At 71.2% G+C, this 57,671-nt stretch carries 42 protein-coding genes and 1 riboswitch (1 of these 43 running past the window's edge); of the genes, 11 read left to right on the top strand and 31 right to left on the bottom strand.

Translation table 11 applies throughout. The annotated features are described in order from the left end of the window. Positions 1-47: the beginning of a DUF5998 family protein gene (locus tag AB0I83_RS28925; RefSeq protein ID WP_356535930.1), read on the bottom strand. 550 nt of this gene lie to the left of the window's left edge; only the first 47 of its 597 coding nucleotides appear in the window; the start codon lies at positions 45-47; its stop codon lies beyond the left edge, outside the window. 61 nt (positions 48-108) lie between these two features. Continuing rightward, positions 109-3,003: a GNAT family N-acetyltransferase gene (locus AB0I83_RS28920; protein ID WP_363306743.1), complete on the bottom strand. Its 2,895-nt coding sequence runs from the start codon at positions 3,001-3,003 to the stop codon at positions 109-111. Positions 3,004-3,166: 163 nt separating this feature from the next. Here AB0I83_RS28920 and AB0I83_RS28915 point away from each other — a divergent pair, with 163 nt between their 5' ends. Continuing rightward, the gene (locus AB0I83_RS28915) at positions 3,167-3,448 is read left to right on the top strand and encodes an HPr family phosphocarrier protein (RefSeq protein WP_356535928.1); all 282 of its coding nucleotides are present in this window, start codon (positions 3,167-3,169) and stop codon (positions 3,446-3,448) included. Positions 3,449-3,620: 172 nt separating this feature from the next. Here the strand turns inward: AB0I83_RS28915 and AB0I83_RS28910 are convergent, their stop codons facing one another. From AB0I83_RS28910 to AB0I83_RS28895, 4 genes are all read right to left on the bottom strand, one after another. After that, complete coding sequence (locus tag AB0I83_RS28910) at positions 3,621-4,319, bottom strand: GntR family transcriptional regulator (RefSeq protein WP_363306742.1); 699 nt, start codon at positions 4,317-4,319, stop codon at positions 3,621-3,623. Between the two features lie 221 nt (positions 4,320-4,540). Further along, positions 4,541-5,329 (bottom strand): M23 family metallopeptidase, encoded by a 789-nt coding sequence (locus AB0I83_RS28905; protein ID WP_356535926.1) that lies wholly within the window; start codon positions 5,327-5,329, stop codon positions 4,541-4,543. A 12-nt stretch (positions 5,330-5,341) separates the two neighbouring features. Next, a riboswitch (cyclic di-AMP (ydaO/yuaA leader) is annotated at positions 5,342-5,513 on the bottom strand. 191 nt (positions 5,514-5,704) lie between these two features. Beyond that, positions 5,705-7,087: a pitrilysin family protein gene (locus tag AB0I83_RS28900; RefSeq protein WP_356535946.1), complete on the bottom strand. Its 1,383-nt coding sequence runs from the start codon at positions 7,085-7,087 to the stop codon at positions 5,705-5,707. A gap of 26 nt (positions 7,088-7,113) precedes the next feature. Beyond that, a complete protein-coding gene (locus tag AB0I83_RS28895; RefSeq protein ID WP_363306741.1) occupies positions 7,114-8,466 on the bottom strand; it encodes a pitrilysin family protein in 1,353 nt (450 codons plus the stop codon). A 246-nt stretch (positions 8,467-8,712) separates the two neighbouring features. On the opposite strand from AB0I83_RS28895, the gene AB0I83_RS28890 reads away from it, so the two are divergent. After that, a complete protein-coding gene (locus tag AB0I83_RS28890) occupies positions 8,713-11,163 on the top strand; it encodes a DNA topoisomerase IV subunit A (RefSeq protein WP_363306740.1) in 2,451 nt (816 codons plus the stop codon). A gap of 24 nt (positions 11,164-11,187) precedes the next feature. On the opposite strand, the gene AB0I83_RS28885 is transcribed toward AB0I83_RS28890, so the two are convergent. Further along, positions 11,188-12,264 carry a GTP-binding protein gene (locus tag AB0I83_RS28885; protein ID WP_363306739.1) on the bottom strand — a complete coding sequence of 359 codons (1,077 nt, stop codon included), beginning with the start codon at positions 12,262-12,264 and terminating at the stop codon, positions 11,188-11,190. A 21-nt stretch (positions 12,265-12,285) separates the two neighbouring features. Beyond that, positions 12,286-13,449, bottom strand: a complete 1,164-nt coding sequence (locus AB0I83_RS28880; RefSeq protein WP_363306738.1) for a citrate/2-methylcitrate synthase — start codon at positions 13,447-13,449, stop codon at positions 12,286-12,288. 148 nt (positions 13,450-13,597) lie between these two features. Here AB0I83_RS28880 and AB0I83_RS28875 point away from each other — a divergent pair, with 148 nt between their 5' ends. After that, on the top strand, positions 13,598-15,031 hold the full coding sequence (locus AB0I83_RS28875) for a citrate synthase (RefSeq protein ID WP_363306737.1): 1,434 nt from the start codon (positions 13,598-13,600) through the stop codon (positions 15,029-15,031). Positions 15,032-15,062: 31 nt separating this feature from the next. Here AB0I83_RS28875 and AB0I83_RS28870 read toward each other — a convergent pair whose 3' ends face one another. Beyond that, positions 15,063-16,070 (bottom strand): LacI family DNA-binding transcriptional regulator, encoded by a 1,008-nt coding sequence (locus tag AB0I83_RS28870; RefSeq protein ID WP_363306736.1) that lies wholly within the window; start codon positions 16,068-16,070, stop codon positions 15,063-15,065. A 257-nt stretch (positions 16,071-16,327) separates the two neighbouring features. Here AB0I83_RS28870 and AB0I83_RS28865 point away from each other — a divergent pair, with 257 nt between their 5' ends. Continuing rightward, complete coding sequence (locus AB0I83_RS28865; RefSeq protein WP_363306735.1) at positions 16,328-18,022, top strand: sensor histidine kinase; 1,695 nt, start codon at positions 16,328-16,330, stop codon at positions 18,020-18,022. Continuing rightward, positions 18,019-18,696, top strand: coding sequence for a response regulator (locus AB0I83_RS28860; RefSeq protein WP_363306734.1), 678 nt, complete (start codon positions 18,019-18,021; stop codon positions 18,694-18,696). The genes AB0I83_RS28865 and AB0I83_RS28860 overlap by 4 nt, the downstream gene beginning before the upstream one ends. Before the next feature lie 28 nt (positions 18,697-18,724). Here the strand turns inward: AB0I83_RS28860 and AB0I83_RS28855 are convergent, their stop codons facing one another. The 3 genes from AB0I83_RS28855 to AB0I83_RS28845 all read right to left on the bottom strand — a co-directional run bounded on the left by AB0I83_RS28855 (position 18,725) and on the right by AB0I83_RS28845 (position 23,214). Then, positions 18,725-20,317 carry a cation acetate symporter gene (locus AB0I83_RS28855; protein ID WP_363306733.1) on the bottom strand — a complete coding sequence of 531 codons (1,593 nt, stop codon included), beginning with the start codon at positions 20,315-20,317 and terminating at the stop codon, positions 18,725-18,727. Then, positions 20,314-20,787 (bottom strand): DUF485 domain-containing protein, encoded by a 474-nt coding sequence (locus AB0I83_RS28850; RefSeq protein ID WP_363306732.1) that lies wholly within the window; start codon positions 20,785-20,787, stop codon positions 20,314-20,316. The genes AB0I83_RS28855 and AB0I83_RS28850 overlap by 4 nt, the downstream gene beginning before the upstream one ends. 300 nt (positions 20,788-21,087) lie before the next feature. Beyond that, positions 21,088-23,214: a DNA topoisomerase IV subunit B gene (locus AB0I83_RS28845; RefSeq protein WP_363306731.1), complete on the bottom strand. Its 2,127-nt coding sequence runs from the start codon at positions 23,212-23,214 to the stop codon at positions 21,088-21,090. 434 nt (positions 23,215-23,648) lie between these two features. Between AB0I83_RS28845 and AB0I83_RS28840 the strand changes: the two genes are divergently transcribed. Continuing rightward, on the top strand, positions 23,649-23,879 hold the full coding sequence (locus tag AB0I83_RS28840) for a hypothetical protein (protein WP_014048767.1): 231 nt from the start codon (positions 23,649-23,651) through the stop codon (positions 23,877-23,879). Positions 23,880-23,983: 104 nt separating this feature from the next. Here AB0I83_RS28840 and AB0I83_RS28835 read toward each other — a convergent pair whose 3' ends face one another. The 6 genes from AB0I83_RS28835 to AB0I83_RS28810 all read right to left on the bottom strand — a co-directional run bounded on the left by AB0I83_RS28835 (position 23,984) and on the right by AB0I83_RS28810 (position 32,135). Then, positions 23,984-24,814, bottom strand: coding sequence for a serine protease (locus AB0I83_RS28835; RefSeq protein WP_363306730.1), 831 nt, complete (start codon positions 24,812-24,814; stop codon positions 23,984-23,986). A gap of 135 nt (positions 24,815-24,949) precedes the next feature. Continuing rightward, positions 24,950-26,497, bottom strand: coding sequence for an RNA polymerase sigma factor (locus AB0I83_RS28830; protein ID WP_363306729.1), 1,548 nt, complete (start codon positions 26,495-26,497; stop codon positions 24,950-24,952). A 323-nt stretch (positions 26,498-26,820) separates the two neighbouring features. Next, on the bottom strand, positions 26,821-27,669 hold the full coding sequence (locus tag AB0I83_RS28825) for a FadR/GntR family transcriptional regulator (RefSeq protein WP_356535944.1): 849 nt from the start codon (positions 27,667-27,669) through the stop codon (positions 26,821-26,823). A 180-nt stretch (positions 27,670-27,849) separates the two neighbouring features. Continuing rightward, a complete protein-coding gene (locus AB0I83_RS28820; protein WP_363306728.1) occupies positions 27,850-29,610 on the bottom strand; it encodes an ATP-binding cassette domain-containing protein in 1,761 nt (586 codons plus the stop codon). 179 nt (positions 29,611-29,789) lie between these two features. Next, positions 29,790-30,548 (bottom strand): NUDIX domain-containing protein, encoded by a 759-nt coding sequence (locus AB0I83_RS28815; protein WP_356535912.1) that lies wholly within the window; start codon positions 30,546-30,548, stop codon positions 29,790-29,792. A gap of 219 nt (positions 30,549-30,767) precedes the next feature. Beyond that, on the bottom strand, positions 30,768-32,135 hold the full coding sequence (locus AB0I83_RS28810) for a DUF4192 domain-containing protein (RefSeq protein WP_363306727.1): 1,368 nt from the start codon (positions 32,133-32,135) through the stop codon (positions 30,768-30,770). 111 nt (positions 32,136-32,246) lie between these two features. On the opposite strand from AB0I83_RS28810, the gene AB0I83_RS28805 reads away from it, so the two are divergent. Next, positions 32,247-34,418, top strand: a complete 2,172-nt coding sequence (locus tag AB0I83_RS28805) for a RecQ family ATP-dependent DNA helicase (protein WP_363306726.1) — start codon at positions 32,247-32,249, stop codon at positions 34,416-34,418. A gap of 216 nt (positions 34,419-34,634) precedes the next feature. Continuing rightward, entirely contained in the window at positions 34,635-35,267 is a 633-nt protein-coding gene (locus AB0I83_RS28800) for a hypothetical protein (RefSeq protein WP_356535909.1), read from the top strand. 57 nt (positions 35,268-35,324) lie between these two features. Here the strand turns inward: AB0I83_RS28800 and AB0I83_RS28795 are convergent, their stop codons facing one another. From AB0I83_RS28795 to AB0I83_RS28770, 6 genes are all read right to left on the bottom strand, one after another. Beyond that, complete coding sequence (locus tag AB0I83_RS28795) at positions 35,325-35,975, bottom strand: hypothetical protein (RefSeq protein WP_363306725.1); 651 nt, start codon at positions 35,973-35,975, stop codon at positions 35,325-35,327. 42 nt (positions 35,976-36,017) lie between these two features. Continuing rightward, positions 36,018-36,728, bottom strand: a complete 711-nt coding sequence (locus tag AB0I83_RS28790; RefSeq protein ID WP_356535907.1) for a ribonuclease HII — start codon at positions 36,726-36,728, stop codon at positions 36,018-36,020. Between the two features lie 772 nt (positions 36,729-37,500). Beyond that, the gene (locus AB0I83_RS28785) at positions 37,501-39,429 is read right to left on the bottom strand and encodes a DUF4173 domain-containing protein (protein WP_363306724.1); all 1,929 of its coding nucleotides are present in this window, start codon (positions 39,427-39,429) and stop codon (positions 37,501-37,503) included. A 226-nt stretch (positions 39,430-39,655) separates the two neighbouring features. Continuing rightward, positions 39,656-40,570 carry an ADP-ribosylglycohydrolase family protein gene (locus AB0I83_RS28780; protein ID WP_363306722.1) on the bottom strand — a complete coding sequence of 305 codons (915 nt, stop codon included), beginning with the start codon at positions 40,568-40,570 and terminating at the stop codon, positions 39,656-39,658. 12 nt (positions 40,571-40,582) lie between these two features. Further along, on the bottom strand, positions 40,583-41,242 hold the full coding sequence (locus AB0I83_RS28775; protein WP_363306721.1) for a histidine phosphatase family protein: 660 nt from the start codon (positions 41,240-41,242) through the stop codon (positions 40,583-40,585). Between the two features lie 98 nt (positions 41,243-41,340). Further along, a complete protein-coding gene (locus AB0I83_RS28770) occupies positions 41,341-41,946 on the bottom strand; it encodes a YdbC family protein (RefSeq protein WP_363306720.1) in 606 nt (201 codons plus the stop codon). Between the two features lie 202 nt (positions 41,947-42,148). Between AB0I83_RS28770 and AB0I83_RS28765 the strand changes: the two genes are divergently transcribed. Beyond that, positions 42,149-42,679, top strand: coding sequence for a TerD family protein (locus AB0I83_RS28765; RefSeq protein ID WP_356535902.1), 531 nt, complete (start codon positions 42,149-42,151; stop codon positions 42,677-42,679). A gap of 109 nt (positions 42,680-42,788) precedes the next feature. Here the strand turns inward: AB0I83_RS28765 and AB0I83_RS28760 are convergent, their stop codons facing one another. Both AB0I83_RS28760 and nrdR read right to left on the bottom strand, forming a co-directional pair. Next, a complete protein-coding gene (locus tag AB0I83_RS28760) occupies positions 42,789-45,698 on the bottom strand; it encodes a vitamin B12-dependent ribonucleotide reductase (protein ID WP_356535901.1) in 2,910 nt (969 codons plus the stop codon). A 144-nt stretch (positions 45,699-45,842) separates the two neighbouring features. Continuing rightward, positions 45,843-46,358 (bottom strand): transcriptional regulator NrdR, encoded by a 516-nt coding sequence (gene nrdR / locus AB0I83_RS28755; protein WP_356535900.1) that lies wholly within the window; start codon positions 46,356-46,358, stop codon positions 45,843-45,845. Positions 46,359-46,936: 578 nt separating this feature from the next. Between nrdR and lexA the strand changes: the two genes are divergently transcribed. Further along, positions 46,937-47,734 carry a transcriptional repressor LexA gene (gene lexA / locus AB0I83_RS28750; RefSeq protein ID WP_356535899.1) on the top strand — a complete coding sequence of 266 codons (798 nt, stop codon included), beginning with the start codon at positions 46,937-46,939 and terminating at the stop codon, positions 47,732-47,734. 151 nt (positions 47,735-47,885) lie between these two features. On the opposite strand, the gene AB0I83_RS28745 is transcribed toward lexA, so the two are convergent. From AB0I83_RS28745 to AB0I83_RS28725, 5 genes are read right to left on the bottom strand one after another with little or no spacing between them, the layout of a single operon-like run. Further along, positions 47,886-49,853 carry an ATP-dependent DNA helicase gene (locus AB0I83_RS28745; RefSeq protein ID WP_363306719.1) on the bottom strand — a complete coding sequence of 656 codons (1,968 nt, stop codon included), beginning with the start codon at positions 49,851-49,853 and terminating at the stop codon, positions 47,886-47,888. A 50-nt stretch (positions 49,854-49,903) separates the two neighbouring features. Continuing rightward, positions 49,904-51,883 (bottom strand): IucA/IucC family siderophore biosynthesis protein, encoded by a 1,980-nt coding sequence (locus tag AB0I83_RS28740; protein ID WP_363306718.1) that lies wholly within the window; start codon positions 51,881-51,883, stop codon positions 49,904-49,906. A 60-nt stretch (positions 51,884-51,943) separates the two neighbouring features. Next, positions 51,944-52,669, bottom strand: a complete 726-nt coding sequence (locus AB0I83_RS28735; protein WP_363306717.1) for a GNAT family N-acetyltransferase — start codon at positions 52,667-52,669, stop codon at positions 51,944-51,946. A gap of 40 nt (positions 52,670-52,709) precedes the next feature. Next, on the bottom strand, positions 52,710-54,623 hold the full coding sequence (locus AB0I83_RS28730; RefSeq protein ID WP_363306716.1) for an IucA/IucC family protein: 1,914 nt from the start codon (positions 54,621-54,623) through the stop codon (positions 52,710-52,712). Between the two features lie 30 nt (positions 54,624-54,653). Next, a complete protein-coding gene (locus AB0I83_RS28725; RefSeq protein ID WP_363306715.1) occupies positions 54,654-56,045 on the bottom strand; it encodes a diaminobutyrate--2-oxoglutarate transaminase family protein in 1,392 nt (463 codons plus the stop codon). Positions 56,046-56,390: 345 nt separating this feature from the next. Between AB0I83_RS28725 and AB0I83_RS28720 the strand changes: the two genes are divergently transcribed. Then, the coding region (locus AB0I83_RS28720; RefSeq protein ID WP_363306752.1) for a hypothetical protein at positions 56,391-57,671 on the top strand (1,281 nt) is incomplete at its 3' end.

The raw sequence follows: 57,671 nt of genomic DNA, 5'->3' as shown, positions 1-57,671 counted from the left end.
TCGATCGCCGCGCGCAGCCCCTGGGTCGTCGTACCGGTCTTTGCCATGCGGACCATCCTACGGGGGGCCGGTGACTGCCGGGGACGCCGTGCGCGGGTCCGTCGGCGGTCAGTAGCTGGGGAGCCGCCGCGGGCCGATGTCGCTGCGGGGCGGCGGCGGGGCGAGACGGACACTCGCCCCGAGCACGCTGAGGCCGTGTGTGGCGACGACGACTGGTTCCAGGGCGACCGAGACCACCTCGGGGTGGTCGTCGACCAGCCGGGACACCCGCAGCAGGAGTTCTTCGAGCGCCGCGGTGTCCGCCGGCGCGGAGCCGCGCCAGCCGAACAGCACCGGCGCCGCCCTGATGGACCGGATGAGCTCGGCGGCGTCCCGGTCGGTGACGGGCACCAGGCGGTGGGCGATGTCGCCCAGCAGCTCGGAGGGCGCGCCGGCCAGGCCGAAGGACAGGACAGCGCCGGCCGCCGCGTCGATGGAGGCCCGGACGACGGTGTCGACGCCCCTGGGCGCCATGGCCTGGATGACGGGGCGCAGTTCGGCGGGGGTTCCGAGCAGGTCTGTCAGCTCGTCGTAGGCACGGCGCAGGGCGTCCTCGTCGACGAGGTCGAGCCGGACGCCCCCGAGGTCGGCGCGGTGGCGGAGGTGGGGTGCGGTGGTCTTGAGGGCCACCGGGTAGCCCAGCTCCGCGGCTGCGGCGACGGCGGCCTCCGGATCGGGCGCGGGGAGGGCGGGACGCACGGTGACGCCGTAGCGGGCGAGGAGCTCGCGGGACTCGTCGTGGGTGAGCGGACGGCCTCGCGGGTCGGGGTCGGGGCCGAGCAGCGCGTCGATCAGGCCGGCGGTTCCCGGCTCGTCGATGGTGTCGTCGAGGAATTCGGGCACCTTGCCGGGCGCCGCGGCCTGCCGGCGCCACTGCGCGTACTTCACCGCCTCGGCGAGCGCGCGTACGGCCCGCTCGGCCGCGGGGTAGGCGGGGATCCGGCCGGCGCGGGGTGCGGGGCGGTCCGGTTCGGGCGCGTCGGCTCCGGTCGCGGCCGCCTGGGCGCCGCCGTGCCCGCCCGCTCCCGTCTCGGCGGCCGGGGGTTCGGGCGCCCGGGCGGGGCCGGCCGGCCGGGGCGCGGGGGGAGCGGCGGTGCCCGTGGCCGCGGCGAGAGCCTGGGCCAGGCCGCCCATCTCCACGTGCACCACCGCCACCGGCTTGGCCGGGCCGGTGGCCGCCGCCTCGCGCAGCGCGGCGGCCAGGACCTCTCCGTCACCGGTCTCCGCCTCGCCGTTCTCCCCCACCCACGGGATGGCGGTCACGATCACGCCGTCGCAGGTCCGGTCCGCGAGGGCCTCCGCGAGCGCGTCCCGGAAGTCCCGTGGACCGGCCGCGGTGGTGAGGTCGCGGGGCGGGCGCGGGCGCAGCCCCTCCGCCAGGCACGCGTCGTACGTGAGCAGCCCGAGGGACTCGGAGTTGCCCAGGATCGCCACCCGGGGGCCGTCCGGCAGGGGCTGGCCGGCGAGGAGGAGGCCCACGTCGACCATCTCCGTCACCGTGTCGACGCGGATCACACCGGCCTGCCGCATCAGCGCGGAGACCGTCGCGTCGGGGATGCGGCTGACGGGCACGGCGTGCCCCGGCGGGTTGGTGCCGCTGTGCCGGGCGCCCTTGACCACGACCACGGGCTTCACCGCGCCGGTCCGGCGGGCGAGGCGGGTGAACTTGCGCGGGTTGCCGAGGGATTCGAGGTAGAGCAGGGCGACGTCGGTGTCCTGGTCCTCGAACGAGTACTGCAGGAAGTCGTTGCCGGAGACGTCGGCCCGGTTCCCCGCGGAGATGAAGGACGACAGCCCTGCGCCACGCCGGTGGAGCCCGGACAGCAGCGCGATCCCGATGGCGCCGGACTGGGTGAAGAGCCCGATGCGCCCGGCTTCGGGCGACTCGGGGGCGAGTGAGGCGTTGAGGCGGACCGCGTCGGAGGTGTTGATGATGCCGAACGCGTTCGGCCCGATGATCCGCATGCCGTACGACCGTGCCTGGCGGACCAGTTCGCGCTGCCGCTCCCGGCCTTCGGCCCCGCGCTCGGCGTAGCCGGCGGAGAGGACGACGAGCCCTTGGACCCCGTGCTCTCCGCAGTCGGCGACGGCCTCGGGCACCCGGTCGGCGGGGACGGCGAGGACCGCGAGGTCGACAGGCTCGCCGATCTCGCCCACGGAGCGGTGCGCGGGGACCCCGTCGACCGCGCCCTGCCCGGCGACGAAGGACGTGTTCACCGCGTACGTGCGTCCGGTGAAGCCCGAGCCGAGGAGATTGCGCAGGACGGTGCGGCCCACCCCGCCGGGCGTGCGGCCGACGCCGACGACGGCGACCGAGCCGGGGGCCAGCAGGCGCTGCACGGAGCGCGCCTCGGCCCTCTGTTCGCGGGCGCGCTGGACGGCGAGGGACTCGGCCGTGGGTTCCAGGTCGAGGGTGAGATGGACGGAACCGTCCTCGAAGCTGCGGTGCTGGGTGAACCCGGCGTCCCGGAAGACTTTGATCATCTTGTTGTTGGCGGGCAGCACCTCGGCTGCGAAGCGGCGGATACCGCGCTCCCGGGCCACCGCCGCGATGTGTTCGAGGAGCGCCGACGCCACGCCACGCCCCTGGTGGGCGTCCTGGACGAGGAAGGCGACCTCGGCCTCGTCCGCGGGGGCCGAGGCCGGCCTGCCCCGGTCGTCGATCCGGTCGTAGCGGACGGTGGCGATGAACTCGCCGCCGATCGTCACGGCCAGTCCCACCCGGTCGACGTAGTCGTGATGGGTGAAGCGGTGCACGTCGCGCGCGGACAGCCGCGGGTAGGGGGCGAAGAAGCGGTAGTACTTCGACTCGTCGGAGACCTGCTCGTAGAAGCTCACCAACCGCTCGGCGTCGTCCGTGGTGATGGGCCTGACGCGTGCGGTGCCACCGTCCCGGAGCACCACGTCCGCCTCCCAGTGGTCGGGGTACGCGTGATGCGGACTCTGCGCGGGCATGGGCTCCATGGGCAAAGCCTACGACCGCCGCACGGGTAGCGGCGGGTTGCCCGCGGGGGCACGCTGAGTGAGCCGGCCGGCGGCGGAACGACGGGCCGGAGGACGGGCACAGCAGTGCGCACCACATGAGAGACTGGTCTAGACAACTTATTGACACGTGAAGGGCAGAACCATGGCTGAGCGCCGCGTCAACGTCGGTTGGGCCGAGGGCCTGCACGCCCGCCCCGCTTCCATCTTCGTCCGTGCCGCCACGGCCTCCGGCGTCCCCGTGACCATCGCCAAGGCGGACGGCAACCCCGTGAACGCCGCCTCGATGCTCGCGGTGCTCGGCCTGGGCGCCCAGGGCGGCGAGGAGATCGTCCTCGCGTCCGAGGCGGACGACGCCGAGACCGCTCTGGACCGCCTGGCGAAGCTGGTCGCCGAGGGGCTCGACGAGCTCCCGGAGACCGTCTGACCCCGGTCGCTCAGAACCGGAATTCCCTCTGCGGCGAAGTCGCGGCCCCCACCGGGAGCCGCGACTTCTCCATTTCCAGGACCGGAGAGATCAAAGCTCGACGGTAATCCGGATCAGGGCAGCAAAAAGAAAGACCCCACCAAGAATGCCTTCTTTGTATACGGCGTAATTGTTAATGGCGGGCTCCCGCGATGTTTACGGGGTGTTGCGAAGTCCTCACCCGGGCCCCGCCGGCCGCCTGCCGGTCCGCGCGGCGCAGCCGGTGCGCGGCGGCGGCCCGCTCGGCGTGCTGGGCGGCGAGCAGCCTGGCGCGTTCCGCGTCCCCGCGCGCCACGGCGTCCACGAGGGCACCGTGCTCGGCCCAGGAGTCCGCGGGCCTGGCCGGCTGCTCGACGGCGTACATCCAGGCGATCTTGTGCCGCAGCTGTGTGAGCAGCGCGATCAGAGCGGGGCTGCCGGAGGCCTGGGCCAGCGTCTCGTGGAACCAGCCGCCCAGTGACCGGAGGTCCTCCCCCTCACTGCGGCGCACCCGCTCCTGCCCCAGCCTGACCAGGCCACGGAGAACCTTGAGGTGCGCGTCGGTGCGGCGCTGGGCCGCACGCGCGGCGCCCAGCGGCTCCAGCAGCATCCGCATCTCCAGGAGGTCGGCGGCCTCCTGCTCGGTGGGCTCGGCGACGCAGGCACCGGCGTGCCGGCGGGTGACGACGAACCCCTCGGACTCCAGGGTGCGCAGCGCCTCGCGCACCGGGACGCGGGAGACGCCGTACCGACGCGCGAGCACCTCTTCGGTGAGGCGGCTGCCGCGTTCGAAGACACCGGAGACGATGTCGTCACGGATTGCCGTGCATACCGAATGCGCGGGAATGCGCATGTCCGAACCTCCGTCTTGATCACCGCGAAACGCGGCCGATCGACGCCTGTTCTGTGACTCTATTGCAATCGGCCGGAATTTCCGATGGCGGGGTGGAATCCATGGATATCTTTTGGCCGACGAACAGTTGCGCGCGGACTTCGGGCCTTCGCCCTCCCGTGGCACCGCGAAGGCCCCGGCACGGTGCCGGGGCCTTCGTCGGAGCGTGCGAGGCGGGTGCGTCAGACCTGGACGCCGTGGGCGCGGAGGTAGGCGACCGGGTCCATGTCCGAGCCGTACTCGGGGGTCGTCCGGGCCTCGAAGTGCAGGTGCGGTCCGGTGGAGTTGCCGGTCGAGCCGGAGACGCCGATCTGCTGGCCCGAGTCGACGCTCTGGCCGACCGAGACGCCGATCGAGGAGAGGTGGCCGTACTGCGTGTACGAGCCGTCCTTCATCCTGAGCACGATGTTGTTGCCGTACGCGCCGCCCCAGCCGGCCTCGACGACCGTGCCGGCGCCGACCGCGACGACGGAGGTGCCGGACGCGGCCTGGAAGTCGACGCCGGAGTGCGAGCCGGACGACCAGAGCGCGCCGCCGGACCGGTAGCCGGTGGTGACGTGCGAACCGGCGACCGGGAGGTGGAAGGAGTTGAGCCGGGCACGCTCGGCGGCGCGTGCCGCGCGCGCCTTCTCCTCGCGGACCTCCTTGGCGCGGGCCTGGGCCTTGCGCTTGGCCTCCGCCTTCGCCTCGGCCTCGGCCTTCGCTTCGGCGGCGGCCTTCGCGGCGACGTCGGCCTGGTGCTGCTGGATCTTCGCCTGGGCCTGGATCTGGGCGGCGAGGGTGGTGTCGAGGGCGACGGCCTGGGTGAGGCCGGTGCCGCTCGCCGCTTCGGCGTCCGCGGCGAGGGCCGGGGAAGCCGTGGCGCCGATGACACCGGTGGTGGCCAGGGCAGCGATGCCGGCGACCCGGACGCTCCTGCGCGTCAGGCGGTTCGGGGCACGGTGCTTCCCGGTGGCACGGATGAACGCCATGGAGGGGTTGGTCCTTTCCTTCCTTCTCGCCTACCGGGTTAGCTGACGGGTTCGGAGCAGGAAGGTCTCCTACGGGCCCCTGCCCGTCTCGTGCGAGACGGCAGGAATCCGATTCACCCCAGGGACTTCGTGGGTCCCCGGCTCCCCAGGCTCGCGCCTGACGGGGACTCGGCGATGGCTGTCCGGCGCCGCGGGTCACGGCTCGGTTCCGACGGACAGCCGGGGAGACGCTAGGACGGCTCTGTCGCCGCCACCAAACGGAAAGGGCCTTTTGTCGCACATCCCACAGGATGAAAAGCTACTTAGCTTAATAAAGCGGACAAAAGGCCAGACCTCGGCGGACATGCCCGCCGAGGTCCCGAATGTGCCGTTCCGTCAGCCGCTGACGACCGACACCTCGCCGATGCCCAGCGCCCTGACGGGCTCCGCGATCTGCGAGGCGTCCCCCACGAGCACCGTGACCAGACGGTCGACGGGGAACGCGTTGACCACAGCGGCGGTGGCCTCCACCGTGCCCGTCCCGGCCAGGCGGGCGTACAGCTCGGCCTGGTAGTCGTCCGGGAGGTGCTGCTCCACCTGATCGGCCAGGGTCCCCGCGACGGAGGCCGCCGTCTCGTACTTCAGCGGGGCCACGCCCACGAGGTTCTGCACGGCGGTCTCGCGCTCGGCGTCGGTGAGCCCTTCGGCCGCCAGGGTGCGCAGAACCTTCCACAGGTCGTCGAGCGCGGGGCCGGTGGACTCCGTGTCCACGGAGCCGCTGATGGCCAGCATCGCGGCGCCCGTCGCACCGGAGGCCGAGCCGGGGGCCGTCGAGCGCAGCACCTGCCCGAAGGCCCTGACGCCGTAGGTGTAGCCCTTCTCCTCGCGCAGCACCCGGTCCAGCCGGGAGGTGAGGGTGCCCCCCAGGCAGTAGGTGCCGAGGACCTGGGCGGGCCACACGCTGTCGTGCCGGTCCGCGCCGATCCGACCGATCAGGAGCTGTGTCTGCACGGCTCCCGGGCGGTCCACGACGATCACACGGCCCCTGTCGTCCGCGGTGATCGGGGGCACCGGTCGCGCCTGGGCGGAGTTGCCCGACCAGTCACCGACGGTGTCGGCCAGCAGCGCGTCGAGATCGACGTCCGTGAGGTCGCCGACGATCACCGCGGTCGCGGTGGACGGACGGACGTGGGCGTCGTAGAAGGCGCGCACGGCGGCGGCGTCGATCCGCCGTACGGTCTCCTCGGTGCCCTGACGCGGACGGGACATCCGGGCCGTGGCGGGGAACAGCTCCTTGGAGAGCTGCTTGGCGGCCCGCCTGGCCGGGTTGGCCTGCTCGTGGGGGATCTCGTCGAGCCGGTTGCCCACCAGCCGCTCGATCTCGCTCTCCGCGAAGGCGGGGGCCCGCAGCGCCTCCGCGACGAGGCCGAGCGCCTTGGTCAGCCGGGAGACCGGGACCTCCAGGGAGACGCGGAGCCCCGGGTGGTCGGCGTGGGCGTCCAGCGTGGCCCCGCAGCGCTCCAGCTCGGCGGCGAACTCCTCGGCCGAGTGCTTGTCCGTGCCCTCGGACAGTGCGCGCGCCATGATCGTCGCCACCCCGTCGAGGCCCTCCGGCTCGGCGTCCAGCGGCGCGTCGAGGAAGATCTCCACGGCCACGACCTGCTGGCCCGGGCGGTGACAGCGCAGCACGGTCAGGCCGTTCGGCAGGGCTCCGCGTTCGGGCGCGGGGAAGGCCCAGGGCCTGGCCTCGCCGGCGGTCGGCTGCGGGTGGTACTCCATCGCTACTCCAGTCACGGCGGCGTCGGTCACTTGTCCGCCCCCTCGTGCGCGTCGTTGCCGTCCGTCTCCTCGGCCGGTTCGACCGGCTCGTAGACCAGGACCGCACGGTTGTCGGGCCGCAGGTGGGCACGGGCGGCGGCCTTGACCTCGTCGGCGGTCACGTCCAGCACGCGGCCCACCGCGGTCAGCGCGAGCTGCGGGTCACCGAACAGGACGGCGTACCGGCAGAGTTCGTCGGCCCGGCCGGAGACCGTGCCGAGCCGGTCCAGCCACTCGCGCTCCAACTGCGCCTGCGCGCGTTCCATCTCCTCCGGGGTGGGACCCTCCTCGGCGAAGCGGGCCAACTCCTCGTCGACCGCCGTCTCGATCTGCGGGACCTCGACGCCACCGGACGTCTTGACGTCCAGCCAGCCCAGCGACGGAGCGCCGGAGAGCCGGAGCAGCCCGAATCCCGCGGCCACGGCCGTGCGGTCGCGGCGGACCAGGCGGTTGTGCAGCCGGGACGACTCACCGCCGCCGAGCACGGTCAGCGCGAGGTCCGCGGCGTCGCACTCCCGGGTGCCGTCGTGCGGCAGCCGGTACGCGGCCATCAGTGCCCGCGCGGGCACCTCCTCCTCGACCACCTCACGCAGCTGTTCGCCGATGACGCCGGGCAGTGTGCCGTCGCGCGGCGGCTGCTTGCCCTCGTGCGAGGGGATGGAGCCGAAGTACTTCTCGATCCAGGCGAGCGTCTGCTCCGGGTCGATGTCCCCGACCACGGAGAGCACGGCGTTGTTCGGCGCGTAGTACGTGCGGAAGAACGCCTGCGCGTCCTCCAGCGTCGCCGCGTCGAGATCGGCCATCGAGCCGATGGGCGTGTGGTGGTACGGGTGCCCCTCCGGGTAGGCGAGCGCGGTGAGCCTCTCGAACGCCGTGCCGTACGGGACGTTGTCGTAGCGCTGGCGGCGCTCGTTCTTCACCACGTCCCGCTGGTTCTCCATGGACTCCTCGTCGAGCGCGGCGAGCAGCGAGCCCATCCGGTCGGCCTCGAGCCACAGGGCCAGCTCCAGCTGGTGCGTGGGCATCGTCTCGAAGTAGTTGGTGCGTTCGAAACTGGTGGTGCCGTTGAGAGAGCCGCCGGCCCCCTGGACCAGCTCGAAGTGCCCGTTCCCCTTGACCTGGCCCGAGCCCTGGAACATCAGGTGCTCGAAGAGGTGGGCGAGGCCGGTGCGTCCCGCGACCTCGTGGCGGGAGCCGACGTCGTACCAGAGGCAGACCGCGGCTACCGGGGTCAGATGGTCCTCGGAGAGCACCACGCGCAGGCCGTTGGCCAGACGGTGCTCGGTCGCCGTCAAGCCGCCGGAACCGGCCTGGGCTGTGGCCGTGTGACCCATGGGCATGTACGTCCCTTCGATCGGTGCAGGATTTCCTGCCGGACCTGCCACTGTAAGCAAGCGCAAGGGCACCTGGCGAAGTTCCCGCCTGGTGGGTGTTGTCCTGGATTCTGCCGTGGGAAGGGGGTCCGTGGGGGCCCTGGACACCTCTTCGGACGGGTCGAGGTCGGCGTTGTCGGTACGGCGGTCCACAATGGTCGGCGTCAGAACCTGAGGTTGCCCGACAGAATCTGTGAAGGAGTCGCAGCCGCGATGGCCCGCCGCAGCACGAAAACCCCGCCGCCGGACGACTTCGAGGAGAAGATCCTCGACATCGACGTCGTCGACGAAATGCAGGGCTCCTTCCTCGAGTACGCGTACTCGGTGATCTACTCCAGGGCTCTGCCCGATGCCCGGGACGGCATGAAGCCCGTGCACCGCCGCATCGTGTCCCAGATGAACGAGATGGGCCTTCGCCCCGACCGTGGCTACGTCAAGTGCGCACGGGTCGTGGGCGAGGTGATGGGCAAACTGCACCCGCACGGTGACGCGTCGATCTATGACGCACTGGTGCGCATGGCACAGCCGTTCTCGATGCGCCTGCCCCTGGTCGACGGGCACGGCAACTTCGGCTCGCTGGGCAACGACGACCCACCGGCCGCCATGCGGTACACCGAGTGCCGGATGGCCGACGCCACGACGCTGATGACGGAGTCGATCGACGAGGACACGGTCGACTACCAGTCGAACTACGACGGCCAGGAGCGGGAGCCGGTCGTCCTCCCGGCGGCGTACCCGAACCTCCTGGTAAACGGCGCGTCCGGGATCGCGGTCGGCATGGCGACCAACATGCCCCCGCACAACCTCGGAGAGGTCATCGCCGCCGCGCGCCACCTCATCCGGCACCCCGGCGCGGACCTCGAGACGCTGATGCGCTTCGTCCCCGGACCCGACCTGCCGACCGGTGGCAGGATCGTCGGGCTCGGCGGCGTCAAGGACGCGTACGCCTCCGGGCGCGGTACGTTCAAGATCCGCGCCACGGTCGCCATAGAGAACGTCACGGCACGCCGCAAGGGCCTCGTCGTCACCGAACTCCCCTTCGCCGTAGGCCCGGAGAAGGTGATCGCCAAGATCAAGGACCTGGTCGGCTCGAAGAAGCTCCAGGGGATCGCCGACGTCAAGGACCTCACCGACCGGGCGCACGGTCTGCGTCTGGTGATCGAGGTCAAGAACGGCTTCGTGCCCGAGGCCGTGCTGGAGCAGCTCTACAAGCTGACGCCGATGGAGGAGTCCTTCGGCATCAACAACGTGGCGCTGGTCGACGGACAGCCGCTCACCCTGGGGCTCAAGGAGCTCCTCGAGGTCTACCTCGACCACCGGTTCGACGTGGTCCGGCGCCGCAGCGAGTTCCGCAGGACCAAGCGGCGCAACCGGCTGCACCTGGTCGAGGGCCTCCTCGTCGCGCTGCTCGACATCGACGAGGTCATCCGCCTCATCCGGGACAGCGACAACTCGTCACAGGCGAAGGAGCGCCTGATGGAGCGCTTCTCGCTGAGCGAGATCCAGACCCAGTACATCCTGGACACCCCACTGCGCAGGCTCACCCGCTTCGACCGGATCGAGCTGGAGGGCGAGCGCGACCGCCTCAACGAGGAGATCGCCGAGCTGACCGCGATCCTGGAGTCGGACGCCGAGCTGCGCAAGCTGGTGTCCTCCGAACTGGCCGCGGTGGCGAAGAAGTTCGGCACCGACCGCCGTACGGTCCTGCTGGAGTCCGCGGGTTCGCAGATCGCCTCGGTGCCGCTTGAGGTCGCCGACGACCCGTGCCAGGTGCTCCTCTCCTCGACCGGGCTGCTGGCCCGTACGGCCAACGGCGACCCGGTCGTCCGGGCCGAGGACGCCAGGCGGACGAAGCACGACGTGGTCGTCTCGGCGGTCCGCGCGACGGCGCGCGGGGACGTGGGCGCGGTGACGTCCACCGGCCGGCTGCTGCGTCTCTCGGTCATCGATCTGCCGCAGCTTCCTGACACCCACTCGGCTCCGAACCTCTCCGGCGGAGCACAGGTCTCGGAGTTCCTGACGCTGGAGGCGGACGAGGACCTGATCTGCCTGACCACCCTGGACGAGGAGTCACCCGGCCTGGCCGTCGGCACCCTGCAGGGGGTGGTGAAGCGCGTGGTGCCCGACTACCCCGCCAACAAGGACGAGTTGGAGGTCATCTCGCTCAAGGACGGTGACCGGATCGTCGGCGCCACCCAGCTGCGTACGGGAGAGGAGGACCTGGTCTTCATCACGTCCGACGCGCAGCTGCTGCGCTACCCGGCCGCTCAGGTACGTCCGCAGGGACGCGCCGCGGGCGGCATGGCGGGGGTCAAGCTCACGGCGGGCGCCTCGGTCCTGTCGTTCACCGCGGTGGATCCGTCGGTGGATGCCGTGGTGTTCACGGTCGCCGGTTCGCACGGCACGCTGGACGACTCGGAGCGGACCTGGAAGCTCACCCCGTTCGACCAGTATCCGCGCAAGGGCAGGGCCACCGGCGGGGTGCGCTGCCAGCGCTTCCTCAAGGGGGAGGACGTCCTGGTGTTCGCCTGGGCGGGAGGGACGCCGGCGCAGGCCGCGCAGAAGAACGGCGCACCGGCCGAACTGCCGGCGCCCGACCCGCGCCGTGACGGTTCGGGCACTCCGCTGACCAGCCAGGTCGCGGTGATCGCCCCACCGCTGTAGGACACCGCCGGACGGCGCGGGGCGTCAGGCCTCGTCGCCGTCCGGCTGCCGTACGTACCGCAGGACGCCCCACATGCTGCGTTCCAGCTCCTCGGTGGCACCCTGCGACGCGTCCTGCGAGGCGTCCTGGCAGCCCTCCAGTTCCTTGTGCAGCGCCTCCGCGTCGATGCCGGAGCCGATCAGCACCAGCCGGGTCCGCCGTGGTTCGTCCCGCGCCCAAGCCTGCGGGACGAAGCGCAGGAACCTGCCGACGGCGTGCAGGGTGTAGCGGTTTCCCGGGTCGCCCGCGCCGAAGTCGGCGAAGCCCTTGATCCGGTAGAGACCGGTCGGCCTTGAGTCGAGGAACTCCATGAACCTGCGGGGGCTGAGCGGGAGTTCGGCGGTGAAGGAGACACTCTCGTACGCCGTGTGCAGATGGGCCCCGTGCGCGCGGTCGGCCTCGGGGAGCAGGTCCTCGAAGGTGAGCTGCCGGGCGATGTCGTCCGCGTCCGCCCCGAGCACGGGGTCGAAGAGCAGCTCCGGGTCGATCCTGCCGTACGCGGCGCTGATGAGCGCCGCCTTGCCGCCCGCCTCGGCGACGGCACCCCGCACGTCTCCCAGTCCGGCTTCCGTCACACGGTCGGTCTTGTTCAGGACGATCAGGTCGGCGATCGCGAGATGCCGGTCGATCTCGGGGTGGCGTTCCCTGGTGGCGGGGAACTCCGCGGCGTCGACGACCTCGACCAGCCCCCCGTACCTGATGTGTGGATTGTCGCTGGCCAGCAGCATCCGCACGAGCTCCTGGGGCTCGGCGAGACCGCTGGCCTCGATGACGATCACGTCGAGCCTGGCCGCGGGACGGGTGAGCGTCTCCAGGTAGGTGTCGAGTTCGCTCGCGTCGACGGCGCAGCACAGGCAGCCGTTGCCCAGCGAGACCATGGACCCGACCTGGCCCGCGACGGTCATGGCGTCGATCTCGATCGACCCGAAGTCGTTGACGATCACGCCAATCCGGTTGCCCGCCCTGTTGCGGAGCAGGTGGTTGAGCAGGGTCGTCTTTCCGGATCCGAGGAAGCCCGCCAGGACGACGACCGGGATCTGCGAGGTGCGGGGCGGGGTCAACGGGGGCCTTCCTGCGGTCGGTCAGAGTGCCGGTACGGGGCGCGGCGGCGGCGTACCCACGTAGCGGGCCGCCGGGCGGATGATCTTCGAGTCCTCCGCCTGCTCCAGGATATTGGCGCTCCAGCCGATCATGCGCGCGGCGCAGAAGGTGGGGGTGAACATCGCGCGCGGCAGCCCGCAGAGCTCCATGACGACCCCCGCGTAGAACTCCACGTTGGTGTGCAGCTCACGCCCGGGCTTGAGCTCGGCGAGGATCTCCTCCACCCGCTGTTCGACCTCGACGGCGAAGTCGGCCAGCGGTCCGCCGAACTCCAGCGCGATCGAGCGCAGCATGCGGGAGCGCGGGTCCTCGGTGCGGTAGACGGGGTGCCCGAACCCCATGATCCGCTCCCCCGCGAGGACGCGGGCACGGATCCAGCCGTCGATGCGGTCGGGGGTGCCGATGGCGTCCAGGGTGTCCAGCGCACGGCTGGGAGCGCCGCCGTGCAGTGGACCGGAGAGCGCGCCCACGGCTCCGACGAGGCAGGCGGCGATGTCCGCGCCGGTCGAGGCGATCACCCTGGCCGTGAAGGTGGAGGCGTTGAAACCGTGGTCGACCGTGGAGACGAGGTACCGCTCGACGGCCGCGGCCCGCGCGGCGTCCGGCTCCTCGCCGGTGAGCATGTAGAGGTAGTTCGCGGCGAAGGGGAGGTCGTCGCGCGGCTCGACCGGTTCGAGCCCCTGGCCGAGGCGGTACAGCGAGGTCAGCACCGTGGGCACCGCCGCACACACGGCGAGCGCGTCGTCGCTGCGGCGGTCCGCGCCGAGGTCGTACACCGGGTGGAATCCCGCCGTGGCGCCGAGCAGCGAGAGTGCCGTGCGCAGCCCGGCGAGCGGCCCGGAGACCGCCCCGGCGCGCGCGATGGCCGGCAGCGCCCGGCCCACCTCGGCGGGCAGGCGGCGAAGGCCCGCGGTACGTGCGGCGAAGCCCTGGCTCTCGGCCGGGCCGGGCAGCTCGCCGTGGAACATCAGGTACCAGACGTCCTCGAAGCTGCGGGTCCGCGCCAGCTCGATCGCCGAGTAGTGCCGGTAGTGGTAGAAGCCCTCCCGCCCGCGCACGTCGCCGAGGGCGGTATCGGTGACGATCACACCGGCGAGCCCCCGGGGCGTGTCGAGAGGGGCGGATTCCGTACGTGGGTCGGACATGGCAGATCTCTCCTCGACCGGCGTTGCAAACATTGATTCAACTGTCCATGCTTGACTTTGAATCTGTCAATATTGATTGAATCAACATAAAAACTTGATTACCTTGGATCGATATGGATGGGAGATGGATACGGATACGGTGGGCGCCATGACGCATGAGCCGGTCGGCGGAGCAGCCGGCGACGACCCGAGGACCGGAGGGGCGGCCGAAGGCCGCAGGCTGACCACCCGGGAGGCGGCGGAGCTGCTGGGCGTGAAGCCCGAGACCGTCTACGCCTATGTGAGCAGGGGGCAGCTCACCAGCAGGCGCGCGCCCGGCGGACGCGGCAGCACGCTCGACGCCGCGGAGGTCGAGGCGCTGGCCCGCCGCACCGGACGCAGGGAGCCCTCTCCGGCGCCCGCCGGCGAACTGGTCTTCCGTACCGGCATCACGCTCATCGAGCCCGACCGCTACTTCTTCCGCGGCGTCGACGCGACCGAACTGGCCCGCGCTCACGGCTTCGAGGAGGTCGCCGAATGGATCTGGACCGGCGCCCTCCGTCCGGGCGTCCGCTTCACCGCTGACCCCGAATCCCTTGCCGCGGCACGGCGTACGGCTGCCGCGCTGCCACGGCACAGCAGCTCCACGGACAGGCTGCGGGTGGCGGTCGCCGCGGCGGCCGCTTCCGACCCCCTGCGGTTCGACCTCTCGCCCGAGGGGGTTCTGAGCAGCGCGCGCAGCCTGATCCCCACCCTGGTGGGCGCACTGCCGGACGCCGGAGAGCCCGGCGGGTACGCCGCGGGGGTGCGGGACGGCGGCGGACCTGGGGCAACGGCCGGAACGGCGTCCGGCGCGACCGGCGGCGGGCCGGACGGCGCGCCGGCTGCCGGGCCGGGTGATCCGCTGGCCCGGCAGCTGTGGCCGAAGCTCTCGGCGCGGTCCGCCGACGCGGGGGCGCTGACCGTGCTCGACACCGCGCTCGCACTGCTGGCCGACCATGATCTGGCGCCCTCGACCCTGGCCGCACGCATCGCCGCGTCGACACACGCGCACCCGTACGCCGTGGTCTCCGCCGGCCTGGGTGTGCTGGAGGGACCGCTGCACGGCGCCGCGAGCGGGCCGGCGCACCGCATGCTGGCCGAGGTCGTGGAGCGGGGCGGCGCGGCACCGGTGGTCGCCGACCACCTGCGGGCGGGGCGCCGGGTGCCGGGGCTCGGGCACCGGCTCTACTCGGGCGAGGATCCGCGGGCGAGCCTGCTGTTCGCGCAGCTGGAGGAGGTGCCGCGGGCGGCGGACGCGCTCGCGGCGGCCCGCGACGTGGTCGCGACGACCGCGCGCCACACCCCCCTGCACGCCAATGTCGACCTGGCGCTCGCCGTGCTCTCCGTCTCCTGCGGCATGGCCGGCGAGGCGGGCGAGACCGTGTTCGCGGTGTCCCGGACGGCGGGCTGGATCGCCCACGCGATGGAGGAGTACGCGGAGCGGCCTCTCCGGATGCGGCCCAGCGGCCGGTACGGCGGCCCCCGCCCGCCGCAGCCGATGCCGAAGCCCGCGCCCGCCCGGGACGCCGGGCAGGCGCCGGAGACCCCCGACGCAAATTAGCTACAGACGACGGAAAATCTCGCCGGGTCCGCTACCGGGGCGGGCGGGCCGTGGAGCCGCGTACCACCAGCTCCGGTTCGAAGAGGAGCTCGTCGGACGGGACCGTACGGCCTCCGATCTGCACCGACAGCAGCTCAACCGCCGCCCTGCCCATGGCTTCGATCGGCTGGCGCACCGTGGTCAGCGGCGGCTCGGTGCAGTTCATGAAGGCCGAGTCGTCGTAGCCGACGACGGAGACGTCCGCGGGTACGGACAGTCCGCGGCGGCGCGCCGCTCGCACCGCTCCGAGGGCCAGTGGGTCGCTGGCGCAGATGATGCCGGTGACACCCTGGTCGAGCAGCCTGGTCGCCGCGGCCTGACCGCCCTCGAGCGAGAACATCGCCCGCGCCACCCACTCGTCCGGCACGCCGGACCCCGCCTGCCCGGCCAGCGTCCGGGCCGCGGCCAGCTTGCGCTGGGAGGGCACGTGGTCCGCCGGACCGAGGACGAATCCGATCTTCTCGTGGCCGAGGGAGACGAGATGGCGCCAGGCCTGCTCGACCGCCACCGAGTCGTCGCAGGAGACCCCGGGGAAGCCGAGGTGGGCGATGGCCGCGTTGATCAGGACGACCGGGATCTTCCGGTCGGCCAGCACCTTGTAGTGGTCGTGAGGTGCGTCGGCCTGGTGGTAGAGGCCACCGGCGAACACGACTCCGGACACCTGCTGCTGGAGGAGCAGCTCGACGTAGTCGGCCTCGGAGACGCCTCCCTTGGTCTGCGTGCAGAGCACCGGGGTCAGCCCCTGCTGGGCGAGCGCGCCGCCGACCACCTCGGCGAAGGCCGGGAAGATCGGGTTCTGCAGCTCGGGCAGGACCAGCCCGACCAGTCGGGCCCGCTCGCCGCGGAGCTGGGTGGGACGTTCGTACCCGAGGACGTCGAGGGCTGAGAGAACGGATTGCCGCGTGGCGTCGGAGACGCCTGGCTTACCGTTCAGCACGCGGCTGACCGTGGCCTCGCTGACTCCTACTTTCTTGGCAACCTGAGCAAGTCGTCGCGTCATGAACGCAAGATTAGCGCAAGAAACGCAAGAAGATTGCGTTGAGGCGGATGCTGATAGAACGCTCACAGACGGGACGCCCGCAGGCAAGGGCCCCGCTGCTCCGGTGTCCGTGTCCGACCGGGCGTCGGGCGTCGGGCGTCGGGCGTCGGGCGTCGGGCGTCGGGCGTCGGGCGTCGGGCGTCGGGCGTCGGGCGTCGGAGCATGATCGGCTTCCTCGAGATTTCAGGAAGCCGCGGTCGCCCCTTACCGTTCGTACGATGAGCGCCCCATCGACCACTCCGCGCGGGCCGCGCCGGTTCGGCTGGCCGAAACGGGTCTTCTCGCAGGTTCTGCTGATGCAGCTGGCCATCGTCACCGGCGTGACCGTGCTGGCCACCGGTCTCTTCCTGGCACCCCTCAGCGCCCAGTTGGACGACCAGGCCATGCGCCGCGCCCTCGCCATCGCGCAGAGCACGGCGGCGCAGCCGCAGATCGCCGACTCGCTGGTCAGCACCGACCCGACCCCGGACGGTCCCGTGCAGACAGCGGCCGAACGGATCAGGCGGTCGACCGGTGCCGAATACGTCGTGGTCATGGACAGGCGAGGGGTGCGCTGGTCCCACACCGACGTCTCCCGCATCGGCGACGTCGTCTCGACCGACCCCAGCAGCGCGCTGGCCGGCAGGTCCGTGATGGAGATCGACAGCGGCACACTCGGCCGATCGGCCCGGGGCAAGGTACCGCTGCTCGACGGGGCGGACCGGGTCGTCGGCGCCGTATCGGTCGGCATCGCCTACGACAGCGTCCGCGCCAGGCTGCTCGCCGTGATCCCCGTGCTGCTGGCGTACGCCGGCGGCGCCCTGGCCGTCGGGGCGCTGGCCGCCTATCTGATCTCCCGCCGACTCCAGCGGCAGACCCATGACCTCGCGTTCTCCGACATCGCGGCACTCCTGACGGAACGCGAGGCCATGCTGCACAGCATCCGCGAGGGCGTCGTGGCGCTCGACCGCGCGGGGCGCATCAGGCTCCTCAACGACGAGGCACAGCGTCTGCTCGGTCTCGGCCCCGACGCGGCGGGCAAGCCGCTGGAAGAGGCCCTGGGCGAGGGCAGGACCGCCGACGTGCTGGCGGGCCGGGTAGTCGGGGAGGACCTCGTGACCGTACGCGGCAGCCGTGTGCTTCTCGCCAACCGGATGCCCACGGACGACGGTGGGGCGGTGGCCACCCTCCGCGACCGTACGGAGCTCGAGTATCTCGGCCGCGAGCTCGACTCCACCCGGGGCCTCATCGACGCGCTCCGCGCCCAGGACCACGAGCACGCGAACCGGCTGCACACCCTGCTGGGGCTGCTGGAACTGGAGATGCACGACGACGCTACGGAGTTCGTCACCGAGGTCGTGGGAGTCCACCGGGCGACGTCCGAGCAGGTCACCGAGAAGGTCCACGACCCGCTGCTGGCCGCGCTCCTGGTCGGCAAGGCGACGGTCGCGGCCGAACGCGGTGTCGCCCTCCGCATGGCGCCGGGGGCGCTCCTGCCCGACCGCCTGGTGGACCCTCGCGGTCTCGTCACGGTCCTCGGGAATCTCGTGGACAACGCGCTGGACGCGGCCGCGGGATCGGCCGACGCCCGTATCGAGGTCGGACTGCGGGCGGAGGGCCGTACGGTGGTGCTGCGGGTACGCGACAGCGGGCCGGGCGTTCCGGCCGGTGACCACGAGTCCATCTTCACGGAGGGCTGGTCGACGAAGGAGCTGCCGGCCCACGGCCGGCGCGGCCTGGGGCTGCCGCTCGTGCGCAGGCTCGCGGAGCGGCAGGGCGGCAGCGTCACCGTGTCGGGTAGCTGCGAGGGCGGGGCGGTGTTCACCGTCGTGCTCCCCGAGGCGCTGCGCGAACCCGGGGCGCCGGACGAACCGGAACAGCCCGGTCGCCCTCCGGTGGCGGCACCGGCCACGACGTCAGGAGGCACCCTGTGATCGAGGTCCTCGTGGTGGACGACGACGTCCGGGTGGCCCGCATCAACGCGGCCTACGCCGCCAAGGTGCCCGGCTTCCGGGTGGCGGCCATGGCCCACTCCGCCGCCGAGGCACTCTCCCGGATCGGGGAGACGCCCATCGACCTGATCCTGCTCGATCACTACCTGCCGGACCGCAACGGCCTGGCCGTGGTGCGGGAACTGCGCGAACTCGGCCACCACGCCGATGTGATCATGGTGACGGCGGCCCGCGACGTCGCGACCGTACAGGCCGCGATGCGGCACGGGGCCCTCCAGTACCTGGTGAAGCCGTTCGCGTACTCCGGGCTCCGCACCAAGCTCGAGGCCTACGCGGCGCTGCGCCGCACCTTGGAGAGCGGCGGCGAGGCCGAGCAGGCCGAGGTGGACCGGTTGTTCGGCGCACTGTGGGCCACGGGCGGATCAGATCTGCCGAAGGGCCACTCGCCGACGACCGCGGAGCTGGTCCGCCGTTCCCTGCGCGCCGCCGAAGGGCCCCTCTCAGCACAGGAGGTCGCGGAGAGCGCCGGGATGAGCAGGCAGACGGCCCAGCGATACCTCAAGCTGCTGGAGCGCACCGGCCGGGTGCGGCTGTCCCTGAAGTACGGCGAGACGGGCCGCCCGGAGCACCGTTACGCCTGGGCAGCCGGCTCCTGAAACCCGTCCTCCGGCGTCCGGGCGCGGGCTAGGCCGCCCCCGCCCCGGTGAGCGAGCGGACCTCGGTCTCCGCGTGCTTCGCCGTGTCCGGGGGCTCTGGTGAGGTGACGGTACCGATCCAGCCGGCCAGGAACCCCGCCGGGATGGACACCAGCCCCGGGTTCTCCAGCGGGAAGACCGCGAAGTCCACGCCCGGGAAGAGCGAGGCGGGCCCCCCGGAGACGACCGGCGAGAGCAGGACGAGGAGGACGGCCGGGATCAGTCCTCCGTAGACCGCCCATACGGCTCCCCGCGTGGTGAAGTTCCGCCAGAACAGCGAGTACAGCAGCGCCGGGAGGTTGGCCGAGGCCGCGACCGCGAAGGCGAGCCCCACCAGGAAGGCGACGTTCAGGTCCTGTGCGAGGAGGCCCAGCGCGATGGCCACCGCTCCGACACCGGCTGCCGCCACCCGGGCCACCCCGACCTCGCTGCGCTGCTTGGCGCCCGGCCTCCGCAGCGAGGCGTAGAGATCGTGGGCGACGGAGGCGGAGGAGGCGAGGGTGATCCCGGCGACGACGGCGAGGATCGTGGCGAAGGCGACGGCGGCCACCACGGCGAAGAGCACAGTGCCGCCCGTGGAGCCCTCACCCCCTCCGAGAACGAGCGCCAGCAGGGGCACCGCGGTGTTTCCCGAGGCGTTGGACGTACGGACGTCGGCGGAACCCACGAGCGCGGCCGCTCCGAACCCGAGCACGATCGTCATCAGGTAGAAGCTGCCGATGAGCCCGATGGACCAGACGACGGAGCGGCGGGCGGCGCGGGCGGTGGGCACGGTGTAGAAGCGCGACAGGATGTGCGGCAGACCGGCCGTGCCGAGGACGAGCGCCAGGCCGAGGCTGATGAAGTCGAAGCGCGCCGTCCAACCGCCTCCGTACCGGAGTCCGGGCGAGAGGAAGTCCGCGCCGTGGCCGCTGCGTTCGGCGGCGGTGGTGAGGAGGGCGTTGAAGTCGCCGCGGAAGTGCACGAGTACGAGCACGGTGAGTGCGACGGCGCCGGCCATCAGCAGGACGGCCTTCACGATCTGGATCCAGGTCGTGGCGCGCATGCCGCCGAACGACACGTAGACCACCATGAGCGCTCCGACCCCCACCACGGTCCAGGAGCGGGCCGTGTCGCTCGTACCGCCCAGGAGCAGCGCGACGAGGCTTCCCGCGCCCACCATCTGGGCCACCAGGTACAGCACCGAGACGGTGACGGACGACGTACCCACCGCCATGCGCACCGGGCGCTCCGCCATGCGCGCCGCGACCACGTCCGCGAGGGTGAACCGGCCGCAGTTGCGTACGAGTTCGGCGACGAGGAGCAGGACGACCAGCCAGGCCACGAGGAACCCGACCGAGTAGAGCATGCCGTCGTAGCCGAAGAGCGCGATGAGCCCGGAGATGCCGAGGAAGGACGCGGCCGACATGTAGTCACCCGCGATGGCGAATCCGTTCTCCATGGGCGAGAAGAGGCGCCCGCCGGCGTAGAACTCCTCGGCCGATCCCTGCCTGTTCCGGCCCACCCAGGTGGTGATCCCGAGCGTGACGGCGATGAACACGCTGAACAGCAGGAGCGCCAGCGTCTGATGGTTCCCGCTCACCGTCCTGCACCTCTTGTCATCTCCTGGGTCTCCCAGCGCAGTTCCAACGCGGCCCGGTCGCGGTGCAGCCGCGCGTGACGCGCGTACGCCCAGGTGAGGAGGAACGTGGTGAGGAACTGCCCGAGTCCCGCCACCATCGCGACGTTGAGCGCGCCCGCGACGGGCCGCGCCATCAGGTCGTGGGCGGTGGTCGCCGCGATGACGTAGGCGAGGTACCAGAGCAGGAACGCGACCGACGCCGGGATCACGAACCGCCGGTAGCGGCGGCGTACTTCGCGGAAGGCCGGACTGCTCTGCACCTCCAGATAGATCTCGGCGGCGCTGGGACCCCGCTGTGCCTCCGGCCGGGGCCCGTCGTCGGTCGCGGTACCTCCCGCGCCGTCCGGCTCACCCCATCCGGCGGTCGGCGCCTCGTACCACGGGTCGTCGAACCGCAGCACTGCGGTGTCCGGCCCTGCTTCCTTCTCCACCAACAACTCCCTTGTCCACGCGCCTTTTCGGGCGCGGAGTCAAGAATGGGCAGATCGGGAAGATCCCGGGCACTTCATTCGCCGTGCTTCACCATTTCAGGTGACGGAAGCCCCGGGTGGGTGTGTGATCCCTCTGCGGTAGGGATACGGAACGGCCCCCGCCCTGCCCCTTGCGCCGGGGCCCGGAGGACCAGCCACAGCGCTGCGGGCGGGCAGCATCGCCGCGAGCGGCAGGGGCAGGGCGGTCGTGGCCGTCGACCGTGGGTGGGGACCGCGTCTCCACCCACGGCTGGAAGACGGTCAGACGTCGATGCGCGAGCGGTCCAGTGTCGCCGCCGAGCTGGTGATGAACTCCTTGCGGGGCGCGACCTCGTTGCCCATCAGGAGGTCGAAGATCCGCTCGGAGGATTCCAGGTCCCCGATGTTGATGCGCCGCAGGGTGCGGTGGCGCGGGTCCATCGTGGTCTCCGCCAGCTGGTCGGCGTCCATCTCACCGAGGCCCTTGTAGCGCTGGATCGAGTCCTTGATCCGGACGTTCTTCCGCTGCAGCTCCAGGAGGGTCTGCCGGAGCTCGTTGTCGGAGTACGTGTAGACGTACTTGTCCTGGCCCTTCCTGGGCTGGACAAGCTCGATCCGGTGCAGCGGCGGCACGGCCGCGAAGACCCTTCCCGCCTCGACCATCGGCCGCATGTAGCGCTGGAAGAGCGTGAGCAGCAGCGTACGGATGTGCGAACCGTCGACGTCGGCGTCCGTCATCATGATGACCTTGCCGTAGCGCGCAGCGTCGATGTCGAAGGTGCGACCGGAGCCCGCCCCTATCACCTGGATGATGGCGCCGCACTCGGCGTTCTTCAGCATGTCCGAGACGGACGACTTCTGGACGTTGAGGATCTTGCCCCGGATGGGCAGCAGGGCCTGGAACTCACTGTTGCGGGCCAGCTTCGCGGTACCGAGCGCGGAGTCACCCTCCACGATGAAGAGCTCGCTGCGCTCCACGTCGTCGCTGCGGCAGTCGGCGAGCTTCGCCGGCAGCGAGGACGATTCGAGCGCGGTCTTGCGGCGCTGCGCGTCCTTGTGCTGACGCGCGGCGATCCGGGTGCGGGCCGCGGCCACGGCCTTGTCCAGGACCGCCCTGGCCTGAGCCTTGGCGTCGCGCTTCGTGGACGTCAGGAACGCCTTGAGCTCCTTGGCGACCACGTTGGCCACGATGCGGTTGGCCGCCGAGGTGCCCAGTACCTCCTTGGTCTGCCCCTCGAACTGCGGCTCGGCGAGCCGCACGGTGACGACCGCTGTCAGGCCTTCCAGGGCGTCGTCCTTGACGACGTCGTCCTCGGCGACTCGGAGCAGCTTGGCGGAGCGCAGGACCTCGTTGACCGTCCTGGTGAGGGAGCGCTCGAATCCGGTCACGTGGGTGCCGCCCTTGGGGGTGGCGATGATGTTGACGAAGGACTTGACGTCGGTGTCGTAGCCGGTGCCCCAGCGCAGGGCGATGTCGACGGCCAGTTCCCGGGTGACCTCGGTCGGCGTCATGTGACCGCGGTCGTCCAGGACCGGCACGGTCTCCTTGAACGTACCCGTACCCATCAGGCGCTGCACGTCGCAGACGGCCTTGTCCTGGGCGAGGTAGTCGCAGAACTCACTGATCCCGCCGTCGAAGCGGAACGTCTCCTCCGTCTTGCCCTCGCCGTCGATGCCCCGCTCGTCGCGTACGACGATGGTGAGGCCCGGCACGAGGAACGCCGTCTGGCGCGCCCGCTGGTACAGCGTGTCCAGGTTGAGCTTCGCGTCCTTGAGGAAGATCTGCCGGTCCGCCCAGTACCTCACCCGGGTACCCGTACGCGTCTTCGGGACCCGCTTGCCCTTCCGGAGGCCGTTGGCAGGGTCGAAGGGGCTGTCCGGGCCCCTCTCCGTGAACATGCCCGGCACACCGCGCCGGAAACTGATGGAGTGGGTCGCGCTGCCCCGGTCGACCTCGACGTCCAGCCGGGCGGAGAGGGCGTTCACCACGGAGGCGCCCACGCCGTGCAGGCCGCCGGAGGCCGCGTAGGAGCCGCCGCCGAACTTTCCGCCGGCGTGCAGCTTGGTCATGACGACCTCGATGCCGGAGAGCCCCGTCTTGGGCTCGACGTCGACCGGGATGCCCCGGCCGTTGTCACGGACCTCCACGGAGGAGTCGTCGTGGAGGATGACCTCGATGGCGTCGCAGTAGCCGCCGAGTGCCTCGTCCACCGAGTTGTCGATGATCTCCCAGAGGCAGTGCATGAGTCCGCGACTGTCCGTGGACCCGATGTACATTCCGGGCCGTTTACGGACCGCTTCGAGCCCTTCGAGGACGAGAAGGTGCCGTGCGGTGTAGTTGGAACTGTCCCTGTCTGCGCCGCCTGCTCCGGTCAGCAGCGCAGTGGACGGCACGGAATCGGCGGTCACGCGGTTCGCTCCTCGCTGAATTTCAATCTGGGTCCCGGTGGTGACGGGTTCGGCCAAGGTAGCCGCTGAGAGCCTACCGAGGCCTGGTAGAGCGGTTGTAACGCCACCCACGGGGAATCATTATGCTAGTCCAGCCTCGTATGCACGTTCGATCATTCGTTGGAGTGCCACACACATCACGTTCCCTTCGAGGCATGAACCATTTAGGCTCCGGGCACGTCCTCTTGAACAGACCGGCAAGCCAGCCGGCGGGACCGGCCCACACAAGCAACGCGAAACCGTAGCGCTACGCAATACGGCACATTCGCCGCCAACCGGCGACAGACAGCCATCCTGAGAAGAAGTTTCGAAGAAATGCCACGAGCGGGAACGTTTTCGGCCTGGTTGGATGTTGACCCTGGTACGACAGCTCGTCGAGCTAGAGAAGAGGCGACGTGACTACTGTTCTGACCCCCGCGAGCCCGCTGACCGCAGCAGACCGCTGTGACCGTTGCGGCGCCCAGGCCTATCTGCGCGTCGTCCTCATCAGCGGTGGTGAACTGCTCTTCTGCGCCCACCACGGTCGCAAGTTCGAGCCGGAACTCAAGAAGATCGCCGCGGAAATACAGGATGAGACGGATCGGCTCACTGCCGCGCAGGCCAGTGCCGCCGACGAGGAGCACTGACACCTCGCATCCACGACGAGCCAAGGGTCCGGTCCCGTACCGGCCGACGGGCGGCCTCCCCCACCGGGGAAGCCGCCCGTTCTCATGCGCGCGGACGCGCGCGGTCAGCTGTCCGCGGCCATCCACCGGATCGCCGCGGAGACGCGTGTGTACACCCCCGGGCTGCCCGGGCTCCCGCAGCCGCTGCCCCACGAGACGAGCCCGATGAGGCGCCCACGGGCCACCAGCGGGCCTCCGCTGTCGCCCTGGCACGCATCCCGCCCACCGGCCGTGTCACCGGCGCAGAGCATGGATGAGGCGTCGTACGCACCCCTTGTGCCGCCGGGGTAGGCGCGGGCGCAGTCGCCGTCGGCCAGTACGCGCACCGTGGCGGCGCGCAGCCCGGACGCGTAGGCGCCGTATCCCGTCGTGTCCCCCCAGCCGTACACCCTGGCCGCGGTGCCCGGCGCGTAGGCCGCGTTCCCCGTCCCGGCCATCGGGACGGTGCTGCCCTTCGGCAGCTCCCGGGCCAGGGTGACCACCGCCAGGTCGCCGGCGTTCGTACGCGGGTCGTAGTCCGGATTGACCCAGGTCGAGCTCACGGGAATCTCCTGACCACCCGTATCGCCCAGTTCGTCCCGACCGGCGATGACCCGTAGATCACGGACCGCCGAGACACCCGACCCCAGGACGTCCGCCCTCAGGCAGTGGGCCGCCGTCAGCACCCTGGTGGGGGCGACAGCCACTCCCCCGCAGAACTGACCCGCGCGTGTTCCTCCGAACCGGTCACGGCTCGACAGGGCCACGACCCACGGACTGTCCGCGACGGCCGCCGGGCTACCGCCGACGATGATGCTGTCCGCGGCCGCGGCGGGCGGCGGGCCGAGCGGTGTCACGGCGGCGGCTATCGCCAGGGTGCAGGCCGCGGGAAGGGCACGGACGAGGACGCGGGGCATGGAGACTCCTGACGCCGAGGTGAACAGTGCCCACTCAGCGTCATCCGCCCCGGTGCGGGCCGCACGCGGACGAGGGTCGGTTCCGGGAACCACTTCGGGTTCCGGGCACCGACCCTCGTCCGTATCCGCCTCGGCCTAGTCGAGGTAGTCGCGCAGCACCTGCGAACGCGACGGGTGGCGCAGCTTCGACATCGTCTTGGACTCGATCTGGCGGATGCGCTCACGCGTCACCCCGTAGACCTTGCCGATCTCGTCGAGCGTCTTCGGCTGACCGTCCGTGAGACCGAAGCGCATCGAGACGACGCCGGCCTCCCGCTCGGAGAGTGTGTCGAGCACGGAGTGCAGCTGCTCCTGGAGCAGCGTGAAGCTCACCGCGTCGGCCGGCACGACGGCCTCGGAGTCCTCGATCAGGTCTCCGAACTCACTGTCACCGTCCTCACCCAGCGGAGTGTGGAGGGAGATCGGCTCGCGACCGTACTTCTGGACCTCGATGACCTTCTCAGGGGTCATGTCGAGCTCCTTGGCGAGCTCCTCCGGGGTGGGCTCACGGCCCAGGTCCTGGAGCATCTGGCGCTGCACCCGTGCGAGCTTGTTGATGACCTCGACCATGTGCACCGGGATACGGATGGTGCGGGCCTGGTCGGCCATGGCGCGGGTGATCGCCTGACGGATCCACCAGGTGGCGTACGTGGAGAACTTGTAGCCCTTGGTGTAGTCGAACTTCTCCACCGCGCGGATCAGACCGAGGTTGCCCTCCTGGATGAGGTCCAGGAAGAGCATGCCGCGGCCGGTGTAGCGCTTGGCCAGCGAGACCACGAGACGGAGGTTGGCCTCCAGCAGGTGGTTCTTGGCCCGGCGGCCGTCCTCGGCGATGATCTCCAGCTCGCGCTTGAGCTTCGGTGCGAGCTTGTCCGAGTTGGCGAGCTTGTCCTCGGCGAACAGGCCGGCCTCGATGCGCTTGGCGAGCTCGACCTCCTGCTCGGCGTTGAGGAGGGGGACCTTGCCGATCTGCTTCAGGTAGTCCTTGACCGGGTCGGCCGTGGCGCCGGCGACAGCGACCTGCTGCGCAGGCGCATCGTCCTCGTCGTCGTCGGAGAGGACGAAGCCCTTGTTCTCGCCCTCGCCCTCCTCGTCCTCCGCCTTGCCGGCCTTTACTTCCTCGGCCGCCTCGTCGCCGTCGAGCAGTTCGTCGTCCTGCTTGCCGGACTTCTTGGCGACCGTCTTCTTGGCCGCGGTCTTCTTCGCGGCGGTCTTCTTGGCAACCGTCTTCTTGGCTGCCGCCTTCTTGGCGGGAGCGGCGACGGCAGCCCCGTCGGCTGCCGGCTCCGCGCTCTCGGCCGCCGGGGCGGCGGGCGCCGCGACGGTCCGTGTCACGGCGGTCTTGGCCGCGACTGTCTTGGTGGCGGTGCGCTTGACCGGGCTCTTCGCTGCGACGCTCTTGCGGGCGCGCTTGGGCGACTCCGCGGCACTGACCATCAGCGTCACACCCTCTTCCTCGAGGATCTGGTTGAGGCTGCGCAGAACGTTCTTCCACTGGGTTGGCGGAATCTGGTCAGCCTCGAAGGCCCGACGCACGTCATCGCCGGCGATCTGCCCATCAGCCTTTCCCCGCTCGATGAGCGCCATCACAGACTCGGACTCGGCGATCTCCGGCGGGAGCGTACGGGATGTGCTGGCCGACACGAACAACCTCTCGGAACGATGGAAACGGCTTCCGGCCCGGCCCTGGAGAGGGCTGGAACCGACGACCGGCGGCTGGGGATGTCGCCGACGGCGCGGGCTGGGCCTCGGAACTGCACAGCGCGCCCTGTGGCTGCTGTATTCCTTCCGCGGCGGTCACCTCTTAGGTCATCGCACTGCTTCGAGGAGTGTTACGCCCAATTCGCGTGGCCCCAGTCACACCCCATTCGCGGCAAACGGAACCAGGGGTCACATCTCCGTATATCTGTGCCGCCGGACCGCACCGGCGCGGCGGCACATGGTGCTCATACCCCCGGCCGGGTGGTTCAGTGCTCGCGGGGCGCGGGGACCACGCGCTCCTGGTGCCCGACCAGCAGCTGCCGCATAGCGGTCTCGGCACCGGCGGCGTCGCCCGACGCGAGCGCCTCGGCGATCCGCGCGTGGTGGCCGAGAGACGACTCGGCGGGCCGGTCGCAGCCCGTGACGGGTCCACCGGAGACGTGCAGGGCCGCCGACACGATGCCGGAAAGGTGTTCGAGCATGCGATTGCCCGCCGCCTGGATCAACAGGGCGTGGAACTCGGCGTCCGCCCGGGAGAAGGTGATCGCGTCACCCTGCCCCATGGCATGCCCCATGATCTCGATCATGTCACCGAGGCGCTGTTGGATGTCCTCACGCCCGTGGCCGGCGGCAAGCCTGGCGGCCAGCGGCTCGATGGTCCAACGGAGGTCTTCCAGTTCTCGGCGCTGGTCATCACGCTGCGGGCCGAAAGCGCGCCATTCGATGATGTCCTGGTCGAGCAGATTCCAGTCGCTCACGGGCCGGACCCGCGTTCCCACGTTGGGCCGGGCACTGACAAGGCCCTTGGCCTCGAGAACGCGCAGGGACTCCCTGACGACGGTTCGCGAGACCTCGAATCGCTGCCCGATCTCCTCCGGAACGAGTGGCCGGTCGGCACCGAGGTCACCCGAAACAATCATCTGGCCCAGCTGCTGGACCAGTTGGCCGTGAAGTCCACGACCCCGGCTGGCCGTACCTCGCCGGCCCGCCCGCCCCAGCTCGTCGGCGCCACCCCAGGAACGGAGGGCGGCCCGCTCGCCGGGCGGCGCCTCCGTGTAGGGGAAGCGGTCGAGTTCGCCCGGAGCGGAGTCGGCGGCGCGGGCGGCGGTCATCATGGTGTGCGCAAGGGTACTCACGCATCCTGTTTCGGCGCGGCTCGCACAGCCCTTGAGGTCTTTGCTGAAAAGCACACGAAAGGGTGATCGGCACCCGCCTCGCAATTGACGCGATATCGGAAGAAATCAAGCATTTTCAGGGGAGTTGCGGACGGGGAGTCTTCGGCCATCGCGCAGTGATCACCAACGGGCCCTCCCCCGAAGGCTGGTGAACACGTATGCGCAGATCAGGGCCGACAGTGACAGGGAGAGCGCCAGCCCCACGGGCTGCGCCACGACCCGCACGGCGGCCATGGCCCACCGGTCCGCCTCGTACGGCCACTGCAGCCAGGCGAGTTCACGCAGCCGTCCGGGCAGCCCGGCGATCGAACGGGCGCTCGGGCCGTCGAGGAGCTTCTGCACCAGCGGTACGACAAGCACCGGAACCGCCAGCACGGCGGCGACCCCCGCGCCGGTGAGCCTGAACACGCCCGCCGCCAACAACCCGGCCCAGGCGCAGCCGACCGAAAGTCCGGCCCAACTGGCTGCCAAGCCGCTGGCGTTCGGCGGGACGGCCACCAAATCACCGCCGTACACGAGGCGCAGGACTTCGGCGTCGGCCAGCACGCTGAGCAGCGCGAGCAGCAGCGCGACGGCCGCCGACACCACCAGCTTGGCCAGCAGGAGCCCGAGACGGCGTGGCACCGTCCCCCGCCCTGCGGCGAGCGCCGGATACCGGAACTCGTCCCCGAAGGAGAGCGCCCCAAGGAGCCCCGCGGCGAAGGCTGCCGGAGGCAGGGGAAGCAGCTGGGGCCAGCCGACCAACAGGTCGGGCAGCGGTGTCCTGCCTGACCTGGCCAGCAGTACGGAGAGGCCCGCCGAGACCACCAGAACGGCAGCCATGATCATGACGGTTGTCCTGACACCGAAGAGACGACGCAGTTCGTAGCGCAGGGGCCGGAGCGGGCCACGGGCCGGCCGTACCGGAATCGGAGGCGGCAGTTCCGAGATCGCCACGGCTGAGGCAGGCCCCGGCAGGACGGTGCGCACGGGACCGCCGGCAGGGCCCTGCCCCGGGGCGACGACAGGGCCGGCGTCCCCGGTCTCGTCGGCGAGTTGGTGCACGGGGACGCCGTGGCGGTATGCCGCGTCCCCGACCTCCGCGCAGCTGCTGCCGTACACGGAGAGCCGGTTGCCCTCCTCGGCGACGACCTCGACCGAGCGGTGGGCAGCACGCGCCTCCCGGCTCATCGCGGCTGCCAGCCTGGCCGCGTGCGGGGTCCGTACGGCGACCCGGGGGCGCAGGCGCGTACGAGAGAAGTCGGCGACGTCCTGGTCGGCGACGAGTCTGCCCTCGTCGATGGTGACCACGCGGTCGGCCGCACGGGCGGCCTCCTTGGGGTCGCTCGTCGTGTGCAGGACCGTCCCGCCCTCGGCCGCGTGGGCGCGCAGGAGCCCGTGGAGCCAGCTCCTCTCCCTGGGTGACAGCCCCTTGGACGGCTCGTCGAGGACGAGGGTGTGGGGGTCGCCCAGCATGGCCGAGGCAAGGCCGAGCCGTCGGTCCATTCCGGCGGAGAGACTGGCGATGCGCTGGTCCCCCAGGCCCGCGAGGCCCACCACCTCGAGCAGTTCGTCGGCACGCGACGCGGGAACCCCGGCTGCGGCACAGAGCATTCGCAACTGCCCGCGGGCCGTACGCACGGGGTGGCCCGGCACGTCCCCCAGCAGCACTCCGACCTCACGAGCGGGATGGCCGATGCGATGCAGCGGGCGGCCCCTGAAGTAGGTGACCCCCCGCCCCGCCTGGAGTTCGAGCATCAGGCGGAGGGCGGTGGACTTGCCGGACCCCGGGGCACCGAGCAGCGCGGTGACGCGGCCGGGCGGGGCTTCGAAGGTCAGGTCGTCCACGACGGGGGGCCCGTCGCGGCGGGGGGCACTGGTGAGTCCGATGGCCTGGAGCATCGCTTCTCTCGCTGAGGGTGAGACCGCTCGGCGGCAGGGTGGGTACCCCAGAAAGATAACGCGACATTTCAGACTTTTGGTGTAACGAGGTTCCTGTGGGCGTTCCGCGGTTCACGCGGCCCGGTTCTCGTGGGCGTTCCCCGCGGTTCACACGGCCCGCTCGGCACACCGCACTTCCGTCAGACTTCGGGCCTCAGCATCGGCGGGTTGAGCACCGTGGCCGCGCCCGCTCGGAACAGCTGCGCGGGACGGCCGCCCTGCCGCGTGGTCGTGCCTCCGGACGGGACCAGGAAGCCGGGCGTGCCGGTGACCTTGCGGTGGAAGTTACGGGGGTCGAGGACCACTCCCCACACCGCCTCGTACACCCTCCGCAGCTCCCCGACGGTGAACTCGGGGGGGCAGAAGGCCGTGGCGAGGGCGGAGTACTCGATCTTGGAGCGGGCTCGCTCCACACCGTCGTCGAGGATCCTCGCGTGGTCGAAGGCCAACGGCGCGGACCGCTCGTCGCCGGCACCGCTCCCGGATACGAGCAGGTCGCCGACCGGCGCCCAACGGGCACTGTTCGCGTCGCCACCGGCACGTGGGGCCGGGAGGTCGGGCGCGAGCGCGAGATGCGCGACGCTGACGACCCTCATCCGGGGGTCGCGGCCAGGGTCGCCGTAGGTCGCCAGCTGTTCGAGATGGGCACCGTTCCCGACGGCGGGTGCGGCAGGATCGTGGGCACAGAGCCCGGTCTCCTCGACGAGCTCACGCGCGGCCGCCGCTCCGAGGTCCTCGTCCGTCCGGACGAATCCGCCCGGCAGTGCCCACCTGCCCTGGAAGGGCGATTCGCCGCGGCGAACCACCAGGGCGCACAGGGCGTGTCGGCGCACCGTGAGCACAACCAGATCGACGGTGACAGCGAAGGGCGGGAAGGTCGACGGGTCGTAGGGCGGCATGCCGAAATCATAGTCGTCTCCCTGACGATAAACACGCCGTTCCCGATGTTGGTTCCGTGCTCGGCCCGGGACTCGACGAGATGCCGGTTCCCTCCCGCCAACGGACACCACCGCCGGGCCGGCTCCCTGCCTGCCACACGACACCGCCATCCCCGGGGCTCCGGGCTCCGGCGACCGCCACCCGGCACGGAAACCACGGGTCACGCGCAGCAACCGCCCTCACCCGGAACTCCCGGTGCTCCCGGTGCTCCCGGTGCCCCGCCGCCCACGCCGCCGGACGTCGCGGGCCCGGTGCCGGCCCGTAGACGAACCCGGGCGCGGGGCCTCGCCCGGCCTCCGCTCGGCGGCCTTCCTCCGCGCCTGCCGCTGGACGGGGACGCGCACCGGCCGCTGCCCGGTCCCGGCCACCGGCGGGCACCTCTCGCCACTGCGCCCGGAGACGTCCTCCGCGCCATGGCCGTCGCGCAGTTGGCGCTCACCGCGGAGACAGCGGCGCAACGTCTCCGGGTCCAGACCCTGGTTGCACGCCTGGTGCAGAAGCTGAGCGAAGGTGTAGTCGGGGTCCGCACGCAGGGCGAGTCCGAGAGCCACCCTGGCGCCCGCCTCGTCGCCCGAGGACCACGAGACCCAGCCGGCCAGTGCGAGCGGCGCCGCGGAGTGCTCCACGTACGGGCCGACACACCGGCGGGCGAGTGCCCTCCAGAGCCGCAGCGCGTTCACCGCCTCCGCGCCCTCCATCCACTCGGCGGCCCTGTCCCGGGTCTCGCGGTCCTGGAGGCCGAGGATCACGGCCGCCGCCTCGTCCGGACCGAGCAGACCGTCATCACGGTCGTCAGTGGACCCGGGGCCCGCCGCAGGCGTGCTCCCGAGGCGATCCATCAGCTCACGCGCGAGCGCCGGTCCCGCCGCGGCCACCTCGCCCCGCCCGTCCGGGTCGAGGATCCGGGAGACCATGTCGGCTCCCGCCGAGTCCAGCGCCCGCTCCTGCTCCGCCGCGGCGACGGTCCGCCACGGCATGAGCCCCGCCTCCAGCTCCCGCAGCGATCCGCGAACCTGGATCCCGGCGTATGCGGCGGCCGCCGCCATGACCGTGGTGCCCGGAAGCGCCAGCGGATTGCCCTCGGCCGGACAGCATCGACCGTCGGGGCAGCAGTAGGACCAGTAGCGGCCGTCGGAGATGCAGAGCGCCTCGAGCACGGGTACGTCGAGCGCCCCACAGGCGGTACGCAGACACTGTGCCAACGGCCGCAGTCGCTCCACCGCCTGCGGGGCGGTCTCGCCCTCGGCCGGGTCCTGGCAGAGGAAGACCACGATGGCGTCCGGGCGGGAGTCCCTCTTCTCGCTTCCCGTGACCAGACTCCGCGCGAGCTGGGCCGCGACCGGCGCCCACTCCTCGGGTTCCTGCGGGATGCCCAGCCTCAGCCGCCCTCCGAAGCGGCCCCGGCCGCCGTGCAGGGCCACCATGACCACGCTGTCGTTCGGGTGGAACCCCATCAGATACGGAAGGGCGTCTGCGAGTTCGGCGGGACTGCGCAGGGTGATCTCCTGCACGTCGGACGGTCCGGTGGATCCGTGGCTCTTGTTCATGGCAAGACCGTCCCGCGGGACGCCGATTTCCGCGACCCCTGTGGATAACTTTATCCACAGGGGTCGCGCCACCGTTCGCGGTTTGTCGTAGGCATCGGGTTGCATGGGGGCATGACCAACGCAGACCGCTCAGACCTCAGGGCCTCGGCCGATTCCGTACTAGCCCGTCTGGTCGGGGACGCCACTGGCACCGCCCGGCTGCGCGAGGACCAGTGGCGGGCCATCGAGGCGCTCGTCGCAGACAAGCGCCGAGCTCTGGTCGTCCAGCGGACGGGGTGGGGCAAGTCCGCGGTCTACTTCGTGGCGACTTCCCTGTTGCGTGCCCGGGGCAGCGGGCCGACGGTGATCGTCTCGCCCCTGCTGGCCCTCATGCGGAACCAGGTGGCGGCGGCTGCCAGGGCCGGGATCAGCGCCCGCACGATCAACTCCTCGAACACCGAGGAGTGGGACACGGTCCAGGCCGAGGTCGCGGCGGGCGAGGTGGATGTTCTGCTGGTCAGCCCCGAGCGGCTCAACAACCCGGACTTCCGGGACCAGGTGCTGCCGCGGCTGGCCGCCGCGACAGGGTTGCTGGTCGTCGACGAGGCACACTGCATCTCCGACTGGGGGCATGACTTCCGGCCGGATTACCGCAGGCTTCGGACCATGCTCGCCGACCTGCCGTCGGGTGTGCCCGTGCTCGCCACGACGGCCACCGCCAATGCGCGCGTGACCGCGGATGTCGCGGAGCAGCTCGGCACCGGCGCGGGTACCGACGCGCTGGTGCTGCGCGGTCCGCTGGACAGGGAGAGTCTGAGCCTCGGTGTGCTCGAACTGCCCAACGCCGCACACCGTCTCGCCTGGTTGGGGGATCACCTCACGGAGCTGCCGGGTTCGGGCATCATCTACACGCTCACGGTCGCGGCCGCGGAGGAGATCACCGCCTATCTCCGTCAGTGTGGGCACCCGGTCACGTCGTACACCGGCAGGACGGAGAACGCCGACCGGCAACAGGCCGAGGACGATCTGCTGGCCAACCGGGTCAAGGCCCTGGTGGCCACCTCGGCGCTCGGTATGGGGTTCGACAAACCCGACCTCGGCTTCGTGGTCCACGTGGGATCGCCGTCCTCGCCCATCGCCTACTACCAGCAGGTCGGACGCGCGGGACGCGGAGTGGAGCACGCGGAGGTCCTGCTGCTCCCGGGCAAGGAGGACGAAGCCATCTGGCAGTACTTCGCCTCCGTCGCGTTCCCTCCGGAAGAGCAGGTCCGCAGAACACTCGACGTCCTCGCGCAGGCCGGCCGTCCCCTGTCGCTGCCCGCGATGGAGCCGCTCGTGGACCTCCGACGCACCCGCCTGGAGACGATGCTCAAGGTGCTGGACGTCGACGGGGCGGTGAAGCGGGTCAAGGGCGGCTGGATCTCCACGGGCGAGCCGTGGGTGTACGACGCCGAGCGCTACGCCTGGGTGGCGCGGCAGCGGACCGCCGAGCAGCAGGCCATGCGTGACTACGCGTCGGGGACCGGCTGCCGCATGGAGTTCCTCCGGCGTCAGCTCGACGACGAGGAGGCCACGGCCTGCGGACGCTGCGACAACTGCGCGGGAGCACGCTTCGACGACAAGGTGTCCGCCTCGGCCCTGGACGGCGCGCGTGGCGAGCTCGGGCGGCCCGGAGTGGAGGTGGAGCCGCGCAAGATGTGGCCCACAGGGCTCGCGGCGGTGGGAGTCGACCTCAAGGGACGCATTCCGGCAGGCGAGCTGGCCATGTCAGGGCGGGCGCTCGGTCGGCTCTCGGACATCGGTTGGGGCAACAGGCTCCGTCCGCTGCTCGCGGCCCAGGCGCAGGACGCCCCCGTCACGGACGACGTGTCGAACGCGGTCGTCACGGTCATCACCGACTGGGCGAAAGGGCCCGGCGGCTGGGCCTCGGGTGGGGCGGACGCCGCACCACGACCGGTGGGTGTCGTCACCGTCGCCTCACGCCGCAGGCCGCAGCTGGTCCAATCGCTCGGCGGCCGAATCGCCGAGGTCGGCCGGATGCCCCTGCTGGGTACCGTCACCTACGCACCGGGGAGCGAGGACCTGCGGATCTCCCAGACGAACAGCGCGCACCGGGTGAAGGCACTGCACGAAGCTCTCGTGGTGGAGTCCGGGCTGGCGGACGCGCTCGCGTCCGCGCGAGGTCCCGTCCTGCTCGTGGACGACCTGTCCGACACGGGGTGGACCCTGGCCGTGGCCGCACGCCTGCTCCGCCGCGCGGGAGCCGAGGGGGTGTTTCCGCTGGTCCTCGCCGTCCAGGCATGACGGATGGCTTCATCCGCCGCCGGGCGGGCAAGGATATCTGTGTCATTACGGCCGATACCCGTCAGCCGAGCCAATTGCTCGTTGCCGCCCGCCGATACGGCAGCAAGAATTGGAGTCGCTCCCCGCACGGTCTTCTCGCGGGCCCGAGAGGGCTGTGCCGCGGCGCGCCCCCACTCGACCCTGCCCGCACCGTGGGCGCGTAGCGAAGGGAGGACCGTGACCTTCGGATTCGCTCCGTCCGCAGCCACTTCACTGTCGGCATCCGCCGGCTCCGTCAACCACGTCGCCAGGATGCTGGAACCGGCCGAGTGGGCAGCGGCCGGCATACCTCTCCTGCGCAGTCCACGTGAGGTCGTCAGCGGCCTCCACGCACGACACCGGCCGACACCGGCCACCGCGGTCGTCGCCGTCCTCGATCACGAGGAACGGCTCACGGCCAGCGCCTCGTTCGCACGGCGGACCACCGCGGCCACGGACGGCTGGGAGTTCCGCAACGCACTGCTGTCGCATCTGCGACGCGTGATCCCGCACGATCTGCGCCGCCGCACTCCCGTGCGTACCGCCGTCCTGCTCTACTGCCGCGAGGGCGACGAGAGGTGGACGGAGGAGGACGGGGCGTGGATGTGGGGGCTGAGGGACGCCTGCACCCTGCACGGCCTTCGCTGTGGGGCCTACATCACCCTGACGCGCGGCGGCTGGCAGGTGCTCGGCGAGGGCCGTGGTGGGCGCAGACCGACGTCGGTGTCAGGAGCATCGGCGCTGGCGGACGCCTCGGCCGACCACGACCCCGTTCCGCTGCGCACCGGGGGCGGAGCGGCCGAGGCTCTGCGCCGAAGCGCCGCCCGGTGAAACGGGACGTGGGTCCCGGCCGCCCTCACGGACGGACGGGACCCACGTGCGTACGACTCAGACGCCTGCGCCGAGCGCGGAGTTGACGGTCCGCGGGTCGCCGCAGACGATCAGCAGCGCGCCGGCGCGCTCCCGTGCCTCGGACACCGAACGGGCCGCCGTGTCGTCGAGGTCACCGTTGACCGCGACGATGATCACCGCACGGGACGCGTATCGGTCCGCGTTCGCGGTGCGGGCGAAGAAGACATCGTCTCCGGCGTCGTGCTGGGCCCAGTACGACGCCTCCCCGAAGGAGAGTTCGTGCGCGGCCCAGGGGTGCTGCTCGCCGGTGGTGAGCACCAGGATGTCGCCCGGGAGCCGTCCGGAGTCGAGCAGCAGGTCGACGGCATCGTCAGCGGCTTCGACGGCATCACCCACGGAAGCGGGAATCAGCTGGAGTTCTGCCGTCGAAGGCTCCTGCGGCTGCTTCCGTGCGGCAGGAGCGGTGGGTGCGGCAGGCGTTGCGGGTGCGGGATGCGCGCGCTGCGCCGGGGGCGCGGGCCGCGCGGGGCCGCGCCCCGGGCTTCCGGGACGAGGCGTGGCCGCTGAACGCGGGCCGGGTACGGGACGGGGGGTCGACGCGGTGCGGCCGGTGGCCGGAGTGACGCGGGGACCCTGGGCGCTCTCGGGAATCTGAGGCTCCTCGGGGAATGAATGGTTGTCTGTCACAGCCGACGCGGCACGCGTCGGCGGGTAAGTACGCCTGTGCGGTCAGAAGTCGAAGCCGAGCTGGCCCCCGCTTTCCAGTGCAGCCGCCTCGGCGGAGAGCCGGACCTTCTTCAGGTGCTGCCACCTGGGCAGCGCGTCGAGGTAGGACCAGCTGAGGCGGTGGTGGGGCGTGGGCCCCAACTCCTCCAGCGCGGCCCGGTGCACCGGTGACGGATAGCCCGCGTTCGCGCCGAAGGCGAAGTCTGTGTACTGCCCTGTGTCCGCGCCCAGTTGGGCCATCATCGTGTCCCGGCTGACCTTGGCGATGACCGAGGCGGCGGCGACGGCGATGCAGGACTGGTCGCCCTTGATCACGGTACGGACTTTCCAGGGCGGCCCGAGATAGTCGTGCTTGCCGTCGAGGATCACGGCGTCCGGCCGCACAGGCAGCGCGTCCAGTGCCCTGACGGCCGCCAGGCGGAGCGCCGCGGTCATGCCGAGCTCATCGATCTCCAGGGGTGAGGAGTGCCCCAGCCCGTAGGCCGTGACCCAGCTTTCGAGCAGCGGGGCGAGTTCCGCCCGTCGCCTGGGGCTGAGCAGCTTGGAGTCGGTGAGGCCCTCGGGGGCTCTGCGGAGGCCGGTGACGGCCGCGCACACGGTGACGGGGCCGGCCCACGCTCCGCGTCCGACCTCGTCGACACCGGCGACTGTCCTGGCACCGGAGGTAGCGCGCAGCGAGCGCTCGACGGTGTGCGTGGGTGGTTCGTACGGCATGGCGCCTGCCAGGTTACGCCGATGGGCGCGGCAAGGACACCCCGGGTCCCCGTCCAGCGGCCGGGCCGCCGGACGGCCACGTCCGGAATGCTGTGGACCGGTCGACGGGGCGGACCCGACGGCCCCGGCGCGAGAGCGGCGTAGCGGGGTAAGCGGGCACGCAGCCGGAGCCCCGGACCGCCGCGGTGCAGGAGCGACGAGCAGACGGCCGGCTGGTGGTGACAGCGGGCCGGGGCGACAGCGGTCAAGTGGTGACCACGGGCTCGCGGCGACGGCAGCCGGGTGGCGGCGGCATAGCATCCTGACCCGGCCGGGCACCCAGGCGTTCACACCGATCGCACTGTGCGGACACGCGCTCCCGCACTTGCTGGGGCGGGCTACCGCAGCCAGGCGTTCGTAACGGCCGGGCGACGGGAACGGCCGGCAGCCGGGCCCCGGACCGAGGCCTCCCGAGCCGCCGCGCCCTGTGCGGACGGTCCCGCCGCGCCGCGGCCCGCCCGGGGAGCGGGACCGACCCGTGCACGGCGCCCGGATCGGTCAATGGGCCTCCGGTCAGGCTCAGCAGAGCTCGGTCCGGCTCACGCGGCCGGTACAGGTCAGTACCGCTCAGTCCGCACAGAAGGGCGGACCGAGCGGGCGAACCGGGTGGGCGAACCGGCTCAGTGGAGCGGACCGCCCCAGCACTCGCAGGACCCGCTCAGTACGGGTCGTACCGGACCCGCTCAGTACGGGTCGTACCGGACCCGCTCAGTACGGGTCGTACCGGACCCGCTCAGTACGGGTCGTAGGAGTCCTCCTCCTCGTAGCCGTCACGCTCGTCGGCCTCCCTGCCGACCTCGTAGCACCGGACTCCGGGGTCCCCCACCGGATGGTTCTCCAGGATGTCCCGGGCCCTGGCCTCGCCCCAACTGGATGCGTACCACGAGGCGTCGGACGTGGCGAAGTCGCGCCGGAAGGATTCGAGCGCACAGGAACGCAACGGCTCCGGCAGGGTGTTCAGCGCCGGAACGGCATCGGCCGAGAGACCCTTGAGGTACTGGATGTCGATCGACTTCTCGTTCCCGTACCGCTGAACGTTCTGCTCGGCGATCAGCCCGTCCGGCGAGATCAGGCCGAAGACGAGCACACCCGCGGCTGCGCTCACGGCGACGGCGCGCGGCAGCAGGCGGGCACCGACCACTCCGGCCGCGATGATGAGGAGCAGTACCACTCCGAGCCAGAGCTCCATGGCGGCTACGGAGATACGGAGCCGGGTCAGCCCGAACGCGTCCACGTAGAGGTCCATGCGGCGCAGTGCGGAGGCCACGACGACCAGCGTGAGTACGCACAGGACGCCCAGGACGCTCCGGACCAGCGTGCGGTCGCGGGGGCCGCCGCGTGGGGCCCAGCGCAGGGCGAGGGCGATGACGATCAGCGTCAGCACGGTGGCCCAGAGGAGCTGCCAGAACCCCTGGCGCGCGTATTCGGCGGGCAACAGGCCCGTCTCTTCCATGACCTTGTCGTACCCGCCCAGAAGGACGACGAGCTGGAGGGTGATGAAGGCGGCGAAGAGCAGGTTGAGGAGAATCAGCGGAAGTGCCCACTCCGCCCGGTTCCTGGCCTTGCCCGGCCGGACGGAGATGCCGTCCCAGCGCACCGGTGCGGCGGCGCTGTGCGCGGCGGCGAGCGCTCCGACGAGTCCGAGGGCGAAGAGGAAGACGCGCCACGGGCTGTCGCCGATGGATATGTCGGGGGCTAGCGCACCCAGCAGGTCGGCGAAGGCCGCGTCTGCGGAGGCGAAGAGTGCGCCGAACACGATGAGCAGCACGACTGCCACAGCGGCGCTGCGTACCACGGTGCGCACCCGGCCGCGGGAGTCGTCCGCGCGGTCGCGTACCCCGTGCCACCCCCAGCGCGCACCCGCCGCGACAGTGGGGAACAGGCCCAGCGATCCGAGTAGCACGCCCGGCCAGCTGCGGCTGCCGTGCAGGGCGAGTGAGCCGAGGGCGAGGGCCGACACGACGGCGAGGAAGACCGGCCATCCCGCGTCCCGGAGCGCCGGAATCGCAAGGAGCGCGACCGCGCCCACCGCCCAGACCGCAGTCCAGGGCCGCAGCTTCCGCCCTGCCGCCCGCGCGGCGAAGAACGCGGCCAGGGCGGCGGGCAGCGCCACCAGCAGCAGATTCAGCCCCGGACCTTCGCCGAGCAGCAAGGCGCTGAGCAGAGCGGTGGCCAGGGCGGACCAGAGGGCGGCCGGGCTGATCGCGTGCGGCGGCGCGGGCCTGAGGCGGGACAGCGCACCGGGCGGCGCCTGCTGCCCCGTGCGCTTCCAGACGTCCGGGCCAGGCTTCGCATGGAGGTAGGCGGGCACTTTCGGTATGACCGGACCGGTGCTCTGCGACGGCACCCGCGGAGCCGAGGCGCGAGCCCGCTCCGCCGCGGTCGGCTTCGTCGTACCGGAGCCACCCGGACCGTCGAAACCGTCCGGGCCGTCGAAACCACCCGGACGGCCAGGACCATCCGGCTTTCCGGGACCACCTGGACTCTCGGAAGCACCCGGGCTTCCGGGACCTTCCGACCTTTCGGGAGCACCCGGACTTCCGGAACCGCTGGAAGCCTCTTCGCTCGCTGGCTCCGCCCCCGGGCCGGTCGTGGAAGCACGCGCGGCGGACTCGGGCGACGCACCGGGCCGGCTGGACGCCTCGGACGGCTGGTCTGACATGGGACCCCTCCCCTCACCGGGATCCGCTCGCACGGCCACGTCTGCGGCGCGACGGCCCCGGCGTCTCCAGGCGCACGTCCCCCAAGATCAATGAGGACGGCGTGGCGGAAAGATTAGGTCCCGCCCTGGCCCTTCGGCCGGGCCGGGCCGCCGCTGTGGCAGGACCGTGACAGTGCGGGCGGCGTGAACCGGTGCCCGCCGGGCCCCCGAGGGGGCGACGGTCGGGTCAGCCGAGCACCGGCGCCGCGGGTACCCAGCCGGGGAGCTCCTCGGTCCGGTCCAGCCAGTCGGCCGGTGGAGCGCCGGCCGCACCGGCGGCGACGATCCCGCCGACGATCGCGCAGGTGGTGTCCACGTCACCGCCCGCCTGCGCCGTGACCCAGAACGCCTCCTCGAAGTCGCCGAGGCTGCGCGCCGCCGACCAGAGGGCGAACGGCACGGTGTCGTGTGCGCTGGTGCGGCGGCCGTTCCCCAGCACCGCGGCGACCGTCCCGGCGTCCCGGTAGTCGAGCATGTCGCGTGCCCGGCGCAGCCCGGCGCCGACCGCGCTGCGCGGTACGAGCGCGACGACTCCGTCGAGCAGCCCTTCAGGGGTCGGGGGGCCTCCCGGCGCGGCGGCGAGGGCGGACGCGGCGGCGACGGCCATGGCGCCCACGACGGCCTCGCGGTGCTGGTGGGTGGTGTACGACGAGATCTCGGCCTGATGCGTGGCCTGTTCCGGGTCGTCCGCGTACCAGGCGCCCAGTGGCGCGATGCGCATCGCCGAGCCGTTCCCCCAGGAGCCCTGGCCCTGGAAGAGCGCGGACGCCAGCTCACGCCAGTCACCGCCCTCCCGCACCAGCCTGAGCAGCCGGTTCACCGCGGGCCCGTACCCCCGGTCGAAGTCGTGGTGCCGGGCGAAGGACAGCGCGAGCGCGTCCTGGTCGATACGCCCGTGGTCGGCCAGGACCGCGAGCACGGAGCAGGCCATCTCGGTGTCGTCGGTCCACTGCCAGGCGTCGGGCGGCAGGGTCCGGTTCTTGAGGAGGGGGTAGTTGGCCGGGACGAAGAACTGGGAGCCGAGGGCATCTCCCACGGACAGTCCACGCAGGCTGGCCAGGGCGCGGCCGAGGCGCCGGTCGGAAGCGGAGTCAGCGTTCATCGCACCGCCACTCTATCCGGTGATGCCGTACGGCTCGGGGGTACGCCACTGCTCGAAGGGACGGTCGAGCGTGTAACGGCCGTCCTCACCGAGCAGCAGTGTTCTGGACTCGCCGTTCCCGGGGTTGGACAGGGCCTCGAACTCGGCCACCGACCAGTGGAACCAGCGCATGCAGAAGAGCCGCATGGTGAGCCCGTGGGTGACGAGCAGGACGTTCGGGGGGTGGTCGGCGGCCTCGAAGCTCCGGTGGAGGCTCTCCAGGAACGCGTCGACCCTGTCGTACACGTCGGCTCCGGACTCGCCCTGCGCGAAGCGGTAGAAGAAGTGTCCGTAAGCGTCGCGGTATGCCTTCTGCAGCCTGACATCGTCCCGGTCCTGCCAGTTGCCCCAGTCCTGCTCCCGCAGCCGGGGCTCCTCCCGCACGCGCACGCGATCCAGGTCGAGGCCGAACGACCTGAACGTCTCGTGGGTACGCCGATAGGGGGAGACGTAGACGCTCACACGCTCGTCGCCGAACATCTCGCGCAGCCGCACACCGGTCTCACGCGCCTGCCCCAGCCCCTTCGCCGTGAGTTTCAGCGCGTGGTCGGGCTCGCGTTCGTAGACCGTGTCGTCGGCGTTGCCCTCCGACTCGCCGTGCCGGACGAGAACGATGCGTTGCGGTCGTGCCATGCACCGACCCTAGACGGCCGCGGACGCGTTCGAGTGATCGAGCGGCCTGCGCCGGGTGTGTGTGACCAAGAAGACGCCAGGACGGGACGGCGGCGGGGTCAGACCGTCCAGGAAGGCTCGAGCTGGACCACGTCCCCGGTGAGCGCTGCGACGTCCCGCTCGATGTCCGCGCGCGCCGAGAGCCGGGCGGCGCCCTCGGGCCGGTACTTGCCGCGTTCGGCGCTCGACTGCCACATGGACAACACCAGGAACTCGTTCCCCGGCGCTTCTCCGAAGACACCGCGCAGTATCCCGGGGGAGCCGGCGATCGCCGGGTTCCACACCTTCTGCTGCATCAGTGCGAAGTGCTCGACCCGATCCTCGTACACCCGGCTGTGGGCCACCCTGACCACGTCCGCGTCGGTGAAGTCGGGCTCGAAACCGGTCTTGACGTCGAAGCGGTACTCGAAGAGCTTGACCTGCATGTCCTTGTACGTCCCGGCCTGCGCGGCGGCCGGCCTGTCGTGCCGGCGGGCCATGAACGAGTCGTAGAAGGCGCGGTTGTCCCAGAAGGCGAACACATGGGCGACATCCGGCCGCCCTCGGCTCCACCCGCCGCCCTGACACTGGAATCCGGGCTCGCCGAGCAGCCCCGCCCACTTCCGCTGCTCCCGCTCGAAACCGTGGCGATCGACCACGGTGCAGCGAATCCACTTGACCAGCACCGCGCCATCCTACGGCGCCGGGCGTGGCGCGAGTCACGCTCCAGGAGGACCGGGGCCGGACCGTCCCTGCGGCGCGCGCCCTCGGCCGCGCTGTGGCCCGAAAGCGACGCCCGACTCCAACGCGGTTGGATTCACGGACAGTTACGGACATGATCTGAGAGTGCAAGCGGTCCGTCGGCCCAGCAGCGAGGAGACACGTCCGATGAGCACCCCCAACAAGGACATCGAGAAGGTCGAGGTGAGGGTCAAGTGGGACCCGAGCGAGACCGGCGAGCCGGCCCATGACCTCGACATCATCGCGGCCACGTACGGGGCGGAGGCGCCCTACGGCACCCCCGTCTACCTCGTGCACTTCGACAGCAGGTCGCCCGACGGCACGATCACGCTGAACCGGGACAGCAGGACGGGGCAGGGCTTCGGCTTCGACGAGGTCATGACGATCGAGCTGGACCGGCTGTCTGACGCGTACGCCAGAGTGGTGGTCGGCGTCGCCATCCAGCAGCGCGACGGCCGCAAGACCTTCGGCCGGATAGAGAACACGGCCGTACAGATCCGCGAGGGGTACACCAACCTGGCAGAGGACGACTTCTCGGCGGTGGCGGAGGCCACGGCTGCGGTCGTCGCCGAGTTCGTCCGCGATGCCGCGGGATCCTGGGGATTCCGTTCCGCCGTGCGCGGATTCGACGGCGATCCCGATTCGTTCGCCGCGACGATGGGAAGCCGCTCCGGCTGACACGACCAGCAGGTCACGAGCGGTGCGGCCGACACGTCGGGGGCGGTGGAGCCGAGAATCCGGCACCACCGCCCCCGTCGGTCAGCTCACCCCTTCACGGGTGCGTGGATCAGCTGCAACCGCTGGTCGAGCCGCAGCCCTCGCAGATGTAGCAGGATCCGGCGCGCTGCATCTTCGTACCACACGAGAAGCAGAGCGGTGCGTCCGCGCTGATGCCGAGCTGCATCTCGACCAGTTCGGCCGAGGTGTGCGCAGCCCTGGGGGCAGGCTTCTCGGCGACGCCCTCCTCGGGCGAGGCGACCGCCTTCAGCGGCTCGACGTGTACGGGGGCGGACTGGGCCAGCCCCTCCACGTCGACGTCGTCCTCGGCGAAGGCCTGCTCGTACGAACCGGTGTCGAGGTGGCGCTGCCGCTCGTCGGCCGAGTGGATGCCGAGGGCGGAACGCGTCTCGAACGGCAGGAAGTCGAGCGCCAGGCGGCGGAAGATGTAGTCGACGATCGACTGCGCCATCCGCACGTCCGGGTCGTCCGTCATACCGGCCGGCTCGAAGCGCATGTTGGTGAACTTGGAGACGTAGGTCTCCAGCGGGACGCCGTACTGCAGGCCGACCGAGACGGCGATCGAGAAGGCGTCCATCATGCCCGCGAGGGTCGAGCCCTGCTTGGACATCTTCAGGAAGACCTCGCCGAGACCGTCGTCCGGGTAGGAGTTGGCGGTCATGTAGCCCTCGGCGCCACCCACCGTGAAGCTGGTGGTGATGCCGGGACGTCCCTTGGGCAGACGCCTGCGGACCGGGCGGTACTCGATGACCTTCTCGACGGCCGTACGAATGGTGTCCTCGGCCTTGGCCGTGACCGCCTCCTTCTCCTTCTCCTTGGTCTTCGCGGAGAGGGGCTGGCCGACCTTGCAGTTGTCGCGGTAGATCGCGAGCGCCTTGACGCCCATCTTCCACGCCTCGAAGTAGACCTCCTCGACGTCCTCGACGGTCGCCGTCTCCGGCAGGTTGACCGTCTTGGACAGCGCGCCGGAGATCCACGGCTGGATCGCCGCCATCATCCGCACATGGCCCATGGCCGAGATGGAACGCTCGCCCATCGCGCAGTCGAAGACCTCGTAGTGCTCGGTCCTGAGCGCGGGGGCGTCGATCACGTTGCCGTGGTCGGCGATGTGGGCGACGATCGCCTCGATCTGCTCCGGCTGGTAGCCGAGGCGGCGCAGGGCCTGCGGGACCGTGCCGTTGACGATCTGCATCGAACCGCCGCCGACGAGCTTCTTGAACTTGACCAGGGCGAGGTCGGGCTCGAGGCCGGTGGTGTCGCAGGACATCGCGAGACCGATGGTGCCGGTGGGGGCGATGACCGAGGCCTGCGCGTTGCGGAAGCCGTTCTTCGCGCCGAGGCGGATCACGTCCTGCCAGGCCTCCGTGGCGGCGGCCCAGACCGGCGAGTCGAGGTCGTCCACGTGGACGGCCACCGCGTTGGCGTCGGAGTGCTGCTTCATGACGCGCTGGTGCGGCTCGGCGTTGCGGGCGTAGCCGTCGTACGGGCCGACGACCGCGGCCAGCTCGGCCGAGCGGCGGTAGGACGTGCCGGTCATCAGCGAGGTGATGGCACCGGCGAGAGCGCGGCCGCCGTCACTGTCGTACGCGTGCCCGGTGGCCATCAGCAGGGCGCCCAGGTTGGCGTAACCGATGCCCAGCTGGCGGTAGGCGCGGGTGTTCTCACCGATCTTCTGCGTCGGGAAGTCCGCGAAGCAGATCGAGATGTCCATCGCGGTGATGACCAGCTCGACGACCTTGGCGAAGCGCTCGACCTCGAAGGACTGGTGCCCCTCGCCGTCGTCCTTGAGGAACTTCATCAGGTTCAGCGAAGCGAGGTTGCACGAGGTGTTGTCCAGGTGCATGTACTCGCTGCAGGGGTTCGAGCCGTTGATCCGGCCCGACTCCGGGCAGGTGTGCCACTGGTTGATCGTGTCGTCGTACTGGATGCCCGGGTCGGCACAGGCCCAGGCCGCCTCGGCCATCTTGCGGAAGAGGGACTTGGCCTCGACCTCTTCGATGACGTCACCGGTCATACGGGCGCGCAGACCGAACTTGCCGCCGGCCTCGACGGCCTTCATGAACTCGTCGTTCACACGGACCGAGTTGTTGGCGTTCTGGTACTGGACGGACGTGATGTCGTCGCCGCCCAGGTCCATGTCGAAGCCCGCGTCGCGCAGCGCGCGGATCTTCTCCTCCTCCTTCACCTTGGTCTCGATGAAGTTCTCGATGTCGGGGTGGTCGACGTCGAGGATGACCATCTTGGCCGCGCGGCGGGTGGCGCCACCGGACTTGATGGTTCCGGCCGAGGCGTCGGCTCCCCGCATGAAGGAGACCGGCCCGGAGGCGTTGCCGCCGGAGGAGAGGAGCTCCTTGGAGGAGCGGATGCGGGAGAGGTTCAGGCCGGCCCCGGAGCCGCCCTTGAAGATCATCCCCTCTTCCTTGTACCAGTCGAGGATGGACTCCATCGAGTCGTCGACGGCCAGGATGAAGCAGGCGGAGACCTGCTGCGGCTGGGGTGTGCCGACGTTGAACCAGACCGGCGAGTTGAAGCTGAAGACCTGGTGCAGGAGGGCGTACGCCAGCTCGTGCTCGAAGATCTCGGCGTCGGCGGGGGAAGCGAAGTAGTTGTGGTCCTCGCCGGCCTTCCGATACGTCTTCACGATCCGGTCGATCAGCTGTCGCAGACCGGTCTCGCGCTGCGGAGTGCCGACGGCACCCCTGAAGTACTTGCTGGTGACGATGTTGACCGCGTTCACCGACCAGAAGTCGGGGAACTCGACGCCACGCTGCTCGAAGTTGATCGAGCCGTCGCGCCAGTTGGTCATGACGACGTCACGGCGCTCCCACGCGACCTCGTCGTACGGATGCACGCCGGGGTTCGTGTGGATGCGCTCGATGCGCAGGCCCTGCTTGGTCGCAGTCGACTTGGCTCCCTTGGTTCGGGAACCTCGTGCCGGGCCGCTCGCCGTCTCTGTCATGCCGCCTCCCATATGTGGGCAAAAACGCCCTGAAGTGCCCAGTTCTTCCCAGGGCACAGTCTGTGTCTGATGCTCCGGACGCCACGCACAGCGTCACGGAACAGGTCTGGTGCCGCCTGCCGCCGGCTCGGCCGGCATCGGTGGTCAATCAGCGGCGACAGCTGCGGGGGCGGGGACCTCGAGGGTCTCGCCGCTCCCGCACCGATCTTCACGGGGCCGCTCCTCGCGGAGCTCCGCGATGGCGGCCTCGAAGTCCTCGAGGGAGTTGAACGCCCGGTACACGGACGCGAAGCGAAGGTACGCCACGAGGTCGAGCTCCCGAAGGGGGCCGAGTATGGCAAGACCGACGTCGTGGGTCGTCAGCTCGGCGCTCCCCGTGGCCCGGACCGCCTCCTCGACCCGCTGGCCGAGTTTCGCCAGCGCGTCCTCGGTGACGGGTCGCCCCTGGCAAGCCTTGCGGACCCCCGAGATGACCTTGGTCCGGCTGAAGGGTTCGGTCACGCCGCTGCGCTTGACCACCATCAGCGAGCAGGTCTCCACCGTCGTGAAGCGACGGGAGCAGTCGGGGCACTGGCGGCGCCGACGGATCGACGTCCCGTCGTCCGTCGTACGGCTGTCGACGACCCTGCTGTCGGGGTGCCTGCAGAAGGGGCAGTGCATGTCTCCCAACCCTCCTTCACGGCACGACTGAATAGCCTCGCAGGTCCGCCGCGGACCTTCGAGGACAGTCCCAAGCATAGGCGATGAACTCGGCCTCGCAGGACCGGGGACCACTACTTATGGGCGGTGATGACGATCCAACCACTACATCTAGGGTTTGGCCCCACTTCCGCACTCAGCGCGTGTCGCGCTTCCCTCGTGTACGGCAGGCGCCCCCGGGCCCGGCACGAGGGTACGGGAAGGGCATGGCGGCCGAGGCCGCGGGGCCGTCCGCTACGACCGGCCGGACCCGCCCGTACCGCCGGGCGGGAGGCGCGGATCCACCGGGCGCGGAAGCCCCGCCCGCCGAGCGCGGGACACGGGCGCGGACACCCCCGAGGGCACCGACGGACCGGCGGAACGTTAGCGTGGGCCCTGGGAGCCGCCGCCCGGCCGCCGGTCCGGAACACCAGCTCATACACCTCTCGGCAAGCCCGCGACAGCCCTTTATTTGTTTTTCACTCGAACGTGTGTTTGGCGCAACCTTTCGAAAGCTACTACCGTTGCCTAACTAGGGAGACCATTCGAGAGGGGCCGACGTGACCACCACCACAGACAGTGCCACCATCACTGCCCAGGACCACCGCTCCCAGAGCCGACTTGAGCCGGTGCATGCCATGAATGACTCAGCCATGAACACGGAGGGCCCGGAACCCTCGCGCCCCGCGCGCTCCTTGCCCGGTCGCCCTCCGGGGATCCGGGCGGACAGTTCGGGGCTCACGGACCGGCAGCGGCGCGTGATCGAGGTGATCCGGGACTCGGTGCAACGGCGCGGCTATCCCCCGTCGATGCGCGAGATCGGCCAGGCGGTGGGGCTGTCCAGCACCTCGTCCGTCGCCCATCAGCTGATGGCTCTCGAGCGCAAGGGCTTCCTGCGCCGCGACCCCCACCGGCCGCGCGCGTACGAGGTACGGGGCTCGGACCAGCCCAGCACTCAGCCGACCGACACCACCGGCAAGCCCGCGGCTTCGTATGTGCCGTTGGTCGGCCGTATCGCCGCGGGCGGACCGATCCTCGCCGAGGAGTCCGTCGAGGACGTGTTCCCGCTCCCCCGTCAGCTCGTCGGCGACGGGGAGCTTTTCGTGCTGAAGGTCGTCGGCGACTCGATGATCGAGGCGGCGATCATGGACGGTGACTGGGTCACGGTCCGGCGCCAGCCCGTCGCGGAGAACGGCGACATCGTGGCGGCCATGCTTGACGGCGAGGCCACGGTCAAGCGCTTCAAGCGCGAGGACGGCCATGTGTGGCTGCTCCCGCACAACTCCGCCTACCAGCCGATTCCCGGCGACGAGGCGACGATTCTGGGCAAGGTCGTGGCGGTGCTGCGGCGGGTCTGAGCACCGCCGGTTCGGACCGGGCCCCGGGATCCCTGCGCCGATCCCGGGGCCCTGACGTGTCCGCGCACCCTCGGACGGCGTCCGCACGCCCTCCCGACGAGGACGGGGCAGTGCCGGCCCACCGGCGGTCAGGCTGCGGAGTACCCCTCACTCACTCCGAGGCCTTCGCTGCCGCGTCGATGGCCGCCAGTGAGCGCCGGGCCTGATTGCGGTCCGTGGTGTACCAGAAGTCAGGCAGCGAGGCGCGGAGGTAACTCCCGTACCGGGCGTTGGCCAGCCGGGGATCGAGCACCGCGACGACGCCCTTGTCCCCCATGGCCCGGACCAGCCGGCCGGCGCCCTGAGCCATCAGCAGCGCCGCATGAGTCGCCGCGACGGCCATGAAGCCGTTGCCGCCGGCCTCCTCGACCGCCTTCTGCCGTGCGCTCATCAGCGGATCGTCCGGCCGGGGAAACGGAATCCGGTCCATGACGACGAGCTGACAACTCGGTCCCGGGACGTCCACGCCCTGCCACAGGGAGAGCGTGCCGAAGAGGCAGGTCTCGGGCTCCGCCGCGAAGTTCTTGATCAGCTCGCCGAGCGTCTCCTCACCCTGGAGCAGGATCTGCTTGTCCTGCCGGCTCCGCAGCTCCTCGGCCGCCGCCTGGGCCGCCCTCATGGAGGAGAACAGGCCCAGGGTCCGGCCTCCCGCCGCCTCCACCAGCTCGGCGAGTTCATCGAGCATGTCGGTGCGGGAACCTTCCCGGCCGGGCAGGGCCAGGTGTCGCGCGACGTACAGGATGCCCTGCCTCGGGTAGTCGAACGGCGAGCCGACGTCCAGGCCCTTCCACCGGGGGACGTCCTCGCCACCGGTCCCCTCCGGCGCGAGGCCCAGCGATGCCCCCACGCCGTTGAAGTCACCCCCGAGCTTGAGCGTGGCCGAGGTCAGGACCACCGAACGGTCGGCGAAGAGCTTCTCCCGCAGCAGTCCGGACACGGAGAGCGGAGCGATGCGTACGGAGGCGCCGAAGCGGTCGTGGCGCTCGATCCAGACGACGTCGTACTCGGAGCCCTGGGTGATGCGCTCCGCGACGCCGTGGATGGACTCGACCGACGCCATGGCCTGCTTGCGCACCGCGTCCTCGTCCTGCACGGACTTGTCCCGGGTGCCGCCGAGCGCGGAGATCACCGTGCGCGCGGCGTCGCGCAGGGCCATAAGGGCGTAGCCGAGGTCCTCGGGCACCTCCTCCAGGCGGCCGGGAAGTGCCAGCTCCATGACCCGCTCGAACCCCTCCGAGGCGGTCAGCAGGGCGTCGGCGGCCTTCTCGTTGACCAGCTTGGCCGCTCGGCGCACCGCGCGGTTCACCTGGCCGGGGGTGAGCTCACCCGTGGCGACGCCCGTGACCCGCGAAACCAGTTCATGGGCCTCGTCGACGATGAGCACCTCGTGCTTCGGGAGCACCGGGGCGCCCTCGATCGCGTCGATCGCGAGCAGGGCGTGGTTGGTGACGACGACGTCGGCGAGCTTGGCCCGCTCACGGGCCGCCTCCGCGAAGCACTCGGCACCGTAAGCGCACTTGGTGGCGCCGAGGCACTCACGCGAGGAGACGGAGATCTGCGCCCAGGCCCGGTCCGAGACGCCCGGCGTCAGGTCGTCCCGGTCGCCGCTCTCCGTCTCGTCCGACCAGTCGCGCAGACGCAGCAGGTCCTGGCCGAGCTTGCTGGACGGCGCGGCCGCCTCGAACTGGTCGAACAGCCCCTCCTCCTCGTCCTGCGGGGCGCCTTCGTGGAGCCGGTGCAGGCAGAGGTAGTTCGACCGGCCCTTGAGCATCGCGAACTGGGGGCGACGCCGCAGCAGCGGGTGCAGCGCGTCCACCGTGCGCGGAAGGTCCCGTTCCACCAGCTGGCGCTGCAGGGCCAGCGTCGCCGTGGCCACCACGACGCGCTCGCCGTGGGCCAGCGCGGGCACCAGGTAGCCGAGGGACTTGCCCGTGCCGGTTCCGGCCTGGACGAGCAGGTGTGCGTTGTCGTCCACGGCACCGGCGACGGCCTCGGCCATGGAGACCTGGCCGGGGCGTTCCGTGCCGCCGACGGCGGCGACGGCTGCGTGGAGGAGCTCGGGGAGAGATGGCTTCGTCATAGCCCGACCAGCCTACGGCGAGCCACCGACAACGACGCTCACTCCCGGACTCAGGCGGAGGGGTGGAGCGGGTTGGCGACGGTCCCGTGGACGGCGGCGTGCGGACGCTCCGAACGGTCACGGTAGCCGTCCAGATGCAGACGGTTCCGGTTGAGGCACAGGCGCTCGATCGTGGGTGTCAGCATGTCGAAGATCTCGAACCGGTCCTTGAGCTCGGGGAAACGGGCGTGGTAGCGCAGGATCTCCGCACGGACGAGTGACCAGAATTCACGTTCCGGTACGTCGAGTTGCTCCTCGCAGAGCGGGGACAGATAGCGGAGGACACCCACGAAGAGCCCCGAATGGATGAACTGGGTGAGGAAGGCGGGTTCCTCCGTGAGCAGGATGTCCCTGACGCCCGTCGGCATGGCGTCGTGCTCGGGCAGCGCACGGGCACTGATGTTCACGTCGTCGACGAAGTCCTTGATCGCCAGGCGTACGGGCACGTCGTCGCCGTCGAAGATCACGATGGCGTTCTCGCCGTGCGGGGAGAACACCGTGCCGTAGCGGTACAGGAAGTGCAGCAGCGGGGGCAGCAGTGCGTCCAGGAGTCGGGTCAGCCAGGCCACCGGGGCCAGCCCCGAGCGGGCGACCAGTTCGGCGGTGAACGAGCGCCCGTCGGGGTCGGTGAGCAGCAGCGAGGCCAGCGTACGAGCCCGCTCGCCGGGCACCAGCCTGGGCTGCAGGGGCTCCCGCCAGATCGCCCCGAGGATCTCCTTGAACTGGTACGGCGACTCGGGGAGCCGGTCGTAGAGCGGATGCTCGACGGTCACCGAGGCGACCTCGCCGAGCAGGACGACGCGGCAGGTGTCGCGGAGGAACGGATCACCGTCGCACAGCCCCTGGACCCAGGCGGTGACGGCCGGAGCCGCGAGGGTGCGTTCGGTCGGCAGGCCGCGCCAGACGAGCGTGTTGAGGATGGAGAGCGGCAGTTTGACCGTGTGCCGGTCCGGCCGCCCGACGTTGGTGAAGGTGCGGATCGACTGCTGCGGCAGCCGGAGGTCCTCGTCGGCGTGCAGTGGTACGACGGCGCCGTCCGCGATGGCGGGAGCGAAGACCGGGACGATCCATTCGTCCCACTGCCACGGATGCACCGGCATGAAGAGGTACTCACCTGGGTCGAGGCCCCGTCCGCGCAGGATCTCGGCGAACGACTCCCGGACGTGCTGGTCGAGTTCGCGCGCGTAGAGGTCGTCCGGCGCCGCGAGGCCTCCCACGCCGCGGTACTCCGCTATCCGCGAGCTGACGGCGATCCAGGGCAGTGTGGTGGCCGAGCGGGCCTCCGGTGTGAACCGGGCGGCGTCGGCGGCGGAGAAGCCGAGACGGCCCTTGTTCGCGACGAGCCAGGGGTGCCCGGTCTGGTGGCCCTCGAGTTCGGCGTACGGCAGCTCGGCGAGCTGTGCCGCGCCGAGCGCCGCGCGGTCGAGCCGGGTGTCGGCGATGAGTGTGGCGGTGAGCTCTCGGATGAGGTGGGCGAGGGTGGCGCCGTCGAGACCGAGGAGGCCTCGGGCCCGCGCCAGGAACCGGAGCGGGTCACGGAAGGGTGTACCGCCGACGCCCGTCCCCTCGGCGCGCGTTCCGTCGGCGGGCGTCCGCTCACCGCCCGCTCCCTCGGCTATCGCCCCGGCGGGGTTCTCGGCTGTCGCCCCGGCCGGGGTTTCCTCTTCGTACCCGGCAGCGGTCTCGTGTGTGTCGCCGGCCGGGACCTCGCGGATCGTCGCGGGGTCGACGCGCCAGCTCCCGTAGACGCCGCGCCGTGCGTGGAAGGACAGCGTGCCGCCGTCGTCGAGGGTCAGGGTGTAGGTACCGGTGCGCTCCGCGCCGTCGTACGTCCGGGGCTCGGGCTCGATGACCTCCTCGTAGGCGAACTCACCGAGCATCTTCGCGAGCAGCGCCACCGCCACCCGGTCCCAGCAGCTCCGGTCGAGTTCTGGGGTGTCGAGCGACGTGCGGGACGCCGCCGGGTGAGGGCTCGCGGGATATGTCGGCACGGGGACTCCTCCGGGTGGGACCGATGGGGTTCGAGCGGGCGGTGCGGTGCGGAGAGTTGTTCACAGGTCATCACGGTGGGCCCGGTCGCGGACCATGAGTGCGGCTCTTTTCTCGGGGAGTTCCACTTCCGCGCAGAAGCGGAATCCGGCACTCAGGAAGGCGGAGACGGACGGGGTGTTGCGCAGGTCCGGCTCGGCGATCACCCGGGCGCAGAGCGGGCGGTTGTCGAGTACCAGGTCGGAGACGGCCCGGAGCAGCACGCTCCCGATGCCCCGGCCGCGGTTGCCCACGCCACCGATGAGGAGGTGCACCCCCATGTCGTGGGGCCGGGACGGGTAGTGGCGGGCCAGCGGGTCCAGATCCGCCCGGTAGATCTCCCAGTAGCTCATGGGCGTGCCGTCGAGGACGCCGAGGCAGGGCACGCTGCGGCCGTCCCCGTCGAGCTGTCTGCCGAGGTGGGCGCCGGTCACCGACTCCGGGCCGGCCAGTTCCCAGAAGGCGGCGACCGCGGGGTCGTTCATCCAGCGGCTGATGACGGGCAGGTCGCGTCCGGGTTCGACGGTGACCAGCTGGAACTCCCCCGCAGGGGTGCCGACCGGGGTCCACGCTCCGGGGCTGCCGACGAGCGCGGAGGCCGCGCCCCCGGCGGCCGGCGGTGGAGTGTCGTCGCCGAGCAGGGCGAGGAGCTCCTCGGTGAGCCTCAGCTCGAGGGTGTCCTCCGTGCCGGTGCCGTCGGGCGGTACGGCACCGGTTCCGCTCCCGGTGTGCGCGTCGGCTTGGTGCACGGTGACGCTCTCCTCTCGTGCGTTCAGGCGGTCGTGTCCGTCAGCCGTGGAGGGGGTTGGCGATGGCGACGTACACGGACTGGGTGTCGACCGGCCCGACGAGTTCGTCGAGGCCGTGCATCCGGGTCAGCAGGTTTGCCTTGCAGCGCAGTTGCCCGGTCCCGAGGAGGTACGCGGGCAGCGGCGAGCCCAGCGCGACGGCGCCTTCGAGGAACCGGCGGAACGCGGCGAGGAGCAGCCGCTCGTCGGCGAGGCGCTGGGCGCCGAAGGCCCCGATCAGCCCGAACACGTTGTTGATGCCCAGGTAGTAGGCGAGGCGCTCGTCGGTGACGGCGTCGGGGACGAAGGTGTCGCTGACCGCCCCGATGCCGGGCAGCCGGCCCTCCAGCGCGGTGCGGTGGGACTCACGGAAGTAGTAGCCCTGGTTGTCGCGGTACCGGCCGCCCATGGGCCAGCCGTCCGGGTCGAGGAGGACGAGCGTGTTCTGCTGGTGGGCCTCCAGGGCGACCCCCGCGTGTGCGTCGAGCCAGAGGACGGGCAGGACCACACGGTCGAGGTAGCGCAGGAACCACTCGGCGCATACCGCCCCGGTCGTGCGGCCGGTACGCGCGGCGAGCGAGGAGACGACGGCCGCGAGCCGCGAGTGCGTGCCGGAACGCCCCGGCCAGGGGCGGGGCGCGGTGAGCCCGGCGACGCAGACCGCGTCGTCGGCGGGACCGAAGGGGTTGTGGCGGAGCATCACGTCGAGTCCGGGGACGGGGCTGCCGTCGGGGGCGTCGACGGCGATCCAGGCCGGGTCCCGGACGATGTCGAAGCCGGGGTGCGCCGCGTGCCACCGGTCGGCGAGCCCGGTGCGCAGCAGCCGGTGGACCTCGGCTCCGCGGTGGAGTTCCTTACGCAGGTTCTCCCTGCGGGAGTTGGTGATCCGTACGCCGAGGGAGAGCTTCAGCATGAGGTCGGAGCCGGGCCGGTGCACGGTGCGGACCGATGAGGTGGGGTGCCAGCGTGCCCCGTGCGGACCGAGGTCGTGCAGCAGGCCCTTCTCGCACAGGGCGACGACCTCGGGGCGGCGCAGGAGTTCCGCGGCCTGCCACGGATGGAGCGGGAGGGCCGCGGTGCCCTCGGGAAGAACGAGCCCCTGGGCGTGCGGGGCGAGGAGTGCCTCCGCCGGGACAGGTCGGCCCGCCTTCGTCCAGGACGACTCGGTGGCCAGCACGGAGCGGTCCACGGCCATCCAGTGCAGCGGGAAGGAGCCTCGCAACTCCGGTGAGTAGAGCAGCGCTTCGGACTCGGACAGGCCTTCGCGGCTCTTGGGCGTGGGATGCAGGGGGTGGCCGAGGACGAGGGACTGCTCGCCGGTGAGGAAGGGGTCGGCCTCGGGGCAGGGGTCGGGCGTACGCCGTCGCTCCGCGATGAACGTGGCCGTGTGCCGCACCGAGTCGGCCACCCTTGCCACCAGGTCGACCCCCGCGCTCCGTTCGCTCTCCCGTCCCAGGAGCGCAGCCACGGTGACGGCGTCCACACCCGGGGCGTCGGCCGGGGCGTCCTCCAACGCCGGTGTGCCGAAGCGGTGCCAGCCCGTCGGGGACCAGTAGGAGACGGGGACGAGCAGGGCGGTGCCGCTCGCGGGGAGGGGAACGCGCAGGGTGGCTCCCGGCGGCCGGGGCAGGTCGTTCTCCCTGGTCCAGCAGCGGAGCAGGTTCTCCGTACCGGCCGAGTCGGCGGCCCGGAGCGGGTCCGGGTGGTCCAGCGGATCGGTGCGGTCCCGCGGGTCGGCCAGGCACGGACGGTCCGCCGCCGGGGCGCCGGTGGCCGTCTCCGCACGCGGGTACGGACGTTTCTTCTGGCGCGGCACGGTCGTCGCCTCGACGACGAGGGGGCCGTCCGGTGGTTCGTGTCCTCGCTGCTCGCTGGTGAGAGGGCCGTCGGCCTCGGGCGCAGGGGTGGGGTTCACGGCGGTCTTCCTTGTGAGGGGGGTCCGGGTTCAGCTGGTCGGCGCGGCAGCGGCCCGGCGGTTCGCGGAGCGCTCGGCCGCGCTCAGCGCGTCGGCGAGACGGTCGACGACCGCCGTCGCCTGTTCGTCGGTGAGCGTGAGCGGAGGGAGCAGCCGGATGACGGCGCTGTGACGTCCGCCGAGTTCGACGATGAGGCCGCGGCGCAGGCACTCCTGCTGCACCGCCGCCGCGAGGGCGGGGTCGGCCGGCGGGGCGGTGCCGCTCTCCGCGGTGACGGTGGGCGGCCCGGCCTCTGGGTCGACGAGTTCGATACCGATCATCAGGCCGCGGCCCCGGACGTCGCCGATGCTCGGGTGCTCCGCGCCGAGCGCCTGGAGCCGGGCGAGCATCCGCGCGCCGAGCGTCCCGGCGCGCTCGGCGAGCCTGTTCTCCCGTACGTACGCGAGGGTGGCGGTACCTGCTGCCATGGCCAGCTGGTTGCCCCGGAAGGTCCCCGCGTGGGCGCCCGGCTGCCAGACGTCCAGCCCGGAGCGGTAGACGATCACGGCGAGGGGCAGCGAGCCGCCGATGGCCTTCGACAGGACCATCACGTCGGGCACGATGCCGCTGTGCCCGACCGCCCAGAACGCGCCGGTCCTGCCGACGCCGGTCTGCACCTCGTCCGCGATCAGCGCGATGGAGCGCTGCCGGGTGATCTCCCGCATCCGCCGCAGCCAGGCATCAGGCGCGGGGTTGACACCGCCCTCACCCTGGACCGGTTCAAGGATCATGCCCGCCGGGGCGGGCACTCCCCCCTTGGGGTCGTCCAGGAGGTTCTCGGTCCAGCGCGCGGCGATCTCGGCGCCCCGCTCCCCGCCGGTTCCGAACGGGCAGCGGTAGTCCTGCGGAAAGGGCAGCCTGGTCACCTGTACGTCGGTGGCACCGCCCGACGCGCCCAGCGCTCCCGCGGTCATTCCGTGGTAGGCGCCGGTGAAGGCGAGGAGTCCGCTGCGTCCGCTCGCGGCCCGCACCAGCTTGAACGCCGCCTCGACGGCGTCCGTCCCCGCGGGTCCGCAGAACTGGATCCGGGCGTCGTCGGCCAACTCCCGGGGCAGGGTGGCGAACAGCTCGGTCGTGAAGGCGTCCTTGACCGGGGTGGCGAGGTCGAGCACATGCATCGGCGCCCCGGAGTCGATGACCTTCCTGATCGCTTCGAGCACCACGGGGTGGTTGTGGCCGAGGGCGAGCGTGCCCGCCCCGGAGAGGCAGTCGAGATAGCGCCGGCCGTCCGCGCCCTCGATGGTCATGCCCCTCGCACGGACCGGCACGATCGGCAGGGAACGCGCATAGGTGCGGGCCGCCGACTCGCGCTGCGCCTGGCGCCGCAGAATTCCCTCGTGGGCAGGGGGAAGTGCCACCGGAGCTGGTTCGGTCACGGCCACGGCTGTCGGTCCTCCTGCGGTAACAGTTGCGTTGCACCTCGGCGCGGTCCGCCGGGACCGGGGCACACCGATGAACGCCGTCCTTGTGTCCCCCGTACGTACCAACGACGCCGGAGCCGGGAGATCACGGGTAAATCGGAAGATCCTCGCGCGGACGGAACCGCGGCCCTGCCGAGTGCCGTCCACAACGGCACCGGCATAGTGGGTGCCGCACTCCGCTCGGGGCTTCGCTCCGACGTCGTCGGCGTGTGTCGCGGCCCCGCTGGGCCGGGCGGCGCACCCGAGGTCCGCGGTGCCGTAACGAAGTCAGTCACGAAGTCCCAGGGGGATCACCAGATGCGACCCATGCGCCCGATCGACACCGCACGCCGCGGAGGGAGCGCCCGCCGCACCCCCCGGGTGTTCGCCGCAGCCGCACTCGCCGCTGTCCTGACCCTCTCGGCCACCGCCTGCGGTCCGGAGGAGGACGGCGCGTCCGCCGAGCCGAGCAGTTCCGCCGGCCAGGCCTCGGACGGGAAGGTCGTCATCCCGGACGACCTCAAGGACCGGCTCAAGGAACACGGGATCGACCTCGACAAGTGGCGGGACGGCGAGTGGAAGAACTGGGACAGGGACACCTGGCTGCGTGAGGCCAAGGACTACGTCAACCCGATCATCGAGGACCTGTGGGACCCGGACCGGATGCGTGAGGCCGACAAGCCCCCGGAGAACCCGGTCGACAACGACATCTCGGGCGACGAGGGCGTGACGGACCCGACTCCCGACCCGGTGCAGGCCGCTGACCTGCGGACGCCGTACCACGACAGCGCTCCGGCGTCCGGGAAGCTCCTCTTCGACGGGCCCGAGGGATCGATGGTCTGCTCGGCGACCGTGGTGCAGGACCCCGCCCACCCGGGCAAGTCCAACATGGTGTGGACCGCCGGTCACTGCGTGCACGCGGGGAAGAACGGCGGCTGGTACCGCAACATCGCCTTCGTCCCGTCGTACAACGACAGCGGGATGTCGGTGTCCGAGCTGGAGAATGCCTCCAAGGAGCAGATCGCCCCGTACGGCGTGTGGTGGGGCCAGTGGGCCCAGACCTCCGACCAGTGGATCGCCCAGGGCGCCGCGACCGGCGGCCAGGGCGCTCCGTACGACTTCGCGGTCCTGCAGGTCGCGCCGGAGAAGGGCTCGACGGGCAAGTCCCTCGAGGAGACCGTCGGTTCGGCGCTCCCGGTCGACTTCAACGCCCCGGCGGTCCCGGAGATCGACGACATGACCGCGACCGGCTATCCCGCGGCCCCGCCGTTCGACGGCCAGAAGGCGCTCCAGTGCGCCGACCGGCCGGGCCGCCTCGCGGTCTTCGAGGACCAGCCGACGATGTACCGCATCGGCTGCACGATGACCGGCGGTTCCTCCGGTGGCGGCTGGGTCGCCGAGGGGCAGGACGGTAAGCCGGCCCTGGTCTCCAACACCTCCATCGGCCCGGTGACGGCCGGCTGGCTTGCCGGACCGCGCCTCGGCAAGGAGGCCAAGGGCGTCTACGACTCCGCCGCCATCTCCGATGTCCGGGTTCCCGCGCTGGTGCGTCACGGGCTGAATGTCGAAAGCGGCCTGAACGACGGCATGGTGCTGCCCTTCTTCGTC

Origin of the sequence: Streptomyces sp. NPDC049970, from assembly GCF_040660235.1 — a bacterium.
In the GTDB taxonomy this organism is placed as follows: Bacteria; Actinomycetota; Actinomycetes; order Streptomycetales; family Streptomycetaceae; genus Streptomyces.
The sequence above is the reverse complement of the archived record's forward strand: the minus strand, read 5'-3'. Positions and strand labels throughout refer to the sequence as shown.

Bases quoted from the DNA above. Each gene is read 5' to 3' on its own strand.
- AB0I83_RS28920 (WP_363306743.1), bottom strand. From the start codon at position 3,003: ATGGAGCCCATGCCCGCGCAGAGTCCGCATCACGCGTACCCCGACCAC.
- AB0I83_RS28915 (WP_356535928.1), top strand. From the start codon at position 3,167: ATGGCTGAGCGCCGCGTCAACGTCGGTTGGGCCGAGGGCCTGCACGCC.
- AB0I83_RS28910 (WP_363306742.1), bottom strand. From the start codon at position 4,319: ATGCGCATTCCCGCGCATTCGGTATGCACGGCAATCCGTGACGACATC.
- AB0I83_RS28905 (WP_356535926.1), bottom strand. From the start codon at position 5,329: ATGGCGTTCATCCGTGCCACCGGGAAGCACCGTGCCCCGAACCGCCTG.
- AB0I83_RS28900 (WP_356535946.1), bottom strand. From the start codon at position 7,087: ATGGAGTACCACCCGCAGCCGACCGCCGGCGAGGCCAGGCCCTGGGCC.
- AB0I83_RS28895 (WP_363306741.1), bottom strand. From the start codon at position 8,466: ATGCCCATGGGTCACACGGCCACAGCCCAGGCCGGTTCCGGCGGCTTG.
- AB0I83_RS28890 (WP_363306740.1), top strand. From the start codon at position 8,713: ATGGCCCGCCGCAGCACGAAAACCCCGCCGCCGGACGACTTCGAGGAG.
- AB0I83_RS28880 (WP_363306738.1), bottom strand. From the start codon at position 13,449: ATGTCCGACCCACGTACGGAATCCGCCCCTCTCGACACGCCCCGGGGG.
- AB0I83_RS28875 (WP_363306737.1), top strand. From the start codon at position 13,598: ATGACGCATGAGCCGGTCGGCGGAGCAGCCGGCGACGACCCGAGGACC.
- AB0I83_RS28870 (WP_363306736.1), bottom strand. From the start codon at position 16,070: ATGACGCGACGACTTGCTCAGGTTGCCAAGAAAGTAGGAGTCAGCGAG.
- AB0I83_RS28865 (WP_363306735.1), top strand. From the start codon at position 16,328: ATGAGCGCCCCATCGACCACTCCGCGCGGGCCGCGCCGGTTCGGCTGG.
- AB0I83_RS28835 (WP_363306730.1), bottom strand. From the start codon at position 24,814: ATGCCCCGCGTCCTCGTCCGTGCCCTTCCCGCGGCCTGCACCCTGGCG.
- AB0I83_RS28825 (WP_356535944.1), bottom strand. From the start codon at position 27,669: ATGATGACCGCCGCCCGCGCCGCCGACTCCGCTCCGGGCGAACTCGAC.
- AB0I83_RS28820 (WP_363306728.1), bottom strand. From the start codon at position 29,610: ATGCTCCAGGCCATCGGACTCACCAGTGCCCCCCGCCGCGACGGGCCC.
- AB0I83_RS28815 (WP_356535912.1), bottom strand. From the start codon at position 30,548: ATGCCGCCCTACGACCCGTCGACCTTCCCGCCCTTCGCTGTCACCGTC.
- AB0I83_RS28810 (WP_363306727.1), bottom strand. From the start codon at position 32,135: ATGAACAAGAGCCACGGATCCACCGGACCGTCCGACGTGCAGGAGATC.
- AB0I83_RS28805 (WP_363306726.1), top strand. From the start codon at position 32,247: ATGACCAACGCAGACCGCTCAGACCTCAGGGCCTCGGCCGATTCCGTA.
- AB0I83_RS28790 (WP_356535907.1), bottom strand. From the start codon at position 36,728: ATGCCGTACGAACCACCCACGCACACCGTCGAGCGCTCGCTGCGCGCT.
- AB0I83_RS28785 (WP_363306724.1), bottom strand. From the start codon at position 39,429: ATGTCAGACCAGCCGTCCGAGGCGTCCAGCCGGCCCGGTGCGTCGCCC.
- AB0I83_RS28780 (WP_363306722.1), bottom strand. From the start codon at position 40,570: ATGAACGCTGACTCCGCTTCCGACCGGCGCCTCGGCCGCGCCCTGGCC.
- AB0I83_RS28775 (WP_363306721.1), bottom strand. From the start codon at position 41,242: ATGGCACGACCGCAACGCATCGTTCTCGTCCGGCACGGCGAGTCGGAG.
- AB0I83_RS28765 (WP_356535902.1), top strand. From the start codon at position 42,149: ATGAGCACCCCCAACAAGGACATCGAGAAGGTCGAGGTGAGGGTCAAG.
- AB0I83_RS28760 (WP_356535901.1), bottom strand. From the start codon at position 45,698: ATGACAGAGACGGCGAGCGGCCCGGCACGAGGTTCCCGAACCAAGGGA.
- nrdR (WP_356535900.1), bottom strand. From the start codon at position 46,358: ATGCACTGCCCCTTCTGCAGGCACCCCGACAGCAGGGTCGTCGACAGC.
- AB0I83_RS28745 (WP_363306719.1), bottom strand. From the start codon at position 49,853: ATGACGAAGCCATCTCTCCCCGAGCTCCTCCACGCAGCCGTCGCCGCC.